Annotated in this window: 47 protein-coding genes and 1 tRNA gene (1 of these 48 running past the window's edge); 18 read left to right on the top strand and 30 right to left on the bottom strand. The window is 57.6% G+C overall.

Features of this window, described 5'->3' with window-relative positions; genetic code table 11:
• The 8 genes in view from LOM8899_RS20720 to LOM8899_RS20685 are tightly spaced (at most 38 nt apart) and all read right to left on the bottom strand, a layout consistent with a single transcriptional unit that may run on beyond the window.
• Positions 1–990, bottom strand: the 5' portion of a protein-coding gene (locus tag LOM8899_RS20720) for a CaiB/BaiF CoA transferase family protein (RefSeq protein ID WP_093994163.1). It extends 228 nt beyond the left edge of the window; 990 of the gene's 1218 nt are visible here — the first part of the coding sequence; the start codon lies at positions 988–990; its stop codon lies beyond the left edge, outside the window.
• Positions 987–2051, bottom strand: coding sequence for an ABC transporter ATP-binding protein (locus LOM8899_RS20715; RefSeq protein WP_093994162.1), 1065 nt, complete (start codon positions 2049–2051; stop codon positions 987–989). The genes LOM8899_RS20720 and LOM8899_RS20715 overlap by 4 nt, the downstream gene beginning before the upstream one ends.
• A 2-nt stretch (positions 2052–2053) precedes the next feature.
• Positions 2054–4141, bottom strand: a complete 2088-nt coding sequence (locus LOM8899_RS20710; RefSeq protein WP_093994161.1) for an ADP-ribosylglycohydrolase family protein — start codon at positions 4139–4141, stop codon at positions 2054–2056.
• Positions 4138–5358, bottom strand: coding sequence for an ADP-ribosylglycohydrolase family protein (locus tag LOM8899_RS20705; protein ID WP_093994160.1), 1221 nt, complete (start codon positions 5356–5358; stop codon positions 4138–4140). Before LOM8899_RS20705 ends, LOM8899_RS20710 begins: the two co-directional genes overlap by 4 nt.
• The gene (locus tag LOM8899_RS20700) at positions 5355–6773 is read right to left on the bottom strand and encodes an extracellular solute-binding protein (RefSeq protein ID WP_168770619.1); all 1419 of its coding nucleotides are present in this window, start codon (positions 6771–6773) and stop codon (positions 5355–5357) included. Before LOM8899_RS20700 ends, LOM8899_RS20705 begins: the two co-directional genes overlap by 4 nt.
• A gap of 38 nt (positions 6774–6811) precedes the next feature.
• Complete coding sequence (locus tag LOM8899_RS20695; protein WP_093994158.1) at positions 6812–7705, bottom strand: carbohydrate ABC transporter permease; 894 nt, start codon at positions 7703–7705, stop codon at positions 6812–6814.
• Positions 7705–8685, bottom strand: coding sequence for an ABC transporter permease (locus tag LOM8899_RS20690; RefSeq protein ID WP_093994157.1), 981 nt, complete (start codon positions 8683–8685; stop codon positions 7705–7707). The genes LOM8899_RS20695 and LOM8899_RS20690 overlap by 1 nt, the downstream gene beginning before the upstream one ends.
• A gap of 10 nt (positions 8686–8695) precedes the next feature.
• The gene (locus LOM8899_RS20685; protein WP_211096241.1) at positions 8696–9757 is read right to left on the bottom strand and encodes a LacI family DNA-binding transcriptional regulator; all 1062 of its coding nucleotides are present in this window, start codon (positions 9755–9757) and stop codon (positions 8696–8698) included.
• A gap of 492 nt (positions 9758–10249) precedes the next feature.
• Between LOM8899_RS20685 and LOM8899_RS20680 the strand changes: the two genes are divergently transcribed.
• From LOM8899_RS20680 to LOM8899_RS20665, 4 genes are all read left to right on the top strand, one after another.
• Positions 10250–12559 carry a Hint domain-containing protein gene (locus LOM8899_RS20680; RefSeq protein WP_093994156.1) on the top strand — a complete coding sequence of 770 codons (2310 nt, stop codon included), beginning with the start codon at positions 10250–10252 and terminating at the stop codon, positions 12557–12559.
• A gap of 410 nt (positions 12560–12969) precedes the next feature.
• The gene (locus LOM8899_RS20675; RefSeq protein WP_168770618.1) at positions 12970–14628 is read left to right on the top strand and encodes a phospholipase D family protein; all 1659 of its coding nucleotides are present in this window, start codon (positions 12970–12972) and stop codon (positions 14626–14628) included.
• Between the two features lie 87 nt (positions 14629–14715).
• Entirely contained in the window at positions 14716–14889 is a 174-nt protein-coding gene (locus tag LOM8899_RS20670; protein ID WP_093994154.1) for a DUF1328 domain-containing protein, read from the top strand.
• Between the two features lie 281 nt (positions 14890–15170).
• A complete protein-coding gene (locus tag LOM8899_RS20665) occupies positions 15171–16232 on the top strand; it encodes an AI-2E family transporter (protein ID WP_093994153.1) in 1062 nt (353 codons plus the stop codon).
• A 41-nt stretch (positions 16233–16273) separates the two neighbouring features.
• On the opposite strand, the gene LOM8899_RS20660 is transcribed toward LOM8899_RS20665, so the two are convergent.
• Positions 16274–17536 carry a ribulose-bisphosphate carboxylase large subunit family protein gene (locus LOM8899_RS20660; protein WP_093994152.1) on the bottom strand — a complete coding sequence of 421 codons (1263 nt, stop codon included), beginning with the start codon at positions 17534–17536 and terminating at the stop codon, positions 16274–16276.
• Positions 17533–18894: a four-carbon acid sugar kinase family protein gene (locus tag LOM8899_RS20655; RefSeq protein WP_281253259.1), complete on the bottom strand. Its 1362-nt coding sequence runs from the start codon at positions 18892–18894 to the stop codon at positions 17533–17535. The genes LOM8899_RS20660 and LOM8899_RS20655 overlap by 4 nt, the downstream gene beginning before the upstream one ends.
• A gap of 131 nt (positions 18895–19025) precedes the next feature.
• Here LOM8899_RS20655 and LOM8899_RS20650 point away from each other — a divergent pair, with 131 nt between their 5' ends.
• Entirely contained in the window at positions 19026–19853 is an 828-nt protein-coding gene (locus tag LOM8899_RS20650; RefSeq protein WP_093994150.1) for a phosphogluconate dehydrogenase C-terminal domain-containing protein, read from the top strand.
• An 82-nt stretch (positions 19854–19935) separates the two neighbouring features.
• On the top strand, positions 19936–20664 hold the full coding sequence (gene nanR, locus LOM8899_RS20645; protein ID WP_093994149.1) for a transcriptional regulator NanR: 729 nt from the start codon (positions 19936–19938) through the stop codon (positions 20662–20664).
• A gap of 4 nt (positions 20665–20668) precedes the next feature.
• Here the strand turns inward: nanR and LOM8899_RS20640 are convergent, their stop codons facing one another.
• The 7 genes from LOM8899_RS20640 to tal all read right to left on the bottom strand — a co-directional run bounded on the left by LOM8899_RS20640 (position 20669) and on the right by tal (position 29115).
• The gene (locus LOM8899_RS20640; protein WP_093994148.1) at positions 20669–22402 is read right to left on the bottom strand and encodes a D-apionate lactonase family protein; all 1734 of its coding nucleotides are present in this window, start codon (positions 22400–22402) and stop codon (positions 20669–20671) included.
• Entirely contained in the window at positions 22399–23415 is a 1017-nt protein-coding gene (locus LOM8899_RS20635) for a Gfo/Idh/MocA family protein (RefSeq protein WP_093994147.1), read from the bottom strand. The genes LOM8899_RS20640 and LOM8899_RS20635 overlap by 4 nt, the downstream gene beginning before the upstream one ends.
• Before the next feature lie 13 nt (positions 23416–23428).
• On the bottom strand, positions 23429–24436 hold the full coding sequence (locus LOM8899_RS20630) for an ABC transporter permease (protein ID WP_245820656.1): 1008 nt from the start codon (positions 24434–24436) through the stop codon (positions 23429–23431).
• 53 nt (positions 24437–24489) lie between these two features.
• Entirely contained in the window at positions 24490–25938 is a 1449-nt protein-coding gene (locus tag LOM8899_RS20625) for a sugar ABC transporter ATP-binding protein (RefSeq protein ID WP_245820659.1), read from the bottom strand.
• A gap of 86 nt (positions 25939–26024) precedes the next feature.
• Positions 26025–26678 carry a DUF2291 family protein gene (locus tag LOM8899_RS20620; RefSeq protein ID WP_093994144.1) on the bottom strand — a complete coding sequence of 218 codons (654 nt, stop codon included), beginning with the start codon at positions 26676–26678 and terminating at the stop codon, positions 26025–26027.
• Between the two features lie 69 nt (positions 26679–26747).
• Positions 26748–27695, bottom strand: coding sequence for a D-ribose ABC transporter substrate-binding protein (locus LOM8899_RS20615; protein ID WP_093994143.1), 948 nt, complete (start codon positions 27693–27695; stop codon positions 26748–26750).
• A 472-nt stretch (positions 27696–28167) separates the two neighbouring features.
• Positions 28168–29115, bottom strand: coding sequence for a transaldolase (tal, locus tag LOM8899_RS20610; RefSeq protein ID WP_093994142.1), 948 nt, complete (start codon positions 29113–29115; stop codon positions 28168–28170).
• Between the two features lie 483 nt (positions 29116–29598).
• On the opposite strand from tal, the gene LOM8899_RS20605 reads away from it, so the two are divergent.
• From LOM8899_RS20605 to LOM8899_RS20580, 6 genes are all read left to right on the top strand, one after another.
• Positions 29599–31104 carry a malonate--CoA ligase gene (locus tag LOM8899_RS20605; protein ID WP_093994141.1) on the top strand — a complete coding sequence of 502 codons (1506 nt, stop codon included), beginning with the start codon at positions 29599–29601 and terminating at the stop codon, positions 31102–31104.
• Positions 31105–31342: 238 nt separating this feature from the next.
• Entirely contained in the window at positions 31343–32440 is a 1098-nt protein-coding gene (locus tag LOM8899_RS20600) for an ABC transporter ATP-binding protein (protein WP_093994140.1), read from the top strand.
• A gap of 82 nt (positions 32441–32522) precedes the next feature.
• Positions 32523–33635 carry an extracellular solute-binding protein gene (locus tag LOM8899_RS20595; RefSeq protein ID WP_093994139.1) on the top strand — a complete coding sequence of 371 codons (1113 nt, stop codon included), beginning with the start codon at positions 32523–32525 and terminating at the stop codon, positions 33633–33635.
• Between the two features lie 61 nt (positions 33636–33696).
• Positions 33697–33984 (top strand): DUF1330 domain-containing protein, encoded by a 288-nt coding sequence (locus tag LOM8899_RS20590; protein ID WP_093994138.1) that lies wholly within the window; start codon positions 33697–33699, stop codon positions 33982–33984.
• Positions 33984–35657, top strand: coding sequence for an ABC transporter permease (locus tag LOM8899_RS20585; protein ID WP_093994137.1), 1674 nt, complete (start codon positions 33984–33986; stop codon positions 35655–35657). Before LOM8899_RS20590 ends, LOM8899_RS20585 begins: the two co-directional genes overlap by 1 nt.
• 118 nt (positions 35658–35775) lie before the next feature.
• The gene (locus LOM8899_RS20580) at positions 35776–36630 is read left to right on the top strand and encodes an ABC transporter permease (RefSeq protein ID WP_093994136.1); all 855 of its coding nucleotides are present in this window, start codon (positions 35776–35778) and stop codon (positions 36628–36630) included.
• A gap of 132 nt (positions 36631–36762) precedes the next feature.
• Here the strand turns inward: LOM8899_RS20580 and LOM8899_RS20575 are convergent, their stop codons facing one another.
• From LOM8899_RS20575 to LOM8899_RS20545, 7 genes are read right to left on the bottom strand one after another with little or no spacing between them, the layout of a single operon-like run.
• Positions 36763–37692: an AEC family transporter gene (locus tag LOM8899_RS20575; RefSeq protein WP_093994167.1), complete on the bottom strand. Its 930-nt coding sequence runs from the start codon at positions 37690–37692 to the stop codon at positions 36763–36765.
• A gap of 57 nt (positions 37693–37749) precedes the next feature.
• Positions 37750–38571 carry an MBL fold metallo-hydrolase gene (locus tag LOM8899_RS20570; protein ID WP_093994135.1) on the bottom strand — a complete coding sequence of 274 codons (822 nt, stop codon included), beginning with the start codon at positions 38569–38571 and terminating at the stop codon, positions 37750–37752.
• Positions 38568–39368, bottom strand: a complete 801-nt coding sequence (locus tag LOM8899_RS20565; RefSeq protein ID WP_093994134.1) for a TatD family hydrolase — start codon at positions 39366–39368, stop codon at positions 38568–38570. Before LOM8899_RS20565 ends, LOM8899_RS20570 begins: the two co-directional genes overlap by 4 nt.
• Positions 39369–39378: 10 nt before the next feature.
• Entirely contained in the window at positions 39379–40506 is a 1128-nt protein-coding gene (locus LOM8899_RS20560; RefSeq protein ID WP_093994133.1) for a DNA polymerase III subunit delta', read from the bottom strand.
• A gap of 3 nt (positions 40507–40509) precedes the next feature.
• On the bottom strand, positions 40510–41148 hold the full coding sequence (gene tmk, locus LOM8899_RS20555) for a dTMP kinase (RefSeq protein WP_093994132.1): 639 nt from the start codon (positions 41146–41148) through the stop codon (positions 40510–40512).
• Positions 41145–42347, bottom strand: a complete 1203-nt coding sequence (locus LOM8899_RS20550; protein ID WP_093994131.1) for a D-alanyl-D-alanine carboxypeptidase family protein — start codon at positions 42345–42347, stop codon at positions 41145–41147. Before LOM8899_RS20550 ends, tmk begins: the two co-directional genes overlap by 4 nt.
• Before the next feature lie 38 nt (positions 42348–42385).
• The gene (locus LOM8899_RS20545) at positions 42386–43210 is read right to left on the bottom strand and encodes an SPOR domain-containing protein (protein ID WP_370739397.1); all 825 of its coding nucleotides are present in this window, start codon (positions 43208–43210) and stop codon (positions 42386–42388) included.
• Positions 43211–43663: 453 nt separating this feature from the next.
• Between LOM8899_RS20545 and LOM8899_RS20540 the strand changes: the two genes are divergently transcribed.
• Positions 43664–43753 (top strand) — tRNA-Ser (locus LOM8899_RS20540).
• Between the two features lie 99 nt (positions 43754–43852).
• Here LOM8899_RS20540 and LOM8899_RS20535 read toward each other — a convergent pair.
• The 5 genes from LOM8899_RS20535 to LOM8899_RS20515 all read right to left on the bottom strand — a co-directional run bounded on the left by LOM8899_RS20535 (position 43853) and on the right by LOM8899_RS20515 (position 47803).
• The gene (locus LOM8899_RS20535; RefSeq protein WP_093994129.1) at positions 43853–44893 is read right to left on the bottom strand and encodes a tyrosine-type recombinase/integrase; all 1041 of its coding nucleotides are present in this window, start codon (positions 44891–44893) and stop codon (positions 43853–43855) included.
• A gap of 247 nt (positions 44894–45140) precedes the next feature.
• Positions 45141–45557: a helix-turn-helix domain-containing protein gene (locus LOM8899_RS20530; RefSeq protein WP_093994128.1), complete on the bottom strand. Its 417-nt coding sequence runs from the start codon at positions 45555–45557 to the stop codon at positions 45141–45143.
• A 9-nt stretch (positions 45558–45566) separates the two neighbouring features.
• Positions 45567–45782: a helix-turn-helix domain-containing protein gene (locus tag LOM8899_RS20525; RefSeq protein ID WP_093994166.1), complete on the bottom strand. Its 216-nt coding sequence runs from the start codon at positions 45780–45782 to the stop codon at positions 45567–45569.
• An 81-nt stretch (positions 45783–45863) separates the two neighbouring features.
• Positions 45864–46682: a hypothetical protein gene (locus tag LOM8899_RS23270; RefSeq protein WP_133065082.1), complete on the bottom strand. Its 819-nt coding sequence runs from the start codon at positions 46680–46682 to the stop codon at positions 45864–45866.
• Positions 46679–47803, bottom strand: a complete 1125-nt coding sequence (locus LOM8899_RS20515; protein WP_093994126.1) for a hypothetical protein — start codon at positions 47801–47803, stop codon at positions 46679–46681. The genes LOM8899_RS23270 and LOM8899_RS20515 overlap by 4 nt, the downstream gene beginning before the upstream one ends.
• Positions 47804–48065: 262 nt before the next feature.
• Here LOM8899_RS20515 and LOM8899_RS20510 point away from each other — a divergent pair, with 262 nt between their 5' ends.
• The 4 genes from LOM8899_RS20510 to LOM8899_RS20495 are packed head-to-tail and all read left to right on the top strand — an operon-like array spanning position 48066 to position 55432.
• Complete coding sequence (locus tag LOM8899_RS20510; protein ID WP_093994125.1) at positions 48066–49628, top strand: class I SAM-dependent DNA methyltransferase; 1563 nt, start codon at positions 48066–48068, stop codon at positions 49626–49628.
• Positions 49621–50916 carry a restriction endonuclease subunit S gene (locus LOM8899_RS20505; RefSeq protein ID WP_093994124.1) on the top strand — a complete coding sequence of 432 codons (1296 nt, stop codon included), beginning with the start codon at positions 49621–49623 and terminating at the stop codon, positions 50914–50916. The genes LOM8899_RS20510 and LOM8899_RS20505 overlap by 8 nt, the downstream gene beginning before the upstream one ends.
• The gene (locus tag LOM8899_RS20500; protein ID WP_093994123.1) at positions 50913–52289 is read left to right on the top strand and encodes an FRG domain-containing protein; all 1377 of its coding nucleotides are present in this window, start codon (positions 50913–50915) and stop codon (positions 52287–52289) included. Before LOM8899_RS20505 ends, LOM8899_RS20500 begins: the two co-directional genes overlap by 4 nt.
• Positions 52286–55432 (top strand): type I restriction endonuclease subunit R, encoded by a 3147-nt coding sequence (locus LOM8899_RS20495; protein WP_093994122.1) that lies wholly within the window; start codon positions 52286–52288, stop codon positions 55430–55432. The genes LOM8899_RS20500 and LOM8899_RS20495 overlap by 4 nt, the downstream gene beginning before the upstream one ends.
• 8 nt (positions 55433–55440) lie before the next feature.
• Here the strand turns inward: LOM8899_RS20495 and LOM8899_RS20490 are convergent, their stop codons facing one another.
• On the bottom strand, positions 55441–56616 hold the full coding sequence (locus LOM8899_RS20490) for a tyrosine-type recombinase/integrase (RefSeq protein WP_093994121.1): 1176 nt from the start codon (positions 56614–56616) through the stop codon (positions 55441–55443).
• A 386-nt stretch (positions 56617–57002) separates the two neighbouring features.
• On the opposite strand from LOM8899_RS20490, the gene LOM8899_RS20485 reads away from it, so the two are divergent.
• Positions 57003–57545, top strand: coding sequence for a tripartite tricarboxylate transporter permease (locus LOM8899_RS20485; RefSeq protein WP_093994120.1), 543 nt, complete (start codon positions 57003–57005; stop codon positions 57543–57545).
• Positions 57546–57671 lie beyond the last annotated feature (126 nt).

Below are 57671 nucleotides of genomic sequence, written 5' to 3'. Positions count from 1 at the left end.
GTCCGCAATGTCGTTCAGCGGACAGGCGGTAACGCCCGCTGCACCGAGAATGTCGAGAGCTTCCGCACGGCTGATTTTTGCAAACCAGTCACCGATGATCGCATCGAGTGCGTCGCGGTTTTCCAATCGTTTCGCGTTGCTGACAAAACGGGGATCGCTGATCAGATCGGCCCGACCGATCGCCGTGAACAGCCGTTCAGCCATGCTCTGCATCGACCCCGAAACCACGATGAACTGCCCATCGCTGCTGCGATAGGCATTGCGCGGGGCGGCTGTATTTGACGCGTTGCCGACGCGCGGTTTCACTTTGCTCGTGAGGGCATAGTCCATCGCCTCGGGGCCGAGGACGGAGGTCATCGCGTCGAGCAGGGCAAGATCGATGATCTGGCCCCGGCCGCTCTGGTCTCTTGCTCGCAGCGCCATTGCGACGGCATTTGCGCCATACAGACCAGCGATCATGTCCGCGAGGGCCAAGGGCGGCAGCAAGGGTGGCCCATCGGCCATACCGTTGCGGCTTGCGAAACCGGACATCCCCTCGACGAGCGTCCCGAAGCCGGGACGGGGCGCATAGGGTCCGGTTTGACCGAAACCAGAGACGCGAAGGACGATCAGTCCGGGGTGCCGGGCGATGAGGTCTTCGGGTGCGAGCCCCATTTTCTCCAATGTGCCGGGGCGAAAGTTCTCGATGAACACGTCCGCCTGTTCGATCAGCCGCCCAAGGAGCGGCACGGCACCGTCTGCACGGAAATCAAGCCCGACCGATCGCTTGTTTCGGGCGTAGGCCTTCCAGAACGTGGACACGCCGCGTTGTGCCCATGCCCGAAGCGGGTCCCCGGAAGGCAGCGGCTCCACCTTGACGACGTCAGCGCCGAAATCCGCCATCTGTAGCGAGCACATGTTGCCTGCGACGAGCCGCGACGCGTCCAAAACCCGGACGCCTGTGAGAGGGCCGGTCGAATTTGGTGCCCAGTCGACGCGCTGCCAACTCATGCGATCCGCGCCCCGGTGACGGGATCAAAGACAAACATCCGCTCAGAAGGGTATCCGATTGTCACCTGTTGGCCCGGTGCCAGACGCGCACTGGCCGGCAGCACCGCCAGGACATGCTGGTTTGCCAGTCGGAGCGAGGCTTCGACCGCTTCGCCTGTCGGCTCGACCAGGGTGACTTCCGCCGGAATCCCCTTTGGGTCCAACGACATGGTCTGAGGGCGGATTCCGCAGGTGATCGGTGTCCCTTCGGGAAGGTCGAGTGCGTGGGGGAGAGCCAAGCGGGTGCCGTCCTTTGCCAAGGCATGAACCGCCGCCGGCCCGGCTGCTTTTGCTTCCAAAAGGTTGATTTCGGGCGAGCCGATGAAGCTCGCGACGAAGAGTGAAACCGGGTTGTTGTAGAGGTCTTCGGGCGGACCTGCCTGAGCAATGCCTCCCTCATTCAGGACCACGATCCGGTCGGCCATCGTCATCGCTTCGGTTTGGTCATGGGTGACGTAGACCATCGTTTTGCCAAGGCGTTGGTGAAGTTTCTTGATCTCGGATCGCATGTGGACGCGCAGCTTGGCGTCGAGGTTCGACAGCGGTTCGTCGAAGAGAAAAGCTTCGGGGTCACGCACGATCGCGCGCCCCATGGCGACCCGTTGCCGTTGGCCGCCCGAAAGCTCGCGCGGCAGCCGTTCGAGATGGTCGGTCAGGCCGAGGATCGCGGCGGCGTTCTGGACCTTTGCATTGATCTCGTCCTTGGGCGCGCGTGCAAGGCGTAGCGCAAAGCTCATGTTGTCGGCGACGTTCATGTGTGGATAGAGCGCGTAGCTCTGGAACACCATGGCAAGGCCCCGTTGCTTTGCCGGAATTCGGTTGGCGATCGTGCCGTCGATGATTATCCGCCCATGCGTTATGTCCTCGAGCCCGGCGATCATCCTTAGAAGGGTGGATTTTCCGCAGCCAGAGGGGCCGACAAGGACGACAAACTCACCTTCCGATATCTCGAAGTCGATCCCGGTCAGCACGTCCGCACCGCCGTAGGATTTTCCCACTTGCTCCAAGACGATGTGTCCCATGATCAGTGCTCCTCGATCGAAAAGGCGCTACAGGACATCCGGCCGGGACCTCCGAGGCGTAGCCCCGCCATGCCGCGCGGATGACGATTATCGATCGCCTCGAGTATTGCGACGCCGTCTATGGTCAGCGAGAGCTTATCGCCCTTGGCGGTCAGTGAGAGGGTCGTCTTTTCCGCTATGTCGTCCGGCAGGGGCGCCTCGGCCAGGATCTGAGTTCCGTGGTCCTCACACAGGATCACCGCTCGTCCTCCTTCGATCCCTGCAGCATAAAACCGGCAGGCAGTTCGCACCCGCGCGGTGACAAGGTGGCTGTCGCCACTGCGACTTTCCAAAGTTGCTGAAACGGTCTGATCTGTCGCATATGGGTGCCCCGTCCAAAGGTCTGCATCTGTCTGAGCTGATCCGGTGATCGTGTCTTGCACTGTCCATGTTCCGCGATTGAACGAGAACCGAGAGACCGCCCCCCATTCGGGCGCCTCCAACGCCGGAACGATCCGGGTCTGGCCCGGGCCTTCGATGCGCAGGCGCTTGATCTCGAACCGCATCAAGACGCGGGTTGGGTCCATCTGGCGCAGCATGAGGCCGATCTCATCGATTGCCTCGTCGCTCTCAGGCAGCGTGAAGCTCACCTCCTGCCAGTCTTCGGGCAGGTCGGTCCATGTCCCCAGTTCGGTCACTTTGCCGGTCATGGCATGCCGGACATAGGGCACGAACTGCACGGTGCGTGGGCCCTCAATCGCTGCGCCGCCGCGCAGGGTGAATGTCGCGGTCTGTCCTGCGGCCACGATAGGTGACAGCATCGGGCGGTATCTGTTGTCGTCGAAATCCGCCTCTCGGTAGAATGGTTTCCAGAACACACGGCCGGTGTCGCCGGGCTTGCTCCCATTGGTGCCGGCCCAGCGATCGACCTGAACAGTCAGCGCCCCGTCTGTAAGGCCCGGCAGGGTGCGCAACCGGTGCGAGCCGGCAGCCCGGAGACCGTGAGTTGCGCCGGGCAGGGTGAAGTCGAAATCGACACCGCGAAGGGCGACCGCCGATACCCAGTATGCCGGAATGTCAAAGGGCCGGTCTCGCAGGGCAAGCACGGTGAGATCGCGTGCGAAGGAAGGCAGATCGACGATATTGGCCGCCCCCGTTACACCGGAGGCGATGAGGATATCGTTAATCGGCCCTCGATATTTGTCCCAGCTGCGCTGCACCCCTTGGGCGATGCCCGCGATGGAGCCTGCATTGCCCGCGTTGCAGTCCGTGTCCCAGCCGCACATGGTGGCAATCTCGATGGTGCGGGGCATGTCACCCCTGCCATACAGAAGTGCCAGCACCACGACGCCTGCATTGGGGATGACATGGCAGACACCCGTCCATTTGTCGTAGCCGAAATCGGCTTCGAGCATTGCAAAGCAGGCGCGCCAATCGTCGGGCTCTGATGCGTGGAAGGCCGCAACCGCGTCGATTACCGCGGCATAGGCTGTGCCGTCGGTGACATATGCGCGTGCCATTCGGTGGACGGCCTGAATGTCAGCCGTGTCAAAGGCGACGGCGTTGGCGGCCGCGACATAGGCCGCTCCCTCCAGTGCCTCGCCGTCGTGGGAGACGCTGCCCATGATGCGCGCCATACGTGCGGCCTCGGCAGGATCGCCGGGGTTCACCCACCCCCAACAGTCAGAGAAGATCTGTCCGCCAATCTGCTCAGCCGAGATCAGACCGTTCTGCGCGATTGATCCGCTTCTGGGCGGCACGATACCGTTTTGGAGGTTTTCAAAAGCGGTCTGTTCGGTCGAGATACCAAATCCGCCCCACCACAGCATGCCGTGACCGTCGGGGATGTAGTCGAGCCAAGTGCGCCCTGCCGCTTCGGCGGTAAATTCCAACTCGTCGAACAGGGTGCGGACGAAGTAGTAGGGGCCATTCGTGTCATCGTCGGCGGCGAAATTCTGGTAGTCGCGAACATAGCCGGTGATCTCACCATAGGTGGCTCGGATCAGGTCATGGTCCCAGGCGGTGGGTTCCACTGGCGCGCCGAGACGGACGCCGGCGGTCTTGCCCAGCAGGCCTGCATAGATTTTTGCGCGGAGCGTTTCTGGCGTCATTCGGCGGCCTTGTCCTTGGCTGGATTAGATAGTGCCCGGCGGGCGGCGAGGATCGCTTTGGCGCTTGCGGCGTCGTTTGCCTGTATTGCCAATGCGGCGTCGGTGAAGTGGTCGGCAGCGGCGCCGAGTTGCAGCCGATTGGCGTCATCAAGCAGCGCCGCATCCTCGGGGTCGATCACGGACGGGCCGTGCAGTGCACCGAGTATGGCGCCCGCCATGACGCCGATACTATCGGTATCGCGGCCGGAGTTGATCCCGTCTTCCACCGCTTGTTTGAAATTGCCGCCGGCCGTCAGACAGAAACCAAGAGCCAATGGCAGTTCCTCTATCGAGAGGAGGCGGGAGGGTTGGTAGGCATTGCTCGCCCGACCTGCCTTTTCCGGCGTGTGAACAAGGTCGTCGCCCATAGGGGAAAAGGGTGCAATCGCAGTATGAAACGCCGCGGTGACTTCGTCGGGCCCGGCGCCTTTGGCTGCGAGCGTTTCGGCGATTTCGACGATTGCGGCGATCGCCGAACGGGTGCCGTCGTGGGCCAGGTCATGCGCGGTTCGGATGACCTGATCCAGCGTCGTGCCCGGAACGAACGCTTGCGCGATGGCTGCGGAGAGAACTCCTGCAGCCTCAAGGCCGTAGCTTTGCTGATGCCCCATCGCAAAAGCGATCGCTTCGTCATAGGCGCGCTGCGGATCGCCTGCGTTGACGACGCCGACGGGGGCGATGTACATTGCTGCACCGCAGTTGACCATGTTGCCGACGCCACCTTGGCGCGGATCGCATCCGGACAGCTGATGGCGCTGAAAGATCCATTTCTCGGGATAGAAGAGCCGCTCGATCAGAGCCGCTTCACGCTGCAATTCGGGCACCCAGTGCCGCTCCCAGGTGATCTCGCGCACCATGCCGGTGCCCATGTCCCAGGCATCCAGATGGCGGCGCTCGCGGCCATAGATCCGCATGAGAGCAAGTGTCATCCCCGTGTCGTCGGTGACGATGCCGTGACCGCGTATCCGACCCTGACGGGCTTGTTCGGACTGTCCGGTGCGATGCCATTCGGTCCGCAAGGAGGTGACCCGCCCGTATCGTTCGCGGATTTCGGCGGCGGAAAGTTTCTCGACCGGAGCGCCCATGGCATCGCCATAGGCGACACCATGAACGACCGCATGGACGCGGCCCCGGAAATCGGGGCCGCGCGTTTCGGCGGAATTCTCGTCTGCGGTCATCCCAGAACGGTCCGGGCGTAGTCTGTCATTTCCGCGCCGCCTTCGGCCATCCAGCCGTCGACGAAGGCATCCCAGTCGTCCTCTACCGAGGTCTCGCCCGACACGAAGCGGAAGACTGCGGTGCGGTAGAAGCTTTCGGCCGCGTCGACGGATGCCGCGAGTTCTGGCGGGAACACAAAGCTGTTGTCGGGCCGGAAGTATTCCACGCCTTGATCGAGCGAGGCCTGTGCGAGCGGTGACAGGGCGCTGAGTGGCGGCGTGTAGACTGACGGATCGGTGATGATGAACCGCGGATACCATTCGCCGAACCGATCGGTTGCAGTCAGGGTGTCGCCGTCACGGGTGTAGTGCGTGCCCTCGAAGCCCAAGCGGTCGAAGAACTGCCCCTCGGGGCTTGCTATGAAGTCGAGGAAGGCCATGACGGCATCGGTGTTCTCTGTCGTGACAGGGATCGCGAAGCCTCGGCTTTCCTTGCTGACGTCGATCGCCTGGATGCCCGCGGGCGGCGTGAGCAGCATCAATTCTGCACCCGGGTTGACCTGTGCCATCTTGGCTTCGTAGATGCCGACGACTGGACCAGCGGTGCCCATGACGACCCCGACCTGACCGGTGTAGAACTTGTCCTCCTTCACTTCCCAGTTCGAGGTGATGAATTCAGGGTCCAGCGTGCCGTCGGCATAGAGGCTCGCATACCAGCGCAGCTTCTCCCGCTCGGCGTCGCTCACGCGGCTGCTGATCCATTCGCCCGCATCGTTCTTCATCCAGGTCGAAGTGACACCGAACGCCGGGTCGAACACTGCGTCCATCTCGGCGGTATTGTTGGGCGTGATGATGCCGTGCGTGACCGGCGTCCCGTCCAGAGCGGTGCCGGGGATGGCGCGCAACATGACGTCCCAGCCATCGAGGTCTGTCGGCGCATCCATGCCGGTGGCGGCGAGTAGATCGGCGCGCATGACCGGAGCCTTCGTGCGTGGCGGATAGACATACATGAGGTAGGGATAGTTGGCCATCCGCGCTTCGTTATGCGGCCAGAGCGCATCGGCGAGGTATTCGGTTTCGGCAATGAGCGGATTGAGATCCCGAAGCACCCCTTGGCTGGAGATCTGCTCGTCCCCGCCCTGGAAGTAGATCAGGTCCGGGATGTCACCGGACAGAAGCATCAGGTTGAGCTTTTCAGCGTAGCCTTCGGAGGGCAAGTCGACGATCTCGAGGGTGATGTCGTGCCCACGTTCGGCCAATGCTGCCTGAATACGCTCGATATGAGCGACGTCTTCGGGGTTCGACGTCAGCAAGTCCTTCATCACGATGCGGACCTTGCCGCTGGCGGCATGCGCGATGCGTGGCAGCAGGGTTGCCGCCGGCAAGGCGGCAATACCGGCTAGAAGAGCGCGACGGCTCGTTGTCAGTTTATGCATCTGGTTCCTCCCATAAGATGCGGGTTTCGACACTCGGGTCATTTGAGGGCACCGGACATGGTGCCTTTGGTGAAAAACTTGAGTATGAGCGGATAGATCGCGAGGACCGGCAGCATGGTGAACAGGATCATGCCCGCACGGAACGCCTTGAAATCGATCTGGCTCGCGCCCTCGTAGCTGTTCATCGCCTGTAGTCCGACGATTGCGGCCTTGTCCCCGACGACGACGAACTGACGTAATACCACCTGAAGCGGCCACATGTCCTGATCGTTGAAGTAGATCATCGGGCGCAGGAAATCGTTCCAGTGGTAGACGACGTAGAACAGGGTAATCGTCGCAAGGGCCGGTTTCGCAAGCGGCAGGACAACTTTCCAGAACACCTGGAATGGATTGGCGCCGTCGAGCTCCGCCGCCTCGATCAGCTCTTCCGGGACTTCCTCGAAGAAGCGGATCAGGATGATCAGATACCAGGCGTTGACCAGCTTGTAGAGGATGACGGCCGCGTAGTCGTCGAGCAGACCAAGTCGCCGCATGACGAAGTAATCGGGGATAATGCCGGGTTCGAAGACGATCGTGATCAGAACCAGGATAAAGATGGTGCGTCGGAAGGGGAGCTTTTTCCGAGAGAGCGGCCATGCCATGAGCGCGGTACAGACGAGATTGAGCGCGGTTCCGACCACGGTAATCAGGAGAGAGTTCATCAAGCCTCTCTGAACCGCCGGGTGTTGTGCGAGCAGCGCCCAGATGTCGATGGAAAAACCGTCCGGCACGATGGTCAGACCGCCCATCCCGGGCACGTTCGCCGGGTCCGAAAGAGAAATCGCCAAAAGGTTCAGGATCGGCTGCACTGTGACGATAACCAGAGCGATGAGGACCGAGGCGATGATCGCCTCTTCCATCCGCTCGAGTCCGGTCCGGTTTTGTCGGGCCATTACCAGACCCCCTTGCCGGTGAGGCGCTTGGACAGCGTATGCGCGCCGATCATCAGGATCATGCCAATGACGCCCTTGAACAGTCCGGCTGCCGTCGCGAGGCTGAACTGCCCGCCGCCGATTCCAAGGCGGTAGACGTAGGTGTCGATGATATCGATGCGGTCTCGGATTGCGTCGTTGGTGAGGTTGAAGACCTGATCGAAGCCGGCGTGCAGGAACAACCCGACATTAAGAATGAACAAGGTCGCGATGGTGGGCACGATTCCGGGCAAGGTGATGTGTCGCATCTTTTGCCAGCGGGTCGCGCCATCCATTTCGGCGGCCTCGTAGAGAGCCGGGTCGATCGCCATGATCGCGGCGAAGTAGAGCAACGAGTCCCATCCCGCAGAGCGCCACGCCTCGGACCAGACCAGAACCCAGCGGATTGCCCCTGCGTCGGTCATGTAGCTGCGCCGCTCCAGACCGAAGGCGTCACGCAGATCGTTCACGGCCCCATCGGAAGACGAGAGCGCCGCAATAAAGATGCCGGCAATCACCACCCACGACAGGAAGTGGGGCAGATAGATTACCGATTGCACGGAGCGACGGAAACGCGGGTTCCGGACTTCGTTGATCAGCAGGGCCAGTAGAATTGGCAGAGGAAAGACGAAGGCAATCTTCATCGCGGAGATGATCAAGGTGTTCCACAGCACTTGGGCAAAGGCGGGCGACGTGAACAGTTGCGCGAAGTGCTTGAGCCCGACCCAGATGTTGGGGCCGATGATCCGCAAATCCTCGAAGGCGAGCTTCGCCTCCCATACGGGAAGATAGTGGAACACCATGAAATAGATCAGACCGGGGGCGAGCATCAGGTAGTAGGGCCACCATTTGCGCACACCGTCCCGAAACCTGTCGCCACGAGACTCGATGATCGGGTAACCGGCCGCCCGCGACTTGGGAACGTTCCCAATTTTCGTGCTGGCAGAGGAGGGGGTGGTCATGGCTGGCCTCCTAGATTGCGCAGGACAGGGGAGGGGCGGTCCGAACTGAGCCGCGTTCGATCAAGGTGCAAGGCAACGTCAAGTGCTCTGCGGTCTGGCGCTTTTCGGTCAACAAATTGAAGGCATGAGCACCCAATTGGCGCGAAGGTTTGGCGACGGTGGTCAATCCGGGCGCGCTGACTTCACCAGCGGGGATTCCGTCGAAACCAAGGATGGAAATATCCTCGGGACAACGCAGGCCCGCCTCTCGCACCGCCTGCATCGCGCCAAGCGCCATCAGGTCGTTGGCCGCGAAGATAAACGTAGGCTTCGACGAACTCGCGAGGATCCGTTCCATTGCGGCCCTTCCACCTTCGACCGTGTAGTGCCCGTCTTCGACGATCAGATTATCGGTCGCTGATCCGCGCAGACTGATTTCCGCCTTTACCGCCGCGACAAAGCGCAGACGGGCGCTACGCTCGGCGTCGCCGACGATGAGCGCAGGCAGGCCAAGGCCGAGCGTGTTGGCATGATCGAGGCCGATCGCGACGCCTTGTTCGATATTGCTTCCCACAGAGGGGAGGTCTGCGAAGCGACCGGCCGATGACCCGATCAGCACCAATGGTATGCCAAAATCGGCTATATCTTCTAGGCTGTCCCGCACGGGATTGATGATCGCGCCATCGACGCGGGCCTGCAGAAGGGCGCGAAAGTGTCGGGCTTCGCGGTCGGGGTCCCAGTCGGAACTGAAAATAAGTATCGACGTCCCCTTGTCAGAGGCTGCGTCCTGGGCACCGCGTGCCACGTCCGCCCAGAACGGGTTGGCAATATCAGGAATCACAAGGCCAACGATCCCCGTGTTGCCCGACCGAAGGCTTCGGGCAAGATGGTTCGGTCTGAATCCCGTTTGGCGCACGACTTCGAGAACCCGTTCTCGCGCATCTTTCGAGATGTTTGGTGCATCGGTCAGAACGCGCGACACGGTACTCTTCGACACGCCGGCCAAGCGTGCGATGTCGATGATCGTAGTGTCCTGCCGCTTCTTCATCGACGATGCCATTCCGATTCGGTGTTTCCATGGGAACGTTCCCATTGTCGCGTTCCGTTTTCAAGTGTTTGCTGTGCTGCAAAGGTTTCTTTTGACGATTCGACTTGAGGTTTGCCGGGTAGGGCTTTGAAAAATTGACCTAATGGTCGAGGGGTTGCGGTGGCCTGTTGCGTGTTGAGATAATGGATCCGGCCCCCGAATTGGGGTGTTGATCCGACCGAAGTAGGCTGTGTGAGATTACGCGCCGATGTGCTGCCGACAACGGCTGCGCCTGATTTGTCCGGCTTCAGACGCGATCGAATCTCATTCGGGAACTCTGTTTCGGAGCAGGGATCAGCCCACCGCCGGGGCCGCAAACCCGCCTCAATTCGCCGAAAAATTACCTGAAACTGTTCGAATAAATGCCTCACCGAGTCCGTATCCAATTTGGAAACAAATGGCACGGTCACGCGGAAATGTGTCCGGCAGGGCGGCGTCAGACCGCCGCGACATCGAGCAGCGCGCAGAACTCTGTTTTGCGGCGTAGGAGTATTGGGCATGCCAACATATACCGTCGGCCTCTATGACACTGATCCGGCGTCGGTTTTCACGACCGGTCTCGGAAGCAGTTTCGTCTGGACGGGGTCATCGGACACAGCTGGCACAGCGACGATTACCGACACGGAACCCAACAATCAGGGCTGGACCCTCGATGACGATAACAACGGGGCCGAGACGGCTACGGCGAACGTCACGGTCGGCCTTGCTGTTTCGACTGGCACGAATGTCGATGCGGAGTTGGTGTGGACGGTTCGGGATACCGTCACCGGCGAGATTTTCGAGGTCGTTCAGCTCGACGTAGAGACTGGCGCTGCTGCTGGCAATTATACGCTGTCGGAGGTGCCGCTGATCAGCGGGCGGACCTATGAGGTCATCGCGTATGATTCCAATCCCGACGTCGCAAGTAATGACCCGGTCTTCAACTATACCAATTACGTTCAAGCAGATGATGTCGTTAACGGAACATCCTCGGCCGACACGATATCCACCTCCTATACGGACCACGATGATGATGGTGTCGGGGGGGGCGACGATGTCGTGTTGTCTGGCGATGGCAACGACGTTGTCCTCACGGGCGGCGGCAATGATACGATCGAAGGCGGCGGCGGGGACGACACCCTCTATGGCGGGGATGGATCGGATACCATCTATGGCGACAACAATGGCGGCCTGACCGACAGCGCCGAGTATCTCAACTGGGAAGCTGTTGCCAACGACGCAGACGACGTCGGCGACGGATTTACTCAGATCACCGGAGAGATGGAGGTTTCGGTCAGTTTTGCCAACAACGGCAACAACAATCCTACCTTCGAGATCGAAAGCGGCACGACCCAATACGTGGCGAGCGGCGAGCCCTTCAATCCGACGTCCAGCATCGACCTCTTCGGCAACGGTGACGGAGCGACCTCGACCACGACGATCGATTTTGCCGCGGCGCCCGGCAGCACATACGCTGACGAGGTCGAGAACGTTCAGTTCCGCATCAACGACATCGACAGCGGCGCCGGCAATCATACGGATATCGTTACCGTCAATGCCTATGACGCATTCGGCAATCCTGTCACGGTGGTTCTGACGCCGGGTGGAAGCGACACTGTCGTCGGAAACACCATTACCGCTGACGGAAATGCAAACAGCCCGGCGCAGGCCGACGGTTCTGTCCTTGTCGAGATTGCCGGCCCTGTCTCGCGGATCGAGATCGTTTATGGCAACGGTCAGTCCGGCACTCAGGCGATCTGGCTGTCGGATATCCACTTTGATGCCGTTGCACCGGAGGACGGTGACGACAGCATCGAAGGTGGTTCCGGAAACGACAACCTGTTTGGCGAAGCGGGCAACGACACCTTGGACGGCGGGTCAGGGGACGACACACTGATCGGCGGCGACGGCGACGACACTTTGATCGGCGGCACCGGTGCGGATTCGCTCGATGGTGGTGCCGGCAACGACGAGATCTACGTGGCCGAAGGTGATTTCGCCGACGGGGGCGACGGCGACGATCTCTTTGTCCTGGGGAATCTCGGCGAAGCGGGCAGCAGCACCATTACGATCGTGGGGGGCGAGGGCGGCGAGACCAACGGCGATACTTTGCAATTGAACCCGGAGGTCTCCTACAACGACATCATCTTCACCAACACGAACGACAATGCCGGCGGTCTGTCAGGCACGATCGTCATGGCAGATGGCACGATCGTCAACTTCTCCGAGATCGAGAATATCATCTGTTTCACCCCCGGCACCCGGATACTTACGCCACGGGGTGAGCGCGCCATCGAAACATTGTGCCCGGGAGACATGGTCATCACGCGTGACCATGGCCCTCAACCGATCCGTTGGACCGGGAGCCGCACCGTTGCAGGACACGGAAGATTCGCTCCGATTTCTGTTAGCGATACCGTCATGGACGGGGCAAAGCGGGACCTTCTGGTGTCACCGCAGCACCGGTTGCTGTTTACGGGATATCGCACCGAGCTCTTATTCGGTTGCGACGAGGTTTTGGTGGCGGCCAAGCATTTGATCGATGGTGTGAGCGTCCGTCAAACCCCATGCGACAGCGTCACCTATATCCACATCATGTTTGATCAGCATGAAATCATCTACGCCGAAGGTGCTGCTACAGAGAGCTTCTATGCGGGCGATGCCGGGATCGCGGCGATCACGGATAAATCTCGCGATGAACTCTTTCAGGTGTTTCCCGAGCTGCGTTCAAACATAGGCGCATATGGCAGTGCTGCACGCACATGCCTGAAAGCGCATGAGGCCATCGCAATGACCGAGTTGCGCCAAGCTGCGTTGATCGCGGCCTGACCACGTCGACTACCATCGGTTGACCTGCCGATGGTTTCTGAACCGGGCGGCCGACAGGCGCGAGCGAAATCGTCTGCTCTGTGGAACTTATCCTGTGGCCCCGGGTTGATGCCAAGTATCCGACGGCGTTAGCCGCTGCGGAGCCAAGCTATAGATCACGCATTGGAAAGAGCCTTTCAGTCGGTCCTGATCACCCAATAGCGTCGGAAGGTCATTGCTATCATGGTTGGCAAATGGGGTAGAACACGTGGTGTCCGGCGCAAGGGTGCCCACGACGGCTACGTGCGCAAGTCGGTGGCACAGCGAGTGGCTGGCCATTCTCGCCGATGTTTCATTTCCCGGCTTGTCGCCACTTCGCTGGAAGCCGCTCCGCAGAGCGGGGACGGATTGGCGTGCCAGGGGCTTTCAACATGAAAGTGACTGGGCAGTCCACTGATTTGGCGAGAAACCTCCACCCAGAGAAGGTGAGCAATGAGATGCGCCGGACTGTAGCGGGCGGCTCGGTTGCGAGTCGAGAAACCGTTAAAAGCGATGGTCTCGATCATCTGGAAATATTGGTCAATGCAAGCGAGGCATATCCGAGACTCGAGCAGCTCTTCTTGGGCGCGCAATCGAACATCTCCATGGGATTCCGGCTCTTTGATCTCCGAACCAAATTGCGTTCCGCCTCGGCCCGCGCCACCGGCGAGAGATGGTGCGATCTCTTTGTTCATACCCTGAACAGAGGGGTTCCTATCAAGCTTGTCCTTTCTGACTTTGACCCCGTCATGGCGCATGACATGCATGAACAGTCTTGGCAGTTCATGGCAATCGCGTGTGGGATAAACGAGTTGACCGCACCCGGCGCCGCACGGCTGACGGTTCGCTGTGTCATGCATCCCGCGCGTGGAGGCATCGTTCCAAGGCTGGCTTTTGCTGCGAAGACCCGCAAGGAACTCTCGCGAATTGTGAAGAGCCTAAACGACGATCCCGACCCGGAAGGGCGGTTGCGCGCGTCTCCCGGTTTGCGCGGCCTACTTCATGTCATTAACGGGAAGGTTTGCGCCAAGAAGTGGGCGCTGCCGCAGCTGCAACCCGTCACGTTGCACCACAAGATGGCGGTATTTGACAATGCAACGACGTACATTGGCGGTCTCGACTTGAATGAGCGTAGGTTTGACGATGAGAAGCATCAGCAGCCAGCGCAGGATACTTGGCACGATCTTCAATTGATAACCAGAGATCTGGACGTCGCCGCTTCGGCGTCTGCCTATCTCGATGATTTGTCAGACGTTATCGACCGCAAGGCTGAGGTGAATGGTCTTGCCCAACCATTCTTGGCGACTTTGTCCCGCAGGCGGCGGCAGAACATCTTTCACCTCGCGCCGGAAACCGTTTGTTCTACCATCGCCGAGCAACACCTGAGCAGGATCAAGACCGCCAAAAACTTGATCTATCTGGAGACCCAGTATTTCCGAGATCGAGACATCGTCAGGGCGTTGGCGTCCGCCGCCCGTCGTGAGCCCGGTCTGCATCTGATCGTGCTCCTTCCGGCGGCCCCGGAGGCCTTGGCCTTCAGCGACGAGGCCAGTTTGGATGGCAGGTTTGGCGAGTATTTGCAGGCGCGTGCCATTCGCAGAGTGCGACGCGCCTTTGGGGAGAGGTTTCTCGCCGTCAGCCCCGTGCAACCCAGACGGCCCAGTGCTGAAGACGTGGCGACGGAGCGGGCCACGCTTGCCAGCGCGCCGATCATATACGTCCATTCGAAGGTCGCCATTTTTGACGATAACGCTGCTATAGTCTCATCCGCGAACCTCAATGGGCGGAGCATGAACTGGGATGCGGAGGCCGGGTTGTTGCTGACTTCGACCTCTCAGGTTTTGGCGCTGAAGGCAAAGGTCTTTGGGCGGTGGTTGGGCGACGAAATCGATCGCCCCGAGGCCGCTGATTTCGAAGTGTGGCGCCGCCGCGCGGTTGAAAACGTGGCGAAAGCGCCGGAAAAGCGGTCCGGCTTCATCGTGCCCTATGATCTGGACGCTGCAAAGAAGGCTGGAGTGCCATTGCCCGGGGCGCCGGAAGAAATGGTTTAAAGTTCGACTAAAGAAATTCGGAACCAATTCGAATTTCGAAAGTTGAATAGCCAGAGACTTGGATCGAAACTGAGAAAGGAACGAGACATGCTTGGTTGGGCTTTAACATTTCTGGTGGTCGCGCTGATTGCAGGCGCATTGGGTTTTGGTGGAATTGCCGGCGCGTCGGCCGGATTCGCTCAAATCCTTTTCGTAATCTTCCTGATCCTGTTCGTGGTCGCGATGATTGCCCGCGCCGTGCGTGGCAAGCCGCCGGTCTAACAGCGTTCGAGATGTAACGAGTAATAGGGCTTCGCTTTTTGGCGGAGCCCTTTTTCGTTGGGCCTCGCAGGAAACCGAACCTCTTTTCGATGTTTTGACTCCTTGTGCGTGGAAAAATATAGGTTTTCTGACGGATTGTGATCTTCTGTTCTCTGGTCGTTGTCGACGTGGGGCGGGACCGTGAGCCGATCTATTCGCGATTGCGAGGAACCAAAGTCGAGCTGCTACGTTATGGTCACGGGGCTGTAGCTGTGCCCACTCTTGATAAAGGGCGGCGGAGTATGGACGATATTCGTAAAATTAAGAATCTATTGATATTTGTTTCTATTATTCTGGGTTTTACCGCACTTTACTTTGGACGTGATCTTTTCCTGCCAATCGTAATTGGTTTGATTGTGGCTTTGACATTCAGCCCGGTCGTTCGCAGCTTTGCGCGTATTGGCATTCCTGAACCGATTTCCGCTGTGGCCATAATTGTAGGGGCGGCTGCAGCATTGGGATTTGTTTCCTATCTTTTGAGCGGCCCGATATCAAACATCATGGCAGACGCGCCAACGATGGGTGTCGAGTTGCGGCAGAAGTTGGCTGGAATTCTCGCGTCATTGGAAGAGGTCAAGAATGCCAGCGATCAGGTGGAGGATTTGGCCAACGGAGGTGACTCCACACCTGTGGTTGCTGTCGAGCAACCAGGGCTCTTGGCCTTTGCTGCCGGAAGCATCGCGAACTTCATGGCGTTGATCGCTGTGGGCTTGGTTCTTGCCCTGCTCGTTTTGGCATCAGGTGACCTGTTCTACGTCAAGCTCGTCGAAGCCTTTCCCAATTTCTCCGACAAGCGGCGGGCGATCCGGACTGCGCGCGATATTGAGCGCCAAATTTCTCATTATTTCTTGACCATCACTCTGATTAACGCGGGGCTCGGTCTTAGTATCGGCATCGCCATGTTCCTTGTCGGCCTTCCGAACCCGATTTTATGGGGTGTCTTGGCGTTTGTCCTGAACTACTTGCCGTTTGTTGGTGGCATGATCGGAACGATCTTGATTGCCGCGTTTGGAATCCTGAGCTTCGATACGCTGAGCGCAGGGCTCTTGCCCGCGATCATCTACGCCATCCTGACATCGGCGGAGGCTCAGTTTGTGACCCCGACCGTATTGGGCCGGCGGCTTGAGATGAACACGGTTTCGGTGTTCCTTACCGTGATCATCTGGGGCTGGCTGTGGAGTGTGCCGGGAGCCTTGATGGCCGTCCCATTCCTCGTGCTGCTTAAGGTCATTTGCGACAACGTTCCCGGTCTTTCAATACTGGGGAACTTCTTGGGTCCACGTTCGTCGATCGAAAAGGTGTGAAGGGCTCAGGCTCAGGGCGATGCGCCACGATGTGAGCCCGTTTAAGGAGAACTTGGTCGCTTGAAGAATTGGGTTGCGATCTGCAGCGCCGGGCTCTGACGGGTCATTTCGTCTAGAGACACGCCGTCGCGTGCCGCTTCTGCTGCGGCTCGAAGGGCGGTGACACCTTGGCCCGGGCCACCTGGGTGGCTCATGATGCCGCCTCCTGCGCAGAAAATGAAATCGTCATTGCCAACGACTTTTCGTGACGGGGCGATCTGCCAAATTGTTTGGCCGGAGGAAAAAACCGGCATCGCTGCATCATTCAAACTGTGATCGGACGTTGTCGGCCGCCGAACCGATCGGGCCGATTCAGCGACGACCTCGTCGCTCTCGGTGAATTTGTTGCCGAGCCCATTGACGTGCAGGTGATCCGCGCCGGCCAATCGCCAGAGCTTTTGCATCACATCAAAACTCACTCCGATATCGGGGGATCGTGACAAGAGCCCCCAGCCAGCGCGATGCCCGTGAATCAGAGCCTCGCTATGATTCCGCACAGCCCGGACGCCGGATAGGCCGACCGACTGGAGGCAGACCATGGCGCAAAAGGCTCCGACGCTTTGCATCAGGTCGAGATTGCGCCACATCTGGTCTATCTCGTCGGTGATGTTGGCAGCATAGATCACTCGTTTGCCGCTCTTTTCGGCGTGGTCATTGATCACCCTCATGACGGCCGACAGCCTCTCTCCAAAGGGACAGTCAGGTCCATTGGCCTGTAGTTCGTCGTCTTTGATGAAGTCAATTCCGGCATCGACGAGCGCTTTGACGAGTTCGGCCGTTTCGGATGGCCGGAGCCCGACGCTCGGCTTGATTATTGTGCCGATCAGCGGGCCGGTATGGCCGCCCATGAAGGCTCGCGTGCCTTCTGCGCCAAATTGAGGTCCGGGATTGTCCCTGCCAAATTCTTTGGGGAGCTGCACTGCGGTCAGTCGAATTGCCGATATCTCCGCCAGCTCGAAGAGGTTTCCGGCAATCGTGGACATCAGCGTCGGCAACGACGTGCCGACTGTATTCAAGGGCCAACTCACGGTCACGAGACCGCGCTCGTAGGTATTGCCCGTCTTACGGGAGGGCAGCGACGGGGCGTTGGAGGAAGAGGTGGTCCGGATGTTCTCTACTCGGGCTGCAGACCGCGCTCTGAGTTCGTCGGTTTCGGACGCCAGTTTGACGAAGGTTCCAGTTGATTGCTCGCCCGCCAGCACGTCAGCCGCATGCGCCAGCCCGACCGGTGTTTCGATATCGTAGGTTGCGAAAATTCGTGTCACCTGAGCCCACCTCCGTTGCGTATCCAATCAAAGTAGTCGGTGCTGCCCATTTGCCCGCCCTTGAGCGCAAGCTCCAAACCGTCCATCGGACCGTCTGCATGCGCTTTGAAGAGAGAGGCGCCCGGAATGGTGGGGGCGAGCGCCGAAAGCGCGAAGATATCGAGCTGACGCGTCGCATGGCCCGATGTGTCGCCGCCGGAGATCACAGCGCGCCGAACACTTGTCCTCTTCAGGATCTGTTCGAGGGTTTTGCCGAGCGCATCGCCCAAGACGCGGTTGATATCGGGCAGCTTTTTTCCAGATCTTTGCGCGGCGCTATTGAAACGGGCGGTGGCAGGGTCATCCGGCCCCTCCGCAGTAAAGATGAGTGGATCTGTGCCGTTGGACAGGGCGTCGAGGCTCGCCGAAATCACACGATTAACTTCCGCTCCGACCTCTTGTTCGCCGCCGCAGGCACAAGTTGGATCAAAACGAATTGTCGCAAAGCCGTTGTGCCGCGACCATCCGATTTGCTCCGCCGTTGTGGGGGAAACCGAACCGGAGATAGTCACCATGCCGTCACACCGACCGGCGCTGGCGGGGGGCTCTTGCGGCGTCAACATCCCTGTCTCGATCCAGTGTCGGACCAGGGCGAATTCGACCCCCTGAGACCCGACAACGAAGCGGCTGGTTTCACGATTTTGCCATAGCATTCGACCACCGGCGGCTTCGCTACTTGCATCCATGCAATCCATTGTCGTGATCTGGATCCGGTTCGGGTCTATTGGATCAATTGCCAAGGGCTGCGTGCCCATGTCTTGTGACCAAACAGATGCCGTCAACCGATCTGATTGCGCTTCCACGTGTCGACCGACATCGGACTCTGCCATCGGTGTAACCGGGTGTCGCGCCATGACCGGGTGTCGATCGAGGCGATATACCTCGGTGCCGTGACCCGCGAAAAGATGGCCGAATACCTGATATCGCTGCATTTGAGGGGCTGCCACGAGCAACGGTACCGGCCCGGTTTCAATCAGATCCGTCGCAATTTCGATCGCGCGTCCGATTGAGCCAATTTCGGGCGACGAGTCCAATGTAGAGCAGATTTTGTAATGCAGCAGCTGCGGGTCCAATGCGAGCAGTGCGGAGAAGGCGGAAGGGAGGTTCTCGTCCATCCAGTCAGGCGTTTGGGCCCGGGCTGTCGAGGCGATGCCGACAGCGCGCAGGCCCTCGTATCGGGAGACCTGTTCGGGTGTCGGTGCCTCGAGAAACAACATCGATGGGATGCCCGAGAACTCCAACACTTCCATCACCGCGGCGGCTCCCGTGAAGTCGTCACCATACCATGCGAGGAGCAGCCGATTTGACTGTTTGCTCAATTTGGCTTTCCCTCCACTATATGTTTGCCGCAAAGCAGACTTGACTTGTTGGTGTGATTAGTAGCTTATTATACCAGTTGTCAATTGCATCTGCGACTGTAGGTGCAGGATACCAATTTCGGAGGTTCGATGTGACGAAAATTGCCCTTTTTGGTGCTGGTGGAAAAATGGGTGTTCGATTGTCCCGCAATCTGGCGTCCTCCGAGTTCCAGACCGCTCACGTGGAAGTGTCGGAGGAGGGCCGGGAGAGGTTAAAAGCCGAGTTGGGGATTACTTGCCAAGACCCGGACGCAGCACTCGAAGGTGCGCGCGTTGTCGTTCTTGCCGTGCCTGACACGGTGATCGGCAAGGTCGCGAAGGCCATTATCGACAAGGTCCCGTCCGGCGCGATCGTCATGTGTCTGGATGCTGCCGCACCATTTGCGGGGCACCTTCCGAAGCGGGACGATGTGACTTATTTCGTAAGCCATCCGTGCCATCCGCCCATTTTCAACAATGAGGACTCGACGGAAGATCGCAAAGATCACTTCGGCGGGGTTTCGGCGCGCCAAGGCATCGTGAACGCATTGATGCAGGGCCCCGAAGCGGACTACGCACTGGGCGAGAAAGTGGGGAAGACCATTTTTGCCCCGGTTGCGCGATCACATCGGGTGACGGTCGAGCAAATGGCCCTGCTGGAGCCAGGCCTGTCTGAAACCGTTTGCGCGTCGCTCTTGGACATCATGCGAGAGGCAATGGATGAGGTGGTTGCGCGAGGCGTTCCCAAGGAGGCGGCGCGAGATTTCCTTTTGGGACATATGAATATTCTGGGGGCTGTCATCTTTGGCGAGGTTGAAGGTGTGTTCTCAGACGCTTGCAACAAGGCAATTGAATTCGGAAAGCCTGTTCTCATGAAGGATGACTGGAAGCGGGTATTCGATCCTGATGAGATCGCAGCCAGTATCCAGCGGATCACCTAACTCGCCGCGGCCGCGATGCGCTTGTAACGACTGTTGCGAGGACGTAATCTGAAACAGTGATTGGGAAGCAGGCAAGCGTGCAGTGAAAAACAAGTCCGATGGCACAACGAGCAAGATCGTTCGCCTGAAATTATCAGATCAGGTCTTTGAGCGACTGCGCGAAATGATTGCGTCGGGCGAGCTGGCGGCGGGTGACATTGTTCCTTCCGAGCGGGCTCTGATGGAAAAGTTCGGTGTTGGACGTCCGGCTGTGCGTGAAGCTTTGCAATCAATGCAGAGCAAGGGCCTGATTACCATTACCCATGGCGAGCGGAGCCGAGTGAATACTCTGACCGCCAGTGTCGCGTTCCAGCAACTCGATGATGTTGCAAAGCTTTTGCTGTCCAGTGAGCCTTCGAATATCGAGTACTTGAAGCAGGTCCGCCATATCCTCGAGCTTGGCAGTATCAGGCTGGCGGCAGAGAAATGCACATCCAAAGACGCGGCAGAGCTGGCCGACCTGATCGAGGCGCAAAGAGCCCAGCTTGGCCATGCCGAGGCGTTCATGAAGGCTGACGTAGCTTTTCATACCCGCATCGCCCTAATCACCGGGAACACCCTGATCCACGCCATTACGGAGATGATGTTGACGTGGCTCTTTGAGTATCACTCTTCCCTGCTGCTTTGGTCGGGTCGCGAGAACACGACCCTCGAAGAGCATGCGGCAATACTTGAGTGCCTTTCCGAGAATGATGTCGCACGGGCGGCTCAAGCGATGGAAGACCACCTCAACCGGTCAAAATCAAACTTCACGTCGCCGGCGAAGCCCTAATTCTCTAAGCAATTGCTTGCCATTCATAGGGGCCGAGCCCTTCGCGCATCTGCGCTGTGAGGTTCACATTGATGGCCGTGTCTCGGACCGTCAGGCGGGCTTTAGAGGCAGTGACTTCTGCGGTTCGCACTGGTTGTCCCGCCAATTCGCCAAGCAGTCTCAGCGCGTCCGTCAATGGCCAGACACCTTGGTCACGGATCACACCCCTCGGTCCATAGAGCGACGCGGGTGTCCAGACTTCGATGCCACTTGGGGCGAGGGCGGTCGCCAGCCCGATTGCATAGGCCGCACCAAATTTCGCGCGATGCCGCGGATCGTCGTCTGTCATGCAAACCCGCCCGTTTGTCGTATTGGGAATTGTGCGTTTACCATACGGGTTCTGCCGCATTGCGATCGTCGCCGGGCCGATTCTGTAGGCCTTGTCCTTGATGATGCTCCGAGCGGATCGGGTGATGTGCGAGATCGCTTCTAGTGTCTCCATGACAGACAAGTCGTCCGCGGCATGAACGATCGGGCAGAGACCGTGGCTGATGAAATCAAGCATCGCCACAGGTGGCCTTTTCCTGTTCAGTTCGGGGAAGAAGCTGGCCATACCTCCACCGCGAAGTATGCATGGGAAGGCGTTCGCTGCAGCATTGTGGATAAGCTCGAGTGAAGGACAATCCGGCCAATCGGAGCCGGGTGGTGTGGATTGGCGGTCGACCGAGGGGCATACCATGATGCTGTAAGGCGCAAATCCCGAAGCAGCCATTTGGGCCGCAAGTTCCTGAAGTTCGGGTTCCGGGTTCGCATCGCAACGACAGATCAGTTCCAGATCGAACAGCGTGGAAGGGCAGGCGGCTTGTGCTTGTGCAAATGCGACAAACTGTTGTGAGGTGTCTCCCAATGTCGCATCCAAGTGGCATAGAAGCCTTTGCGGTTTCACGACCTCCAGGTCTATTGGTGAAAGCGCCAGTCGCGCTGCATCATCGGGGGAAATGACCAATGCCATTTGCGGAAAATGCGCACCTTTCGGCGCTTCTTCGGAGGTGGATGCATTGGCGGATGTCGTGGTCTGCCAAGTGACTTCGACGGACTGCCTTAAATCAGTGCCATCGGGAATCAAGTATGGCCATGGCTCTGCAAGCGGCCGGTTGTAGGTCTTGTAGGAGGCGTCGCCCCACTGGCGCTGATCCTCCATTTCGAAGGTGTCGCCTTTAAAGCGACAGGTGACTGCATTTGTCCCAGCGTTGTGGGTCAACGCGCTGATATCCTTGAAGGGCTGCCATGGTTCGATGTTCGAGGGAAAGTGCGACGAAGAGGACGTGCCGTCGCTATGATCTACTCGCACCGGAGCACCCGCCACATCGCGAATTGGATGTAGAACCGTAAATCCCGCGCGGTTGGTTTCGAAGTGCCCTTTTGCTCGGCCGGTTGCCGAAACGATCAGGCGGCTTTGATCGGCTTGGATACTGACCTTGACGGTGAGCTCGGCCGTTTGCGTCTTGTATTGGGCCTGATATTGCAGCCGAAGCGCCAATTCCGATGCTTCGAGAGTTTCATCGGTGATCTGGGGAACGAGCGTTCCCCAATCGCCGTCGCGCACGAGAAATGCGATCCCACGAATGGCCTCGGTTCCATCCATACCGAAATGGCGAAGCGCTCCGTTCTCGATTGAAAAGGACAGCCGTCCGATCACGAAGTCGCGTCGCTCGACAGGCGGCTCGTCCGTGCCGAAGAGGTCATAGTTGTGAGTCATCTGTCAGATAGCTTTACGGTTTGTCCTTCTTTTGCCGATCTGTAGGCCGCTTCGACGAGCGCAAGGGTCTTGAGGTTGTCCTCGCCGGACGTTTCCGGGGTTGTTCCGGCATTGAGGCAATCGACGAAGTGCTGCTGAATCGTTCGAACACTTTCCTGAATGTTGTGCCAAGGCCGTTCGGCCCAAGGTAGCAGCGGCGGCGATACGTCCACTATTTTCTCGGTCTTGCCCTGAAGAGTAAGCCTGTATCCCGCATCAAGTCGAAGCGTGCCTTCGTGACCATCTATCTCCAACAGGGTTTGAGGAAAGGTCTCGGGGCTGCGCCGGGTGGCATAGGAGCAATCCACGACACTGGTTGCCCCGTTGCGGTGCTTTAGCAACATCGTAGCGACGTCTTCACCCTTGATGCTTTGATTGATGCGGCGTGTGGTGGCGGCAAGGTGATCGACATCGCCGAGAAAAGCGCGCGCGATGTCCAATATGTGAATGCCGAGGTCTTCGATAATGAAGCGCTCGCCCTCGGCCAGATACGGTTGCCCCGAGAAGACGTCATAGCCGGAGCGGAAGCTCACGCGGCAGAAAAATGGCTCGCCGATGGCGCCCGAATTGACCGCCTTCATCGCGGCCTGAATTGGCGACTGCCAGCGAAAGTTCTCGTGCACCATCAGCGTCTTGCCGGCAGCTCTCACGGCACCGACCATGGCCTGTCCGTCATCCAACGTGGCCGCGAAAGGCTTCTGACAAATTATGTGAACGCCATGGCTGGCCGCCAATTCGACCAATGCGCGGTGTGACCCTACCGTTGTGACGATGTCGACGAAATCAAAGCCACCGTCGCCGAACATCTCTCGGGCGTCAGTATAGGTTCTGGCGATGCCAAAGGTCGACGCGCTCGTGGACAATCGCTGCGTGTCCTGATCGCATAGTGCGACGATCTCGACCCCGTCGATGTCGCGCCAAGCGTTGAGCTGGTTCTGCGCGAAAAATCCACAGCCTATCAATGCGCCCTTCATATCGGGTCTCTCCCTACTTGCTCAAATTCGCCTGCGTTTGAAGAGCAACCCTAGCCTGTAGCTTTTGCTGCGATTGATCAATGACCACGGCTGCTATGATAACCAGTCCCTTGATCACGGTCTGCCAGAACGATGACACGCCCATCATGACCAGGCCATCCGACAGAACTCCGATGACGCAGGCCCCGATGATCGTGCCGCCGATCCTGCCACGCCCGCCTGACATGGACGTGCCGCCAAGCACGGCAGCGGCGATGGCATTGAGTTCAAAGGTGTCCCCGGTCGCTGGGTGTGCCGCAACCAGCTGCGAGGATATGATCAATCCGACCAGAGCCGCACAGAAACCTGAGAAAATATAGACGAAATACTTGGTGCGATTGACTTTGATGCCGGAAAGGCCGGCGGCTCGCTCATTTCCCCCGACCGCGTAGATGTGTCGTCCAAGTGGCGTTCGAGTTGCGATATAGGCTGCGAGGACCCCGACTGAAATCAAGAGGCAGATCGAAACCGGAACGCCCAGCACCTCACCCGCACCGATCCAGCGGAAGGTGTCTGATCCGTATTCGGCGTTGCCGTTCAGATTTGGGAAGGTCCGGCCATCCGAACTGAGCATAGCGGCGCCTCGCGCGATATACAGGGTTCCGAGCGTCGCTATGAATGGTGCGACGTTGAGCTTTGTAATCAGGAAGCCGTTCAATGCTCCGATCGCCATGCCGACCAGTATAACCAGTAAACAGATCTCGAGTGTATTGAACTGGATCGACCATCCCAGTCCGACATCGACACCGTTCAAGACCAGGTATCCCGCGACCATCCCACAAAGGCCGACGATGGATCCGACGGATAGGTCTATGCCACCCGAAACGATGACAAATGTCATGCCGATGGCGAGGATCGCGTTGATGGCAATGTGTTTCGACATGATGACCATATTGGCTGTCGACATGAAATTTGGCGCATTGAAGGCAAAGAACACGAACACCAGGAAAAGTGCGATGAAGGTGCGGGCCTTGAGCAGCACCAGAAGGGCGTCCGGGTTCGACTTCGAGGGCGCGGCGACGAATTGTTCGGCCATCAAACGAGATCCTTTACCTGTGAAATGGGTTTGTGACCAACCGCAGACGCCTCGATGAGCGCACCATTGGTCGCGGTTTCGCGGGTGAACTCGCCCGTGATCCGTCCGTTTGACATGACCAGGATACGGTCCGAGAGGGACATGACCTCGTCCAGATCGGATGTAACGAAAATGATCCCAAGGCCGTCTGCGGCGAGTTTGCGCATGACGCGGAACACCTCGGCCTTGGCTCCGATATCGATGCCGCGCGATGGTTCGTCCATCAAGAGCACTTGCGGACGGGTCATCAGAGCCTTGGAGATCACGACCTTCTGCTGGTTTCCACCGGATAGCGATGAGACGGCGTGCTCTGCCGAGGCGATTTTGACCGCCAATCGCTTCACGAAATCCGAGACGCTGTTCTTTTCCTTCGCCAGGCTCATGTGAATGCCACGGGTGAATTGCGACAGGCTGGAAAGCGTCATGTTTTCCCGGATGGAAAGCATTTGAACCAAGCCGTCGTTCTTTCGGTCCTCCGGGATCAATGCAAGTCCGCGCTTGATCCGGCCCGCAACGTTCTTTTCGCGGAGTGGTTGCCCTTCGACAAAGACCTGTCCGGTCGCGTCGGGATGCCGCCCGATAACACATTCCAGGAACTCTGAGCGCCCCGCGCCCATCAGCCCGTAGATACCGAGAATTTCGCCTTTTTGAAGTGAAAGGGACACATCGTTGACGACCAGCCCACCGCCAGAACGGCCAAGCGATATGTGTTCGGCTCGAAAGACCTCGTCGCCGAAGGGATGGTCGATTTCCTTTGCAAAGTCTTTGCCGCTTTCGCCGATCATGTTGCGGACGATCCAATCGACATCGACGCCTTCCATCGATCTTGCGCCGGTAACGACTCCATCGCGCAGCACCGTGATGTAGTCACCGATCTGGATCAGTTCCTCCAGGCGGTGGGATATATAGATGATACCGACGCCGTCGCGCTTGAGATCGGCGATGACACGGAAAAGAATATCGACCTCGGCGGCGGATAGCGCGGAGGTCGGCTCATCCAGGATCAGAATACGCGCATTCTGTGCAAGGGATTTTGCGATTTCGACGATTTGCTGCTGACCTACTCTCAGATCACCGACCAATGCGTCCGGATCAATGTCTTGTTCGAGTTGGCGCATCAATTCTCGGGTCCGCGCCCGCTGAGCGGACTGGTCTACGTCGATCCCTCTCCGGGTCTTTTCGCGGGCGATAAATATATTCTCAGCGACCGTCAGGTTTGGAAACAGGTTCAGTTCCTGAAAAACAATCCCTATGCCGCGATTGGCCGCGTCGTCGGTATTTCGCAGGACGACTTCCTCGTCGCCAATGAAGAGCTGCCCTTCTGTAAGCTGTTCGACGCCCGCGATGATTTTCATCATTGTCGATTTGCCAGCACCATTTTCGCCGACGAGCACATTGACCGCACCCATGTGGAGGTCGAAATCAGCTGATTTTAACGCGACCGTGCCGGGATAGACCTTTGTGCCGCAACGTATGGAGAGACCGACCGAGCCAGTCATTCGGGCGCCTCAAAGCTAAGTGCGGTCGGGACGACTTCCGGAGCTGAAGCCAAGTCTCGATAGGTGAAGACGCCTTCGAATGAGACTGTCCGCCCGATGATATCCCCTTCAGGTAGCGACAAGCGTTCATGGGCCATGGCGTTCAAGCCGCCAGCAAGTTTCGCAAACTCGATCTGGTCCCGGAAATCGGTGAAGATGAGGAAGGGCATCGCATCACGAATGGCCGTGCCGCGGATCACTGGCCCAAGCTGGACCGTCACATCCGCTGCCCCATCGCCGGTCGTATCAACCTGAAGTTTTGCGGCACGACTCGTGGTATTGGCCTCCACGATCGAACCCGACCCGCTTACGGCAAAGTTCCAGGGATTGGCTTCGCCTTCCGGGCGCAGCCCGTGTGACTGTCCCGCAGCCTGCTCATTTTGTGCAAGGGATACTCGAAGGTCATCGATGGGAACGAGGTGCTCAGCGACCGTCGGCAGGACGTCGGTGTCCCAGATGTCGCGGGCAAGTGCGGCCATTCGCGCCTCGTCAGTCAGGTTTGCATCTGCTTGACCAGCGGAATCGGGATCGGGGTTCTTCACGATCTTGCACCCAGAAAGCGAGATCAGGAGACCGACCGCTACAATTGATACCCATTTCAACCGACGCATTATTCCCCCACCTATATAGGTCGGAACCCGGCATTGCCGCCGGATTCCGTGTTTGCAACGAAGGTTGGCTTAGGCGCCGAGCGCAAAAGTCTCTAGCTGGTCGGCATTTTCGGCAGTGATCAGGACGCAGTCCATCAACTGCTTTTCGGGGAGTCCCGTCGAGCCGGTCGTCAGATATTGGTCAGCCTGTTCCACGGCGATTTGGGCCTGGCGATAGGCAGGTTGCAGCACAGTCGCCTTGATGCCGCCGGCCAGAATGCTGTCACGCACGTCGTTCGAGCCATCAAATCCGACGACCAGCACGTCATTGCGTCCCGCAGCTTCCAACGCTGCCCATGCTCCCATCGCCATCGTATCATTACCGCAAATGACGCCTTTGATGTCAGGATTTGCCTGCAGGATGGATTCCATCTTTTCAAAGGCTTCAGTCTGAGACCAGTTCGCCGACTGCTGCGCGACCATTATCATATCCGGATATTGATCGATGATGTCGTGGTAGCCAGAAGACCGAATGCCAGCATTCGTATCGGCTTCTCTGCCGACCAGCTCAACATAGTTGCCGCTCTCCTCCATGATTGCGACAAACTCCTCGGCACCGAGTTGGGCGCCTTGGTAGTTGTTGGAGACGATCTGGCTGACGGCGATACCCGCTTCCTTGATCTCCCGATCGATCAGGAAACACGGAATACCCGCCTCGGTCGCGCGACGGACTGGAGCGACGGTGGCGTCGGCGCCGGCATTGTCGAGAATGATCGCGCTGGCGCCCCGTGCGATTGCCGTATCGAAGAGCTCAGATTGCTTGTTCGGGTCGTCATCGTGAACGAGAACGATGGTTTCATAGCCCAACTCGGTAGCGCGGGCTTCTGCGCCCACGGCTTCGGCTTTGAAAAATGGGTTGTCATGGCTTGGCGTAATGATCGCAATCAGACCCTTGCCTTGCGCGTGGCCAATGGACGTACCCGCGAGGGTCACGACGCCTGCTAGGCCCGTCACAAATGTGCGGCGGTTGGTTTTCATCAATAGTCCTCCCTAACTCTCAGTCATACGGCGAGCGCGACTGATTGGCGGCATCTTGTCGGAATCGTCATCGCCTTGTCAACAGGTATAATGAGTATATCTGGGTGACGGATTCGGAGCCATTTTGGGTAGGTTGGACCTGATGCGCAGCGCGCCTGAGCGGAGGCATCCGCCCATCATATCGGTTGAATTTTTGAGGGCGCCTGGTTGTCGCGGCGCGAAATGGTCCGCAGGACAGGGCGCGGATGCCAAGTCAACTTGGCGGCTCCACCGGTATGTCCAGGTGAGGCACGATCGAACACCGGCAGGGAATTGGAGGGGTAGGGTGCAGTCGAGCTGCCTTCAGCCGCTGGACGGCCGTGCGAGTTTCTCACTGGCGTATTGAGAGGGGGCGCGCGTGTCAGAAATATACGTGTGAACGGTTGCGCTACGTCGCAGCGCAACCTTCATAGTTTTGGAGGTATCTCGGAGCTCAGCCGGCCATCTTGTCTGCGACCAGTTCTATCAGCTTCTTATGATCGGCGTCGAAGTTGCGAATACCTTCCGCAAGCTTTTCCGTCGCCATCGCGTCCGAGTTCATCTGCCAACGGAACGTCGCCTCATCCATCGAGATTGGATCGACGCCAGTGGCGGTGTCTGCCGATAGCACCCGCGTGAGGTTGGCCGTGTCGGACCCAAGCTCGTCCAGCAGGTTCGGTGCGATCGTGAGGTTGTCGCAGCCGGCAAGTGCCTTGATCTGATCCGTGTTGCGGAAGGACGCCCCCATGACCACCGTCTTGATTCCGTTGGACTTGTAGTAGTCATAGATCCTGCGCACGGATTTCACGCCCGGGTCTTCGTCCGGCGCGTAGCTGTCACGGCCCTCATTCTTTTTGTACCAATCCGTAATCCTGCCCACGAAAGGTGAAATCAAATAGGCTTTCGCATCTGCGCAGGCCACCGCTTGTGCCATGGAGAAGAGCAGCGTGAGGTTGCAATCAATGCCATCACCTTGAAGCTTCTCAGCGGCGCGAATGCCTTCCCATGTGGATGCGAGCTTGATCAGGATTTTCTCTTTGCCGATCCCGCGGGAAGCGTATTCATCGATGATCTGATGCGCCCGTTTGACAGAGGCGTCGGTATCGAAAGACAAACATGCGTCCACTTCCGTCGAAACCCGGCCCGGAACGATTGCCGCGAGTTCGGCCCCGATTGCCACGGTAAGTATATCCGTGACTTCAGCGGCGCTCTTTCCTGCCTTCTTGCCTGCCTCGATTTCTCGTGCGACGACGCCTTCGGACGCAGGGTCTTTCATCGCCTTGAGCACAAGTGACGGGTTCGTCGTGCAATCGACAGGTTTGTATTCCTTGACTGCGGCAACCTCCCCGGTGTCTGCAACGACAACGGTCATTTCTCGAAGTTGATCCAGTACACTTGTCATTTCGCGATTCCTTCTTTGTTGGTCGTGGGGCCATTCTCAAACCGGTTCAAGCTCGCCTAACCCATCCGACAATTCTTAACTGATGGTGGTGCGGTCTCATTCGCGACTGGTGGCTGGTCACAGCTCATGTGCACGTGTCGACCATGCTTTTCACCCCTCCTGAACCGCGTTTATCGCGGATTTTGATGCGTTGCCAGCAGGATCAGGAACATGATGGTTGCACGGGTTTAGAGATTTGTACCTGGCCAACGGGCACTGTCGATTTCAAGGGGGCTACGCTGTAGGATGCAGAGTTGGAACGTCGATCGCTGCTGGCAGTCCTCAAGGGTGCGGTTGAAAGTACGACAAGGGGCCGGTTTATGAGAACTATGTACCAAGATCTGAGGGCAGGTTGCGGGTTCGAGTTCGCATTGTACTATCTGAACTTGAACTGACGTCTGCGTGCCTCTAGCCAATGGCTCACGCGAAACTAGGAAGAATCCAATGGCCAATCCTCTGTTTGATCGTCTTTTCGGCCGTCATATCGGCAAGACGACACCATTTCTTCACCTGTTGGACGGTCGCACCGTTTCGCATTCCGAGTTTCTGGATATGGCAGCTCAGATGGCCAATGCGATCGTGGCGCAGGGCCTGCGTCCCGGCGATAGAGTGGCGGCACAGATCGACAAGTCTCCCGAGGCACTGGCGCTCTACGCGGCTTGCGTCCAGGCCGGGCTCGTCTTTCTCCCGTTGAACACAGCCTATCAGGTGGAGGAATTGACATACTTCTTCGAGGACAGCGCTTGCTCGTTGATCTTGTGCCGACCTCAGAACAAAGAAGAGTTGGAGCCGGTTGCGGGACGCATCGGTGCCGCACTCATGACTTTGGATGCTTCGGGCGCAGGATCGTTTGCGGACGCCGCCAAAGGACAGAAATCCACATTTGAGACGGCCCCACGGCATGGCGATGATCTGGCTGCGCTGCTCTATACCTCCGGCACAACCGGGCGCTCCAAGGGTGCAATGTTGAGCCAGAACAACTTGCTGTCGAACGCCGAAGTTCTGGCAGAGCTTTGGGAATTCACTTCTGACGACATACTGCTTCACGCCTTGCCGATCTTTCACACGCACGGCCTGTTTGTGGCGGTGAACGTGACCCTCATCGCCGGCGGAAGCATGGTTTTCATGCCGAAACTCGATATCGATTCGCTGATAGAGTGGATGCCGCGAGCCACGACCCTCATGGGGGTGCCGACGTTCTACACGAGGCTTCTGGCCGAGCCGAGATTTGACAGTGATCTGGCATCGAATATGCGACTTTTCATCTCCGGCTCTGCTCCGCTGCTGGCCGATACGCATGTTCAGTTCGAAGAGCGGACAGGCCATCGGATCCTCGAGCGGTATGGAATGACCGAAACGAATATGAACACGTCAAATCCTTATGACGGTGAGCGCAGGGCAGGGACTGTCGGCAAGCCCCTTCCTAGCGTTGAATTGAAGATCACGGATGCCGCCACTGGCGAGACGGTGCCAGACGGTGAGATCGGTCAGATCGAAGTTCGCGGTCCGAACGTCTTTCTTGGCTACTGGCGGATGCCCGAAAAAACAGCCGCGGAGCTACGGGCGGATGGATTCTTCATCACGGGCGATCTGGGGAAGATCGACGATGATGGCTACGTTCATATCGTCGGGCGCAACAAGGACCTCATTATTTCGGGTGGGTACAACATCTATCCCAAGGAAATCGAGATGGTGCTAGACGAACAGGAGGGTGTCCTCGAAAGCGCTGTCATCGGAGTGCCACATGCGGACCTTGGCGAGGCCGGCCTGGGCGTTCTTGTCCAAAAGTCCGGCCATACGATTGATATTGCTTCAATTTCCGAGAAGCTCACCACCTCTTTGGCACGTTTCAAGCTGCCGAAGAAGCTGATCGTCGTCGACGAATTGCCGCGCAACGCCATGGGCAAGGTGCAAAAGAATCTGCTGCGAGAGAAGTACCGACGTATCTGACGCTGGACCTCGGGCGGGAGGTCATTGCGGAAACCTGGTAGGCTCGCGGTTTCGTGTTCAACTTTTTGCCTAATTCACAGGCAAATCGCCTGCTCTTAGGGGATATTCGCGGTATTTCTCCTGACATTAAGGGGCATCAGCCAAATTTTTGAGCGTGCTGTTGCATCTTTTGTGTCGCTTCGGTTTAGTCCTACACCAATAGCGCGGCAAAAGCCGCCGTTGGACAGGGAGACTGGGTTTGTCAGAAACCTCGGAATCGGCTTTCGTCGAGTTTGAACGCGTACAGAAGAGCTACGACGGCGAAACACTTGTGGTGAAGGACTTGAACCTGTCGCTTCCGAAGGGCGAGTTCTTGACGATGCTCGGGCCGTCGGGGAGTGGTAAGACGACATGTCTTATGATGCTTGCCGGATTTGAGACCGCGACGAACGGCGACATTCGACTGGATGGCAAGCCGATCAACAATATCCCACCTCACAAGCGCGGCATCGGAATGGTTTTCCAGAACTATGCCTTGTTCCCCCATATGTCGGTGGCCGAGAACCTCAGTTTTCCGCTCGAAGTCCGCAAGATGGGAAAGTCGGACCGTGAAGCAAAGATCAAGCGCGCTTTGGACATGGTCCAGATGGGGGCCTTTGGTGGTCGGCGGCCGAGTCAATTGTCCGGCGGGCAGCAACAACGTGTTGCCTTGGCGCGTGCCTTGGTCTTCGAGCCGGAACTGGTGCTGATGGACGAGCCGCTCGGGGCTCTGGACAAACAGCTTCGCGAAACCCTGCAGTTTGAAATCACGAGGCTCGCGCATTCCTTGGGTATTACCGTCGTTTACGTGACCCACGACCAGACCGAAGCGCTGACGATGTCGGACAGGGTCGCGGTTTTTGAGGCCGGTCGTATCCAGCAATTGGCCCCACCGGCCGAGCTGTACGAGAAGCCGATGAACTCGTTCGTTGCTCAGTTTATTGGTGAAAACAATACGCTAGAGGGTGTTGTTACTGCGATCGAAGCGGGCGAGTGCACTGTGAAATTGGACAGTGGCGACATTATTTCGGCGCTTCCGGTAAATGTGAGCGCAGTGGGTGATCGTACCAAGGTGTCGATCCGTCCGGAGCGTGTCGAATTCAATCCCGAACGGATGAGAGATGGCACTCACACCTTGGATGCGGAGGTGCTTGAGTTCGTTTACATGGGGGATATCTTCAGAACGCGACTTCGGGTTGCCGGGATCGACAATTTCATCATCAAGACACGCAACGCGCCGGATCAGGTGCGGCTGAAACCTGGCGAGCAGATCAAGATCGGTTGGCTGCCAGAGGATTGCCGCGCTCTCGATGCTTAAGGCGCTTGTGCAAGGAAAGGTTTGGGCGGTCAACGGGACTGCTCACCGGAAAACAAACCATAAAAGTCAACGGGAGAAAAATATGACTTTCAAGACCACACTGATGATCGGCACTGCGCTGACAGCAGTCGCCGGAATGGCGCTGGCTGATGCGCACGGCATGGCCGACGAGATGACCATCGTGAGCTGGGGTGGCGCCTATCAGGCGAGCCAGATCGGTGCCTACTCTGATCCTTATCTCGAGATGCATCCCGAGATGACGATCATTTACGACGAAAGCAGCGCTGAGGCGGTGGCCAAACTGCGGGCCATGAACGAAGCCGGCAACATCACTTGGGATCTGGTAGACGTTGAAGCTGCGGACGCCATTCGTCTCTGCGATGAAGGCCTTGCCATGGAAGTCGACCATGACGAGATCCTTGCGGCTGCCGATGACGGCACCGACGCGTCTGACGATTTTGGCGACTCGATCGTTTCCGACTGCTTCATCCCGCAGATCGTCTTTTCGACGACAATGGGCTACCGCACCGACCTGGTCGGCGACACGCCGCCGACGTCGATCTGCGCGATCTTCGATCTTGAAACCTATCCGGGTCAGCGGTCGCTGAACCGGCGCCCGATTGCCAACATGGAGTGGGCACTGCTGTGTGACGGCGTTGCAAAGGACGACATCTATGACGTTCTGGCCACCGAAGAGGGCCAGGCGCAGGCTTTCGCCAAGCTGGACACGATCAAGGACAGCGTCGTCTGGTGGACAGCCGGTGCGGAAACACCGCAGCTCTTGGCTGACGGCGAAGTCGTGATGGGTTCGACCTACAACGGCCGCCTGTTCAGCGCGATCGCAGAGCAGGACCAGCCGATCGGTATGCTGTGGGATGCACAGATGCTCGACTTCGACGGATGGATCATCCCCGAAGGCCTTCCCGAGGACCGTCTCGCACGTGTCTTGGACTTCGTGCACTTTGCCACCGACACGCAGCGACTGGCGGATCAGGCCAAGTTCATCTCCTACGGTCCGGCTCGCGCCTCGTCCGCGCCGCTCGTCGGCAATCACGGCACGCTGGGTATTCCGATGGCCGAGCATATGCCGACCGATCCGGCTAACGCGTCCAACGTGTTCGTGACTCAGTACGATTTCTGGGCCGACTATCGCGACGATCTTGACGCGAAGTTCCAGTCCTGGCTCGCTCAATAACAAGACCCTTTCCGGGGCGGGCGATCGTTCGCCCCGGACCAACTTTGCAAGGACTGCCGTCATGCCCAAAGGCTATATCATCGCTCATGTAACGGTGACCGACCCCGAGCCTTACAAGGAGTATGTGCGTCTCGATACGCCCATTTTCGACCGGCTAGGTGGCCGATTTATCGTCCGAGGTGGGCAGTCCGAACTGGTCGAAGGCCAGTTGCAGGAGCGTCATATCGTTATTGAGTTTGACAGTTACGAAGCGGCGCGAGCGGCTTATAATGACCCCGAATATCAAAAAGTTGCCGACATCCGCCGAGCGAACGCTGACAGCTCTTTTGTATTGGTTGAGGGCGTGTAATGACAGATGCAAGCGCCCCTGAAAACGAAGTAATGCTGACTTCCGACGGCCGGAGCCTCAAGTCCAGCCTGAACCGGGCATTGCGCCGCGAAAAAATTAGAGCGCTGCTCCTGATCGCGCCTCTCCTGCTGTTCATCATTCTGACGTTCGTCGCTCCCATCGTGGATATGCTGTTTCGCTCAGTCGAGAATGAGATCGTAGGCAACACGTTGCCCGACACCGTTGAGGTTCTTGCGGAATGGGATCCAGAGACTGGCGAGTTGCCGAGTGAACGCGCATTCGAGGCACTGTATGCCGATCTTTTTCTAGCTGCCGAAGCCAAGCAGCACACACGTCTTGGGTCCAGATTGAACTATGAGCAATCCGGCATTTCGTCGGTCTTTCGCTCCTCGGGTCGCAGCCTCGACGATGTCGGTGAGTTGACACAAGATGTCCTCGAAGATCTCGATCCCGCTTGGGAGGAAGCCTCCTTCTGGTATGGCATTATGCAGGGAACCGGCGATCCTGCCAATGGGCTGCTCAAGTCGCGCCGGGATCGTCTTGCCGCGTTGACCACCGAGGATATGAGCGGCGACATTGGTTTCTTGCCAGGCAGCGACATTTCGGTCGTGCTGCCGCGAACTGCCGCCGCTTATTCTGATTTTGCCATATTCACGGCAATAGCCGATGAGGACGTGGTTTCTGAGGAGGAACCGTGGGAAGGCGTCTACGCCGCGATTGGCCTCGACCTTCAGGACCCGGCCCTGCGCGAAGGGATCCTGGCTTATGATGGGCCCGGAGCGGCGCAATTGAATGCTGCCCTTGAGGCAGAGCTTCCGGTGATCAATTACCGCGAGGCCATGATCGAAATCGATGACGGCTGGGCCGACCTATCGAATTGGGAGGTCATCAAGACCTACAGTCCACGTTACACCGACGGTTATTTCCTGAACGCCATTGATATGCGCAATGGTGCTGATGGTGCTGAGTGGCGTCCTGAGAACGAGCAGCTTTACCTGACGTTGTTCCTGCGAACGATGTTGATGAGCCTTGCGATTACGTTTTCCTGCATCTTGCTTGGCTATCCGATCGCCTGGCTCATGGCCAACCTGCCTGCGCGCTCTGCGAACCTCTTGATGATCCTTGTGCTATTGCCGTTCTGGACATCGCTCCTTGTCCGTACAAGTGCCTGGAAAGTGCTCTTGCAGCAGCAGGGCGTCATCAATGATTTGCTCGTCGGCATAGGTTTGCTGGACGACGCAAATCGGCTCGTGATGATCAACAACGCCACCGGCACGATCATCGCGATGACTCATATCCTCTTACCGTTTATGGTCCTGCCGCTGTATTCCGTCTTGAAGACGATACCGCCGTCGTACCTGCGGGCCGCAAAGTCGCTTGGGGCGACGGATTGGACAGCGTTCTGGCGCGTCTATTTCCCTCAGAGCGTTCCGGGTATCGGTGCCGGGTCCATCCTCGTATTCATTACGGCCATCGGCTACTACATCACGCCTGAGATCGTTGGTGGAACCAAGGGGGTGTTCATCTCGAATCGGATCGCGTTCCATATCTCAAGCTCGTTGAACTGGGGCTTGGCCGCCGCGCTTGGTGCGATATTGCTGACCTTGGTCCTCGCACTTTACTGGGTTTACGATCGCTTGGTCGGGATCGACAACGTGAAGCTGGGAGGCTGAGAATGTTTGTCGCGGCAGTCCCGACGTTGGGCGGAAGTAGCCAGCCCTATCTTGTCCAATTTGAACTTGAGCCGACATTTGCCGGCTTGAGCTTGCCTCACAATGCCGGAGACATCAGATGAGCGGTCCGCCGATTTACGCAACGATGGGTCAACGGATCTGGTATTATTCCTTCCGAGTTATCTGCGGGTTCATCTTCTTTTTCCTGATCGCGCCGATTTTGGTCATCATACCGCTGTCCTTCAACGCCGAGGATTTCTTCACTTTCACGCCAGAAATGCTTCGCCTAGACCCCGAGGGGTATAGCACCAAACATTACGTGGATTTCTTCACGAACGAGGCTTGGCAGCAGCCTTTGCGAAACTCCTTGAAGATCGCGCCCGTGGCGACGTTGATCTCAGTGTGTCTGGGGACACTTGCCGCGATTGGCTTGAGCCAAAGCCATGTGCCGTTTCGTAGGGCAATCATGGCGGTGTTGATTTCCCCAATGATCGTTCCGTTGATCATTTCGGCAGCAGGGATGTACTTCTTCTACTCGCGTATTGGGATGCAGGGCACGTATTGGGGCGTGGTCTTGGCCCATGCGGCGCTTGGCATTCCTTTTGTGATCATCACCGTCACTGCAACCTTGGTAGGATTTGATCGATCACTGACCCGCGCCGCCGCCAACATGGGGGCCGGCCCCGTAACGACGTTCTTTCGCGTTCAGATGCCATTGATTCTGCCGGGGGTGATCTCCGGAGCCTTGTTTGCCTTCATCACGTCGTTCGATGAAGTCGTCGTGGTGTTGTTCGTCGGCTCTGCCGGACAAAAGACGCTTCCTTGGCAAATGTTCACTGGCCTACGTGAACAGATCAGCCCGACGATCCTGGCTGCCGCCACTGTCCTGATCTCGATCTCGGTCCTGTTGCTCGCGACCTTGGAGATCTTGAGACGCCGGTCCGAAAGGCTGCGCGGTCTTAGCCCGAGCTGATTGGCACTGCTTTCGTTATTCAAGAAGGCTAATGGTGCGTCCTCTAGAATCGATTGCCGTGTAAGGGCAAAGCACACCATAAGTTGGTGAGATTGTTTCTTGGGAAAAGCCGCGCCATTCCGCAATCCGCTGCTAGGGCAGGATATTGATCCATAAAGCGGTCGTGAAAATTGATAGTCCTGTCCCAATCAGGACGGCCGAAGCGGCGACTCTTCGAGCATTGCCATACATATTGGCAAATAGGTATGCATTCACGCCCGGAGCCATTGCCGCAGTAATCACAGCCGATCTTAGGGCTTGATCGCTTAGATCGTTCCAGTGCCCAAGCCCGAAAGTGACCACAGGGTGCAAGATGAGGGAGATGCTGACGATAAACAGAATTGCTCTCATGTCCCCCTCTGGCCGGTAGCGGTAGAGGACGCCGCCAAGCCCGAAGAGCGCCACCGGGAGGGCCGCGCGGACGATCAGCCCAAGGGCGTCGCTCAGAACCTCGGGCAGCGGTAAACCGGTGATGTTGAAAATGAACCCGAGCGAAATGCCGACGATCAGAGCGTTTCGAAACATCGCTCTGAGAACTTTCGCGGGCAATTTTACGAGGCTCTCTCCTCTCGCTTTGACAGCTTCCATGGTTGTAATGCCGACCGCGTAACAAAACGGTGCATGCATCGCGATAATGGCAAAGTTGGCGGACAGCGCGTCGCCGCCGTATGCACGTTCTGTGATTGGTAGCCCGAGCAGCAATGAGTTCGAAAAAAGACCCACAAAGCCAATTGCAACGGAGTCTTCCCAACTGCGACCGAATAGCAATCGGGCTCCGAAAGTGCCAATGCCAAATCCGGCTAAGGCCCCAAGATAAAAGGATAGCAGAAGGGGGAGCTCGAAATTCTGGCCGAGGTCCAAGCTGGCAATAGCCTGAAAAAGCAGACAAGGTATTGCGAAACCTTGCGTGAACTTCATCAAGGCATCGATTCCGGTGTCGGTGAAGTAGCCCCGCCAAGTGCTGACATAGCCAAAGGCCAAGACGATGAAGACCGGCAGGATGACGGATGTAAGCGCGCTCACGTATTGACCTTTGCTCATGCGCGGCTCGGCAAAGCCGCCAGCTAGGAAATCACTTGTTCAGCTTTCAGTCTGGACTGGAAGCGTTATCGTCATTCCGTCGTATGCCGGGTTGATGTTGTCAGGTGTTTCGGCTGCCACTTCCGCATAGTCGAGATCGATGTGCATATTCGTCAGAATGGCGTGTTGCGGCTTTGCACGTTCGATCCATTCCAGTGCCTGATCCAGATGCGCGTGAGTGGGATGTGGCGTCCGTCGGAGGGCGTCCAAAATCAGATAATCCAGGTTTTCCAAATAAGACCAGGAGTCATGTGGAATATCGGAGACGTCGGGGACATAGGCCAAACCACCAACTCTGAATCCCAAGGCATCGATCGAACCATGTGTCACCTCGAATGGTGTCAATGTGATCCGCCCTCCGGGGCCATCGACATGCAGGTCGCCTTGGATTGTATTCAGATCAAGGATTGGCGGATATGCGGACCCAGCAGGCTGGACGAAGGCATATCCAAATCTTGCCAACAAAGCATCGGCGGTTTCACCGTCTGCCCAAACCGGCAAACGCGCCCGCATATTGAATACGATCATGCGCAGATCATCCAATCCATGGACATGATCGGCATGTGCATGCGTGTAGGCGACGGCATCTAGGCGCCCGACATTCGCATCGAGGAGCTGGTTTCGCAGATCTGGCGAAGTATCGATCAGGACACGGGTCTGGCCCTCTGTGCTGTTGCGGCTGACGAGCAGCGAGCAGCGCCGTCTCACGTTCTTTGGGTTGGTCGGATCACAAGCGCCCCATTCGCCACCGTTGTCGCTAAGCCTTGGCACGCCGCCCGATGAGCCGCAGCCGAGAATTGTGAATGTCAGGGAGTCTGTCATTCGTGCCACTTGGCCGCTTTGGCGAAGAGCCGGTCGAAATTGGCAGTCGTTTGGGCAGCGAATGCCTCTTCGCTCATGTCAAACAGCTTTGCGCCGACAGCTGCGGTATGGGCCGTGTAGGCCGGTTCGTTGCGCTTTCCCCGAAAGGGTGGGGGGGCAAGATATGGGCTATCCGTCTCAACAAGGATGCGATCCAGTGGAGCGGAGGCAAAGATATCCCGCAGCTCGGTTGACCGGGGAAATGCCGCGATCCCGGACATCGAAAGGTAAAAACCCAAATCTAGCGCCGCCCGTGCCAGTTCTGCGGAGGAGGAAAAGCAGTGCATCACGCAATCGAACTGCCCTTGCGAGATACCCTCTGTCAGAATTTCTGCAATGTCGGTGTCAGCGGCGCGCGCGTGGATGATCAGCGGCAACCCGGTTTCACGAGCGGCCTCGATGTGTATCCGGAGGGACTTCTTCTGGATATCCGCGCTCTCGCCTGTGTAGTGGTAATCGAGTCCGGTTTCCCCGATGCCAACCATTTTCGGATGTTGGCTGAGGGTGACCAGCTCGTCGACGGTCGCCAGAGGTTCGTCAGCCGCGCTCATTGGGTGCGTCCCCGCGGCCCAAAAGACCTCGCTGTGGGCCTCTGCAATCGCCCGAACATTCGGAGCGTTCTTCAGCTTTGTACAGATCGTGACCATTCGCTCGACGCCTGCCTCGACAGCACGAGCGACCAGCGCGGTCCGTTCCCCCTCGAAATCCGGGAAGTCGAGATGGCAGTGGCTGTCGACGAGAGCTCCTGAGGCGGGCATGAATGGCCTTTTAGTTTGAAACGAAGGATGCTGCGGTGGCTTCAATCCTGAAAAGCATATCAAGGATCAGTGCGGCAGGGTCAAGGTTGACGGCCTTGCCGTGGCGTGCCCGGGCGCTGAGTGTTTGCTGTAGGTTGGCCCAAGCACGCGCCGCATGATCATGCGGTGCCATGCTGGCAAGCAGCCGGGCTTCTCCTGGGGCGCCCTGAGAACTTGGCTCGCCGGTCAGACCGGATCTAGCGGCGCGGGACAAGAGAAGTTCAATCAGATTGAGAGTTAGCTCGAAGCGGTTTTCGGAACCTCGTCCGGCACAAGCCTCCGACAACTTGATTGCTGACGGCCGATCCATCCGTGGCAGCCCGGACAGCAGTTGTACCAAGCTGTTATACAGAGACAGCCCATCCGATTGTAACATCCTGATCGCACCACCAACGGAGCCACCAGAAATCACAGCGAGCGCGTCCGGCGTATCCGTATGATAGCCTAGGTCCTCGAGTGCCATTGCAAGATTTGCCGGAGGCAGGGGAGCGAGCCGGAGTGTGCGACATCGCGATCGGATTGTTGGCAGGAGCCCCGACGGCTGGTGCGAAAGCAAAAGTAGTGTCGTACGTTCCGGCGGTTCTTCGAGTTCCTTCAGCAGCGCATTTGCGGCATTTCTGTTCATCTCGTCGACGGTGTCGATAATCACGACCCGCCGGCCTCCGTCCGCGGCGGAGAGGTGAAGAAATGACTTGAGGTCTCGGGTCTGCTCTACGGAAATGACGGTCGCCAGATTTGATCCAGTGCTATTTGGGCCCCGTCGGAGGACGAACAACCGGGGATGGGCGTCAGCGCGAATGAGCCTGGCATCCGGGTGGTCCGGGTCGAGTTGCAGGGAGGCTGGCGGAGGTGCGGCACCAAATAGCCCGTTGGCGTCCTGCTCCGAAAGAAGTAACTCTGCAATTCGGTAAGCCAGCGTCGCCTTCCCGACGCCGGGGGGGCCGGTCAGAAGCCATCCAGAGTGAAGCCGACCAGAATTATATGCTGTCAGAAACTCCTCTTCCGCGGCAGTTTGCCCGATCAATCGCAGGCTTTCCCTTGGGTGCGGTGCGCCTGGAATCCGGTCAGGTTCGGGGAGGGGGGCTTCTGACTTGGCCATGGATCAGCCGAAAGAACCGACGCGGGCAGCCATATGTGCACAGATCTCAGCGGATACCGCGCCTATATCACGATTACCATCTATGACAACGCAACGATTTGAGAACCGTTTTGCCAAGGCGAGGAAACCGTGGCGAAGGGTTTCCTGAAAGCCAAGGCCAAACTCTTCGTAGCGATCTTCTCCCGAGCGGCGCGCCAGCCCACGCTCGAGTGCTGTCGAAGGATCCATATCGATTAAGAACGTCACATCGGGCTCTATCCCGATCATCAAATCATGAAGCTGATCGACCATACCGCGAAGGTCCCCGCGCGTCGCACCTTGGTACACACGCGTACTATCTGCGAACCTATCCGTTATGACGGTTTTGCCAGCTTGTAAGGCAGGGCGAATGGTCTTTTCGATATGGTCCCGGCGTGCCGCGTTGAACAGAAGCAATTCGGATTCGGCAGACCAGCGACCCGGCTCGCCGGTTAGAACGAGCTGCCGAATCTCCTCCGCTCCGGGGCTGCCGCCCGGTTCACGCGTGAGCACGACGGTTTGGCCTTCGCCTTCGAGATGGTTGCGCAGAGCCTTTGATTGGGTCGACTTCCCACAACCATCGATCCCCTCGAAGCTGACAAACAGTCCGGATCGGTTTTTCATGCGCCGTCCGGGACTGTGTCGATTGTAGCGACGTCTCCCAATCCGATGGCTGGGCCGAAACGTGAAATCAAGACAGAGGCTGCAGTTTGCAGGCGGATGCCGAACCCGCCGGGCGCAATATCGGTCATGGCGATCAGCGGCACGCGGATCTCAGGCAGCCCCGTTCGGGTAATCACCACTTCCCCCAGAACTTGGCCTTCCGCAACGGGTGCTTCGACAGGACTGTTGTAGACCGCTTCAGCGTTCAGGGATTCGCTTTCGTCCAGTGGGAGTAGCAGGCTGATATCGTGAGCCATTCTAAGACCGACCGATGGTAACTCCCCCATCCAGACGTCGGCTTCTGCAACCTGTGTGCCCTCTGCGGTCACTTCGGCTTCAACGAACTGGCGAAAAGCCCAATTGACGATACGTTCGCTTTCGTCCCGGCGCGCCTGAGCGGTATCGAGGCCAGTGATGACAAAGATGATCCGGCGATCCCCTTGCTTTGCGCTACCGACAAGGCCGTAGCCAGCCTCTTGCGTGTGCCCTGTCTTCAGCCCATCGGCGCCGATGCCCAGCCCCAAGATCGGATTTCGGTTCTGAGTATTGGATGGCACGCGATTGTCAAAAAGGAACTCAGTCTCGGCAAAGAGGGGGTAGAATGTCGGAAAGTCGAGGATGATCCGGTTTGCCAAGATACCAAGATCATGCATCGACATTTCATGTCCTGCCGCGGGCCAGCCGTTGGAATTCAAGAACGTCGAATTATTCATGCCCATCGATCGAGCCTTTTGCGTCATTTGCCTGGCAAAGGTCGCTTCGGTTCCATCATCGCTCAAAGCTTCTGCAAGAACAGCGGAGGCATCGTTCCCGGATAGCACAATCACGCCCCGTAAGAGATCCTCCACGCGGACACGTTCGCCTGCTCGCAGGAACATGCTTGATCCGCCATAATCCATTGCATGCTGTGAGACCGGGAGTTCCTGATCTATTTCAAGCGTGCCGTTGGCCACAGCTTCGAAAGCCATATACAGCGTCATCAACTTAGACATGGATGCCGGCGGCAACGGTTGGTCCGCATTCTTGGCTAGCAGAACGGTTTCCGTCGACTGATCATAGACCCATGCAGCCGTCGCACGGGTATCGAACCCTTGGGCCGACGCAAGCGCAGGCATGATGGCGATGGCCAAGGCCCAAAGTGTTCTGGACATGCGGATCATGTCAAACCTCCAGATAGTATGGTGTGAAAGCTGGCGTCTCAGTTTCGCACAAAATAGGCGTCGGTAAAGCCGCGATCCTTCACTTGTGCCAAAAGGCGTTCTCGCTCTGCCGAGCTTTGAGCCGGGCCCACGATGACCCGCCAAAAAGTACTGCCTTGGCTCTCTTGCCGCACGACACTCGCCTGTAGTCCCGCTGTCCGCATTGCGACCGCGGAATTGTTAGCGTTTTCTTCCACGCTGAAAATTCCAATCTGGATATAGGGGCGTTCGAGAGGTGAGGTTGTCGTGGCAGCGGGGTTCGGCGCGGCGGGGGGCGGTTCGGCGACGCTTTCCACACTGGCCGCTTCCGATGCCACAGCGGCCTCAATCGCCGCAGCTGCACCGGCGATCGGCTCGAGCGGTGTTTCGCTGATTTCGTCGGGGATCTCGAATTCTGCCGACGGCACTGCAATCTCCGGCACCGGAGTCTCTTCCCGGCGCAGGGCGGTGACGTTGAGTGTCGCCGGAGAACCGGCCAGCATTCCCAAGGCCGCCGCAGCGTCGGACGATACCTGCAACGCCGGGCCGGGGTTTTCGCGTTCACGTCGGAAAAGCGCGCCGATAACAAACTGGCCGTTGGCTTGGCTTCGTATGATGACCCGTTCAGGCTCGGCTACGTCAGGAAACGCCACCCAAACGCCACCTAGGGACGGGCGGCCGTCCCATAGGCCCTGCTCTGTCACTTGAAAGACCTCGGGTGCTTCGACATCGCGCTCGATCAATTCGGTTGTCTGGCCGCTGACGGCTGGCGACGATTCAATCGGTTCTTCCAGAGTCGGAAATGTGAAGTCTCCGTTCTCATCGCAGGCCGCGATAAACAGCACAGCCGCGATGCATACGCCAATTCTCGGCGTTGCGTTCGTACACTTCCAATTGCCCCACATACCAATGCCCCTTTGCCTGCGTGCCGACGTTTCGGCGACTTGACCGTTTCTCGGTCGTTGCTAACTTGCCCGTCCCCTGCTCGGCGCACCTAGGCTCGAGCCGTCACGCCTCTGCAATATTCCTCGGCACGTTAACGATCAACTTGGGCTTTTGGAAGAGCGGTGATGATAAGGAAGGCTGGAAACCGCTGCTGTTCGGCTGAGATTTCCAGGGCCTTTCCCGCCGACGGAACACGGAGGATGCCGCGGATGAACCTGCAGCCGGGAATGTCCGCGAAGTTGGTGCTGTTGAGCAAGTTTCAGCGAAACATTTGGGATTGTAGTCAGGGGAGAACGCTGGCATTTGAACCGCATCTGATTTGCTGGCTCCGAAGTTTGGACGATTGGCAACAAGGAAGTGTGGCCGAGTGGTTTAAGGCTCTAGTCTTGAAAACTAGCGTGCGGGGAACCGTACCGTGGGTTCGAATCCCACCGCTTCCGCCAATAATCCTAAGTAGGCCGATGATTTTAATGGATAATTTCGCAAGGGGTGAGATCCGTTCCCACACTTGTTCCCACATCTGTCGTGTGTATGCACGCCCCTCAATCCTCCAACACAACCCCGTCCGACTCCCCGGTAATGAGCGCGCGCATTTTGTCCCGGTCGATGGTGCCGTAGCTGCGCAGAGTGGTCAGAACGTCGGTGTGACCAAGGTTTTGCGACGTCGCCACAAGTTCGGCAACGGACTTGCAGGTCTTGGCCGTGTGGCGCGCCAACATGTGACGGAAGGCATGTGGGCCGAAGGCGGGCAGGTTTGCAGCGACGAAAGCCGCATTGACGATCTTGCGCGCCGGTTCGGTGCTTTTCCATGGGCGGCGATCAAAACCGTCGGCTTGGAAACCTGTTGACGCGCTGGCCTTCAAGGCCGTCGCCGGGAAAAGCGGATCATCCGGGCCAAAAAGCAACTCGTCTTCCAGATAGGTGATCCATGCGCGCAATGCGGGTTTGGCCTCCGGAAAGTCCTTTGCAAAGAAAGTCGTCATTGACTTACCGAATTTTGTCGCCACCTCGCGCGGGTTCTGCGTCACGGATTTGTCTTCCAGATCGACATGCTTGAGGCGAAGGCTGACCAAGGCGGCGACGCGGATGCCGGTCAGGCAAAGCAACCCGAACAGTGCTTTGTCCCGCATTTCGCGCGGGTTGGTGGCGGGCATCATCTTAAAGGCGCGTTTCGCTTGTTTGATGCCGGGCGCGGGGCGGGCCGTCGAGGCTCGGGCTTCGGCTTCATCGCGGCGGGACAGGTTAAAATAATCCGCATCCGATGCCCTGATCCGACTGCGAAAGCCGTCTTGTTGAGACAGCCAAAGCGTAAACTCGCGCAATGTCGCCATGATGGCGCGGGCCGAGGATTTGCCCAGAGGGGTGCCGTTGGCAGTATTGGCGCGCTCAAGATGGTCGCGAAACCCCATGGCCCATTCGATATGAAAGCGCGCAAAATCCTTGCGCCCGTTCCAAACGTCGAAACGCTCGAGCGCGGCCAATTCCCGGTCCAGAGTTTTCTCGGATAACTGGCGCGCGTATTTGCGATACTCCAGAAAGCGGCGCTTAAGGCGTTCGTTCTTGGCATTCGGTCGCTTGTTCATAGTGATGGCCTCCTGTCAGCCGGTAGCGGTGAAATGATCTCAGGGGTCTTTTGGTTCGGAGTCATGACTGTGTTTTTCGAAGCGTAATTCTCGCGGTGGGGTGCAAGGCTGATGCCCATTCGAAAAGTCCTTGAACGGGCCGCACCTCTCAGTCGCGACATGGTCCAAAGTCGGAGCAATCCTCCCGTTCCGGGGGGTGAGCTGAAAACAGGAAAAACAAGGGGGCGTGTGTCCACCATATTAACGTCTAAACATGCCGTTCAATTCTGAGGTCTAGAGTGCGGCCAAGTTCTGTGATTTTGGCCTCTGCTACAGGTTTTGAAACAACCGTTCCGCAGCTCTCACAAAGTGCAGTCAGCCTCGCCCGCCCGTGCTTCAAATCGCAATCGGCCATAGCCGCTGCCGCTGCCCGCTGTGCCTTGCATCGAACGCAGTAGAAGGTGTCGAGCCGGGTTTTCCTCGACCGTTCCGAGCGCTGAGACTTGATGTAGTCGCGGAGATCATCGCCCCGGATCAGCACAGGTCGTTCGTCGTCCAACACAGACAGGCCGCCTTTGACCCAATTGCTGATCGTGCGGGGTGAGACGCCGGATACCTCCGCCGCCTCGTTGATTGTGTAAGTCCGGAAAGCCTTGATCCCGGAAAGGCGCGCTTTCTTTGGCATTGCGTGCCCTCACTCGGCCTTCGTGGTCTCGTTGCGTTTCAACCAGTCGCGCAAAGCTTCGAGCGTGATCAGGCGGCGGGTGCCGATCTTGATGCTCTTCAGCTCGCCCGACGACAGCGCGGCATACAGCGTCGTGCGACCGATGCTGCACAGTCGCGCCGCCTCGTTTGGCGAAACGGCAAGGACTTGCTGTGCTTGGCTCAAAATTTCGTAGATGTCCGTCATGGCCCATTCTCCTTTGTTGGGATGCATGGGAACCGTGGCGGACGATGGGCAGTTCAAAACAGAGCGGAGGTTTTGAACCCTTTATGAACCCCCAAGCGCCGCGCGGACGTATCTCTTGATTGTTGGATCGGACGGGATGGGTTTGTCGGGGTAGGCGGCTTGGAAAGCAGCGCGAACCGCTCGCGCTTCGGCACCTACTGCCGTGGTGCTTTTGCCGTTTTTGATGCGGTCTTCGATCAGTGGTTTGAGCAGATGCCCATGTTCACTTGGGCGTCCTCCTGTGACCCTGCGCGGGACGCCTGCCAGTGTTTCTGCGTCTGCGATGCTCCGCAGGTCTCCTGTTTCTGCGTCAATCTCGACAATATCGTCCAACTGCGCAACGACCAGACCAGCAATTGGCAGTTTACCTTCTGATGTGAGAACCAACCTCCAGTCAGCTCTGACCTCGCGTTCCAAGGCGCTTCGAAGTTCGCGAGCATCATTCTCGTTCTGCAAATTCGGGCGGAAATACAGCATGACAGATCCGACGTTGGACCGTAGCGCACCAATACGCCATGTCTCGCCGTAGATGCTTGATGACTTGCGCTGTCGAACCTCAAAAACCTCCGCCAAGCGCTCAATCAATGCCGAAATATCAGGGCCAAACTCCTTGATTGAGGAGTGAGCGAGCGCGACAAAGCCAAGGTCTGGACAGAGATAACCGTGCTTGCCGTGCGCGAAGACAACTTGCGCGCTGTGAGGCGCATCGCAGTCACAACAGACAACGGACGAGACGACGCCAACTTCGCGTAAAAGCCCGACACGCGAAAGAAGGGCGAAACTGGCATTGTCGCCGTAGAAATCCGAAGTCACAGGGCCGCCCTGTGCGATGATCTCGCGTAGTAAGGAGATCGGGTTCACTCGACCAACTCTAGAAGGTCATTCCTGCTTGGTGGTGGCGCAAGAAGCCCCCACCGTTCTAGGAGATCGTAAACGAATTGACGCTGAGTTCCGGTCTTGTTCGGCACGCTGGTCGAGTTGGGCATTCGGAGCGTCACAGTCAAAGTCCGGCCCGGCTTTTCGTCGTTCGATGCCATGAAAATCCGTAAGGTCGCAGCCACAATCTGCCAGCCGCTCGCCCGTAACGGGGAACTACTGCCGAAGCGTCTCTCTAGAAACGCGTGAAGCGTTTCGTTCTCTCCGCGTTTCTCGGCCATCAATAACGCGCCGTCCGAGGATCTGAAGGACATCGAAGATACCTCTACCCGCGCAATCCCGTCCGCCGGTAAGGTCTTGAGGTCTGGGCTGTGGCGCAAGGCTTCCAATCGCACGTCTCGTCGTGGGACCTCTACGGGGGGCTTGGTATTGGGCGCGAAATGCTTCGAAAAAGACTTCAAATACTGGTCGCGGACCTTCGCTCCGCCTTTCGCGCAAATCTCCACGATTCGCTCTCTCGGATCGCAGGCAATGCCGACCTCAAGAACCTTCTGCACGGTTTGCCGCTCAAGACTGGTGTCACTGAAAGCCAATTCACTTTCGGCGCGGTCTTCGACGTATATCGTCGCTTGGGTCAATTCGGTTTCCCGGTCCGTTGCCGGGTCAAAGCGGATTGATTGAAACCAGTCTGCTTCACTTTTTCGATGCGCAGGCAATTTCAGAATCGCGAGCGTCTCGGCCAAAAATCCGTCGCGCGCACTTTGCTTGTCCAGTGCCCAAGGCTCCCCATCATCGGGAAACTGAAACCGCGCCCATTGCTTGCCGCCATTCCTGTGCAGGAAAGACGCCTGAACATGGACCCGGTCGATCATGCGCGTGTGATGTGTGGCCAACATCAGAAGGACATCTTCGACGCCTTCCAGCCCCTCAAGCTCAATACCTTGCCCTGCGCAGACCTGCTCTGCACCATCCATTCCATTCTGATTGGCAAGCGTGCTCAGAAACTCCAACTCTGCCTTGATGGCATCCTGCTGTGTGTCGGGCAGGTCTGCGAGCAACCCTTCGATTGTCTCACCAAAGCTGTCCCGCGCCCGCTGCTGTTCCAATCGAAATTTTCGGGGGCCTCGACCCCGCGCGCTTCGAGGAAAGCCTTCAGGCGCGCTGATGGGCACTTCCGCACAAATCCGCTGAATGATGCCATATCTTGCACCCCTAACAACTGTTGTAACGAAATATGGCGTCCGTTGCCGTCCCGTTCAAGTTGTTTGCGTTCGGTCAATGCCACCAAAACGGAGCTTGGCCCATTGTGAAGTCCGGATTTGCTCTGTTAGGAATACCGGGCAATGGTTTCCTGAAAGCTCCAATTACATGGTCAATGACTCCCGCAAAGCGGACCTCGATTTCGCCGCAGATCTCTTCAAAGCCGCCGACAAAATGCGAGGTGGCCTTGAGCCTTCAGAATACAAGCATGTGGCGTTGGGCTTGATCTTTCTGAAATTCATCTCGGAAGCCTTTGAAGCCAAGCACAAGGAACTGGTCGAGGACGACCTCGCCGATCCAGAAGACCCCGAAGAATACCTCGCCGAAAACATCTTCTGGGTGCCCGCAGCTGCCCGCTGGTCCTACATCCAGCACAACGCCCGCTCCGAGAATATCGGCAAGATCATCGACGACGCGATGGAGGCAATCGAGGACGAGCCAGCGAACGCGACCCTCAAGGGCGTTCTGCCCAAAAACTACGCCCGCCCGACGCTCGACAAAACCATGCTGGGCGAGCTGGTGGACCTGTTCTCGAACATCAAGATGCACGACAGCGCCGACCGCGCGCGCGACCTGCTGGGCCGTGTCTATGAATACTTCATCTCAGGGTTTGCCAGCGCCGAAGGCAAACGTGGCGGCGAGTTCTTCACGCCCCGTTCCGTCGTCCGCACCCTTGTTGAAATGCTCGAACCCTATCAGGGGCGCGTCTATGACCCCTGCTGCGGCTCTGGCGGCATGTTCATCCAATCCGAGAAGTTCATCGAAGACCACGGCGGCAACCCGCTGAATCTCTCGGTCTATGGGCAAGAGATCAACCACACCACATGGCGGCTCGCCAAGATGAACCTCGCCGTCCACGGCATCGACGCCGACATCGCATGGGACAGCGCGGGCAGCTTTCACAAGGACGCGCATCCGGGGCTGAAGGCCGACTACATCCTCGCCAACCCGCCGTTCAACATCTCGGACTGGGGCGGCGAGCGTCTTCTGGAGGATGACCGCTGGCAATACGGCATCCCGCCCAAGGGCAACGCCAACTTCGCGTGGATACAGCACATCATCCACCACCTCGCCCCGCGCGGCCATGCGGGCGTGGTGCTGGCCAATGGCTCTATGTCCTCGCAGATGAATGGCGAAGATGAGATCAGAAAGCGCCTGATCGAAGAAGACCGCGTCGATTGCATGGTCGCCCTGCCGGGGCAGCTTTTCTATTCCACGCAAATTCCCGTCTGCCTTTGGATTTTGAGCCGGGATAAATCCGCCAACGGGTTCAGGGACCGGCGCGGAGAGGTGCTGTTCATCGACGCCCGTGGCCATGGCCATATGGTGGACCGGGTGCGGCGCGAGTTCTCAGACGAAGACATCGACAAGATTGCGGGCACCTACCGCCGCTGGCGCGCTAAGCCCGAGACGCTGGAGGCCAAAGGCTGGCAGGCCTACGTCGACGAACCGGGGTTCTGCAAATCTGAGGGGCTGGAGACCATCCGCAAGTTCGACCACGTGCTGACGCCGGGGCGGTACGTTGGGACTGCAGAACAAGAGGGCGACGGGGTGCCGTTCGAGGAGAAGTTTGCTTCGCTTTCAAAACAGCTTGCAGCGCAAATGGACAATTCGCGAGAATTGGATGCTGCCATCGCCAAAATCATTGGTGGAGTGAAGTCGAATGGTTGAAGCCCCTCTGTCATCATTGTTGGCCCACGTCGTCGATAACCGTGGGCGGACGTGTCCGACCGCCGAGATTGGGTTTCCGTTGATTGCCACCAATTGTGTGAAGAGCGATAACCTCTACCCGACGTTCGAAAAAGTGCGTTATGTCGACAACGACACTTATCGAGATTGGTTTCGCGGGCATCCAGCGCCCGGAGACTTGATTTTTGTGCTCAAAGGTTCGCCGGGAGAGGTGTGCCTGACACCCGATCCTGTTCCCTTCTGTATCGCTCAAGACATGGTCGCTCTGAGGCCAGACCCAGAAATGGTCTACCCCGCATACCTTTTCGCGGCTCTAAGGTCAGGTCGAGCGAAGAACGATATCCTGAACATGCACGTCGGCACCATGATCCCGCACTTTAAGAAGGGCGATTTTGACCGGCTCTTCATTCCCATTCCAGACAAAGAACATCAGCGTGCGATTGGTGATGCATATCTTACTATATCAATGAAAATCGAGCTGAACCGGCGGATGAATGAGACGTTGGAAGAGATGGCGCGGGCGTTGTTTCGGGATTGGTTCGTCGATTTCGGCCCCACCCGCCGCCAGATGGAAGGCGCTACCGACCCCGCCACCATCATGGGCCACGCCTTTCCCCCCGAAAAAGCCGCCACCCTCGCCCCCCTCTTCCCCGCCAAACTCGGCGACGACGGCCTGCCTGAGGGGTGGGAGATGGGCCGGCTGGACGATTGGGCGGTTTCCGCTACAAACACAGTCAAGCCAGACGAAGTTCAGCAGGACACTAGCTATATTGGTCTGGAGCATATGCCGCGCCGCTCTATTGCACTGGGGCAATGGGAAACAGCGGCAAAAGTCACCTCGAACAAAGCTCGGTTTGAGAAGGGGCAGATACTCTTTGGCAAGCTTCGCCCATACTTTCACAAGGTTGGCATAGCGCCTTGTGATGGTATTTGCTCAACAGATATTGTGGTCGCAGATGGACGACAAAAAGAGTTCCGCCCCTTTGTTGCAACGCTAATGTCGACCGACGAATTCGTAGCGTATACAAACCAAAGTTCAACGGGCACCAAGATGCCGAGAACAAGCTGGAAGCTCATGCGAGATTATGAAGCACCAAAAGCTCCAACGAAACTTGTGATTGCTTTCGGTGATTTTGCACAACCAATGCATGACAAGATCGTACATTCCTTGTCCGAAAACCAAACCCTCGCCGATATGCGCGACCTCCTCCTGCCCAAACTCATGTCCGGCGAAATCCGCCTGAAAGACGAGGAGGCAGTTGCTCAATGAGTCACTCGGACAGGGCGTCGTCGTTAGAAACGGCGGAAGAAAAGCGCCAGCGTCAGGCCAAGCGTGCCTATCTGGATGCGTTGCCTAAACATCCTGAGTTCGTGCTGCCCAACGATGACATAGACGGACTTCTTCCATCGGCCAAGGTGGCAAGCTGGGAAGAGCTTCTAAAAATTCTGCAAGGACCAGATTTCAAAAAGACAAAGTACGATCTCGTCTATCGGGGTCATGCTGGTCATGACTGGCAGCTGTCCTCGACCCTTGGACGATTGTTTGATGGAGGGGACATTCCCTCTGACAAGCGCGCAAAGCTGCTCCGTCAATTCAAATTGTCGATGCGTGGGCGCGGGTATGACCTTGGGCCGCTCCAAACTGATGAGGAGGTCTGGGCAGTGGGGCAGCACCACGGATTGAAAACACCGCTGCTTGACTGGACAAGATCGCCTTTCGTTGCTTTGTTCTTTGCTTTTTCCAAGTATGAGAACCAAAGCGAGACTGAAAACAATCCGTCACGCGCGATCTTCTGCATGAACAAGACAAAGCTGGAAGAGGATTTGGGCGAAGATTTCATCGACGAAATTTTCTTGGAGCCAGAGGACCATCGAAATTCGCGATTGGTGAACCAGTCGGGCCTCTTCACTATTGCGCCGGACGGTCAGGACAACTTGGTGTCATTGATAGTCAACAGGTTAGATGACGCCGAGCTTTTGGGATCGGTTGATGAGACTTCGGTCGATGACCACATGGACAAATTTTTGGCGGCTGCAGATGTGGCGCTCAATAAAACGGCTGCTGAAGGTTCAGGTAAACCCGAAGTCATCTTTTCGGTCAGTGACCGGAAGCGGGCCAAGTTGCTTGCCCGTTACATTTTCAAACTTCATATTCCCAATTCGATCACTGACAGAAAGGGGTGTCTCGAAGCACTGCGCCAGATGAACATTCACAACGGAAACCTTTTTCCCGATCCCGGTGGCGCGTCTGAGTTTTGCAATGATTGGCTTGAACGATTATTGGCGGATGAAAAAGACGAAGTCTTCGAGGAACAGAAGAAGCAGGATGATCGCAAAATCGCGGCGGCCATAAAGCCCAAAACACAAGTCGACATCACAGACGATGTTTCCACACTCTTGAACGCTTTCTTGGAGTTGGAAGTAGGGCAAGCTGACGATCTGGCACAAGACATCAGCAATAAAGTCTCAGAGGCGTCTTCATTGGATTGGTTCAGATTCCCATCCAAGCGCGTTGTCGTGAAGCGCGCGGTAGCCCAAGCACTCGCAAGCGGACCGGGCGATATAAAACCAGATCGCAAGATTGACGAGCTGATCGAAATGCTTCTGGAGAAGTATGCCAGTGCCGAGGAGAAGTCGATTTGAGCTTTACCGAAGACCTCGTCGAACAAGTCGCCCTTGGCATCCTGCAAGAGATCGGCTGGCGATACGAGGACCCGATCCTCATTGCGCCGGATGGGCCGGAGAAGCGGCGGGTGTCCAACGGGGATGTGGTTCTGGACGGCTTGCTGGAGGCGGCGGCAAAGCGGCTCAATCCCGGCATTCCCGACGAGGCTTTGCAAAACGCATTGCGGCAAATTCAGATCACCGAAACGCCCTCTCTCATAGAAGAAAACCGCCGCATCCACCGGCTTTTGGTCGATGGGATCGACGTGGAATACCGCCGCCCCGATGGCTCGATCAAAGGCGACAAGGTCCGACTGATCGACTTTGCCGACCCAGATAACAACGATTTCATGGTGACAAACCAGTTCACCGTGGTTGAAAGCGGTCACAACCGCCGCCCGGATGTGGTGGCCTTTGTAAATGGTCTGCCCTTGGTCGTCATCGAGCTAAAGAATGCGGCGAACGAGAACGCGACCATCGAGGACGCCTTCAACCAGCTACAGACCTACAAGGCGCAAATACCTTCGCTCTTTCGGACGAATGCTGCGCTGATCACCTCTGATGGTCTGCTTGCGCGTGTTGGCTCGCTCAGCGCTGGACAGGACCGGTTTATGCCTTGGCGTACCGTGACGGGCGCGCAGGATGATTTCACGCCGGAAGGCCCGAAGGAGATGGACACGCTGTTGCGCGGCATGATGCAGCCGGAGCGTCTGGTGCAGTTGGTGCGCGACTTCACCGTATTTGGCGACAAGGGCGACGGCGTCTTCAAGATCATCGCGGGGTATCACCAGTTCCACGGCGCAAGGAAAGCGCTGGCCAGCGCCGTTGAAGCGGTCAGCGCGGAGGGTAACCGCAAGGTTGGCGTGATCTGGCATACACAGGGATCTGGCAAGAGCTTCCTTATGGCATTTTTTGCGGGTCTCATGGTGCGCGCGCCAGAGTTGCAAAATCCGACTATCCTTGTTGTGACTGACCGTAACGACTTGGACGATCAACTGTTTGGCACGTTTTCCTTGTGCCGGGACCTGATCCGTCAAACCCCTGAGCAAATCGCTGATCGGGAGGATTTGCGCGACAAGTTGGATCGTCAAGCCGGGGGAGTGATCTTCTCGACGCTGCAAAAGTTCTCACCGATGAAGGGGGAGGAGGTCTTTCCGATACTTTCAGAGCGGCGGAACATCATCGTAATTGCAGATGAAGCACATCGCAGTCAGTACGGCTTTGACGCCAAGCTTGATCGAACCAGCGGCGAACGTCGCTATGGATATGCCCATTATTTGCGGCAAGCCTTGCCCAATGCATCGTTTGCTGGCTTCACGGGCACCCCAATAGAAGCAGCCGATGTTAATACTCCTGCGGTTTTCGGTGAATATGTCGACATTTACGACATCAGCCGCGCGGTTGAGGATAAAGCCACCGTTCCCATTTACTATGAAAGTCGTCTCGCACGGGTCGAGCTGGAGCAAGAAAAGCTGCCTGAGATCGACGCTGCTATTGATGCGCTCTTCGACGACGAGACGCTTGAGGAGAAGGAGAAAGCCAAATCGAGTTGGGCAAGTATTGAACGGTTAGTCGGTTCTCCCCCGAGGCTTGAAAAGGTGGCTGAGGATATCGTTTCGCATTTCGAACATCGTCTCGAAGCCATGGCCGGAAAGGGCATGATTGTTTGCATGAGCCGTGCAATCTGCGTTGACCTCTATCAGAGGATAACCGCGTTGCGTCCCGATTGGCATTCCGAGGATGATAAGAAAGGTGCAGTCAAAATCGTGATGACCGGATCGGCATCAGATCCGCTGGAATGGCAACCTCACATTGGTAGCAAGTTGCGGCGTGATGCCTTGGCCAAGCGTGCGCGTGACCCTGCTGATCCCCTCAAGTTGGTCATTGTGCGAGATATGTGGCTCACTGGTTTTGATGCACCGAGTATGCACACGATGTACATTGACAAGCCCATGCGCGGGCATGGCCTCATGCAAGCCATCGCGCGCGTGAACCGGGTTTTCAAGGACAAACCGGGCGGATTGGTGGTTGATTATATCGGCATCGGTCAAAACCTAAAGAAAGCACTGCAAAACTATACCGCGACTGATCGTGAACAGACTGGCATCGACGAAGAGGAGGCGGTCGCCACTCTACAGGAGTTGGTCGAGCGGTGCCGGGACTTCTTTTCCGGGTTTGACTACAGCGCTGGTATATCGGGGCAACCGAAACAACGCCTTCAAGCTCTGGCTGGAGCTGCTGAATGGGCGTTGAGCCAACAAAAAGCGCGAGCGGATGCAGCAACGGTTGGCAAGGCCAAGAAGGCAGAGTTGAACTATTTTGCTGATCTGGTTGCCAACCTCTCTAAGTCTTTCGCTTTGGCATCTGCGAGCGACTACGCTCAGTCTGTGAAGGAAGAAGTTGGCTTTTTCCAAGCGGTACGAGCGGCCACATCCAAGGCCTCTCCTAAGTCGGGTATGAGCAAACGAGAGAAAGAGTTCGCCGTTGGGCAACTGATTTCAGCGGCGATTGCAGATGCGACGATCATCGACGTTTTGGCGGCGGCTGGCTTGAAGACGCCCGAAATTTCTGTGCTTTCGGAAGAGTTTCTTGCTGAGATCCAGACGATGGATCAGAAGAACCTCGCACTTGAGGCTCTGCGGAAGCTTTTGTCAGGAGAAATCAAAGCGAGGCAACAACGCAATGTCGTCGAGGCCAAGGCATTCTCAGAGCGTTTGCAGGCAGCTGTCGCGCGGTATCATGCCAACGCCATTACCAGCCTTGAAATGCTGCAAGAGCTAATTGACATGGCGAGAGACATGAAAGCTTCGTCGGAACGCGGCGATGATCTTGGTTTAAGCGAAGAAGAGTTGGCCTTTTACGATGCGCTCGCACAAAACCAAAGTGCGATGGAAATGCTCGGAAATGAGGAATTGCGAAAAATTGCCCATGTGTTGGTCGAGCAGCTCCAGAAAAATGTCACTGTCGATTGGCAACGTAAGGAAAGCGCTCGCGCAAAACTACGGATTCTTGTCCGGCGGATTCTGAAAAAGTATGGGTATCCGCCTGATTTAGCCCCTGCTGCAATCAATTTGGTGCTGAGCCAAGCCGAGACACTTCTGCGCTGGCAGGCTCCACAATAGAACGCTTGTCATTTTGGGAACGCGACAACTCTGCCATCCCGTCTTTGCTTGGTTAGCGTCAATGCCCATGCTTCCATGAGCTTTCGGCGTTTGTCGAACAGATCGGTTCGCGCATAGGCCGCTTCGGCCTTGTCTTTGATCCCGTGCGCCAGTGCGGCCTCGATCACTTCGCGCGGAAAGCCGGTGGTTTCTCCTGCCCAATCGCGAAAGGTCGAGCGAAAACCGTGGACGGTGATGCCATCCCGCCCCATGCGACGTAGAACTGCCGTCATGCTCATATCGGAAATTGGTTTGCCGCGTTTTGCCTCGCTGCCAAATACCAGTGCGTCTTTGTCGCCTGCGTCGCCAAGTGTGCTAACGGCGGCTTCGCTCAGGGGAACCCTGTGCTCTTTTCCAGCCTTCATGCGCTCTGCCGGGACGATCCAGACGCTCGCAGCCAAATCGACCTCGTCCCAAGTCATGCCGCGCACCTCGCCAGATCGTGCGGCGGTTAGGATCGCAAAGCGGAGTGCACGGGCCGAAACGCCGTCGCGTTTGTCAAGTTCTGCCATGAAATCGGCAACCTCTGCATGGGGCAGGGCGGCATGGTGTTTGACGGCACGGACCTTTTTCGGCTTCGGCAGCAGGTGGTCCAGATGCCCACGCCAGCGCGCGGGATTGTCGCCGCTGCGGATGCCAATTGCCGTGGCATAGTCTATCACGGCCTCGATCCTTTGGCGCACCCGATTTGCCGTTTCGGGCTTGTCCGTCCAGATCGGCGTAAGAGTGCTGATGACATCGGGGGTTTCAATCTTGGCGACTTGCATGCGGCCAATCTTTGGGAAAACGTAAGTCTCCAACGTGGCGGTCCATTGCGCCGCATGTTTGGCGTTTTTCCAGCCGGGCCGCTTGCTTTCGATCAACTCCAGCGCCGCGTCTTTGAAGTTCTTGGGATTGGCGCGCTGCTTCATTCCAATAGGGTCTTCGCCTTCGGCAATCAGGCGGCGGGCCTCTGCCGCGCGGTCTCGGGCCATCGCAAGGCTCACATCGGGATACGCGCCAAGACCCAGATCGCGCCGCCTCCCTTGGACCTGATAGCGCAAGACCCAAGACCGCGCGCCGGAGGCTTTGACCAAAAGGAAGAGGCCCCGGCCATCGCCGTGCTTTCCCGGCTTTGCGGTATCGACTTTGCGCGCTGTCAGCATCGGTTCGTTCCCACATTTGTTCCCACACTTTAGCGCGGTTTGCGGCGAACGACAACGGACAGCCCGAAACTGGCATGAATTTATTTGACTTTAAATCATGACCTTATGTGAACCTCGGCGTACTCCCGGAAACCTAAAAAAGCAAGGGTTATACGGACACCGCTTCCGCCATTCCCGAACAAGAATGGGCACTACGTTAGGTCCGGTGTTTCCAGACGCATGGCTCAGCGCCGTGGCTTCTATCCTCGCGGCATGAACGATGTCGGTGCTTCATCTCTTGCGCGGTGTCTAAACGTCTGTCGAAGCCCGAAATGTGATACGGCAATTGCACCGAGGGCGGCGTCGTAGCCACCGAGGCAGCCAACAATGGCTGATGAGGTGGCGCGCTGATTCGGACGTTGTCACTTGGCATTCCCTATGACGCATCCACGGCCGTACTGCTCGGCGCGCTTTTCCTTTTGGGCATCTTTCCGGGACCGGAGCTCTTCCGGTATGATCCAGATATCGCAGGCGGCATCTTTCTCGCCTATCTCGTCGACAATGTCGCGCTTCTGGTGCTTGGCCTGACACTCGCTCCTGTCTTTGGCGCTGTGCTGAAATTGCGTGAAACCTGGTTGTTGCGGGGCGTGCTGCTACTATCGGTCAAGGGGACGTATTCGCTGCAGCACAGCGTCTTCGACATGTGGGTGATACTCGTCTTCCGTCTTATCGGGTACCTGATGCGACGCGGCGGGTTTTCCCTAGCTCCTGTCATCATTGGACTCATCCTCGGGCCCGTGCTAGAGAACAATCTGCGACGGTCACTTCTGATTTCTCGCGACGGACTTGCGATCTTTGTGGAACGGTCGTTTTCGGTGACCATTCCCGCTATTGCCGGACTGTTGCTCGCTTGTATCATCTGGACCGCTAACTCGACGGGCCGGAAGTAGCGTCCGAGGACGTGTTGTAATTTCATCGGCGCTTCCGGTGTAGGGCGAGGTGGCCATCGAGGTGTATGATCGAGGTGGGGTTTCGACGCTTCAACCACGAACCACACGGAGACCCCGATGACCAAG

Source organism: Flavimaricola marinus, from assembly GCF_900184895.1.
Taxonomy (GTDB): domain Bacteria; phylum Pseudomonadota; class Alphaproteobacteria; order Rhodobacterales; family Rhodobacteraceae; genus Flavimaricola; species Flavimaricola marinus.
This window is presented reverse-complemented; position numbering and strand designations above follow the sequence as displayed.

Coding starts and splice junctions, on each gene's coding strand:
- LOM8899_RS20695 (WP_093994158.1), bottom strand. CDS start 7,705: ATGGCCCGACAAAACCGGACCGGACTCGAGCGGATGGAAGAGGCGATC.
- LOM8899_RS20665 (WP_093994153.1), top strand. CDS start 15,171: ATGGACGATATTCGTAAAATTAAGAATCTATTGATATTTGTTTCTATT.
- LOM8899_RS20675 (WP_168770618.1), top strand. CDS start 12,970: ATGAAAGTGACTGGGCAGTCCACTGATTTGGCGAGAAACCTCCACCCA.
- LOM8899_RS20670 (WP_093994154.1), top strand. CDS start 14,716: ATGCTTGGTTGGGCTTTAACATTTCTGGTGGTCGCGCTGATTGCAGGC.
- LOM8899_RS20560 (WP_093994133.1), bottom strand. CDS start 40,506: ATGGCCAAGTCAGAAGCCCCCCTCCCCGAACCTGACCGGATTCCAGGC.
- LOM8899_RS20700 (WP_168770619.1), bottom strand. CDS start 6,773: ATGCATAAACTGACAACGAGCCGTCGCGCTCTTCTAGCCGGTATTGCC.
- LOM8899_RS20490 (WP_093994121.1), bottom strand. CDS start 56,616: ATGCTGACAGCGCGCAAAGTCGATACCGCAAAGCCGGGAAAGCACGGC.
- LOM8899_RS20580 (WP_093994136.1), top strand. CDS start 35,776: ATGAGCGGTCCGCCGATTTACGCAACGATGGGTCAACGGATCTGGTAT.
- tmk (WP_093994132.1), bottom strand. CDS start 41,148: ATGAAAAACCGATCCGGACTGTTTGTCAGCTTCGAGGGGATCGATGGT.
- LOM8899_RS20590 (WP_093994138.1), top strand. CDS start 33,697: ATGCCCAAAGGCTATATCATCGCTCATGTAACGGTGACCGACCCCGAG.
- LOM8899_RS20680 (WP_093994156.1), top strand. CDS start 10,250: ATGCCAACATATACCGTCGGCCTCTATGACACTGATCCGGCGTCGGTT.
- LOM8899_RS20595 (WP_093994139.1), top strand. CDS start 32,523: ATGACTTTCAAGACCACACTGATGATCGGCACTGCGCTGACAGCAGTC.
- LOM8899_RS20640 (WP_093994148.1), bottom strand. CDS start 22,402: ATGACTCACAACTATGACCTCTTCGGCACGGACGAGCCGCCTGTCGAG.
- LOM8899_RS20510 (WP_093994125.1), top strand. CDS start 48,066: ATGGTCAATGACTCCCGCAAAGCGGACCTCGATTTCGCCGCAGATCTC.
- LOM8899_RS20710 (WP_093994161.1), bottom strand. CDS start 4,141: ATGACGCCAGAAACGCTCCGCGCAAAAATCTATGCAGGCCTGCTGGGC.
- LOM8899_RS20690 (WP_093994157.1), bottom strand. CDS start 8,685: ATGACCACCCCCTCCTCTGCCAGCACGAAAATTGGGAACGTTCCCAAG.
- LOM8899_RS20685 (WP_211096241.1), bottom strand. CDS start 9,757: ATGGGAACGTTCCCATGGAAACACCGAATCGGAATGGCATCGTCGATG.
- LOM8899_RS20615 (WP_093994143.1), bottom strand. CDS start 27,695: ATGAAAACCAACCGCCGCACATTTGTGACGGGCCTAGCAGGCGTCGTG.
- LOM8899_RS20620 (WP_093994144.1), bottom strand. CDS start 26,678: ATGCGTCGGTTGAAATGGGTATCAATTGTAGCGGTCGGTCTCCTGATC.
- LOM8899_RS20635 (WP_093994147.1), bottom strand. CDS start 23,415: ATGAAGGGCGCATTGATAGGCTGTGGATTTTTCGCGCAGAACCAGCTC.
- LOM8899_RS20530 (WP_093994128.1), bottom strand. CDS start 45,557: ATGCCAAAGAAAGCGCGCCTTTCCGGGATCAAGGCTTTCCGGACTTAC.
- LOM8899_RS20715 (WP_093994162.1), bottom strand. CDS start 2,051: ATGGGACACATCGTCTTGGAGCAAGTGGGAAAATCCTACGGCGGTGCG.
- LOM8899_RS20585 (WP_093994137.1), top strand. CDS start 33,984: ATGACAGATGCAAGCGCCCCTGAAAACGAAGTAATGCTGACTTCCGAC.
- LOM8899_RS20570 (WP_093994135.1), bottom strand. CDS start 38,571: ATGACAGACTCCCTGACATTCACAATTCTCGGCTGCGGCTCATCGGGC.
- LOM8899_RS20550 (WP_093994131.1), bottom strand. CDS start 42,347: ATGATCCGCATGTCCAGAACACTTTGGGCCTTGGCCATCGCCATCATG.
- tal (WP_093994142.1), bottom strand. CDS start 29,115: ATGACAAGTGTACTGGATCAACTTCGAGAAATGACCGTTGTCGTTGCA.
- LOM8899_RS20500 (WP_093994123.1), top strand. CDS start 50,913: ATGAGTCACTCGGACAGGGCGTCGTCGTTAGAAACGGCGGAAGAAAAG.
- LOM8899_RS20625 (WP_245820659.1), bottom strand. CDS start 25,938: ATGGGTGCGGTCAATGTGCTCGTCGGCGAAAATGGTGCTGGCAAATCG.
- LOM8899_RS20525 (WP_093994166.1), bottom strand. CDS start 45,782: ATGACGGACATCTACGAAATTTTGAGCCAAGCACAGCAAGTCCTTGCC.
- LOM8899_RS20535 (WP_093994129.1), bottom strand. CDS start 44,893: ATGAACAAGCGACCGAATGCCAAGAACGAACGCCTTAAGCGCCGCTTT.
- LOM8899_RS20605 (WP_093994141.1), top strand. CDS start 29,599: ATGGCCAATCCTCTGTTTGATCGTCTTTTCGGCCGTCATATCGGCAAG.
- LOM8899_RS20565 (WP_093994134.1), bottom strand. CDS start 39,368: ATGCCCGCCTCAGGAGCTCTCGTCGACAGCCACTGCCATCTCGACTTC.
- LOM8899_RS20505 (WP_093994124.1), top strand. CDS start 49,621: ATGGTTGAAGCCCCTCTGTCATCATTGTTGGCCCACGTCGTCGATAAC.
- LOM8899_RS20705 (WP_093994160.1), bottom strand. CDS start 5,358: ATGACCGCAGACGAGAATTCCGCCGAAACGCGCGGCCCCGATTTCCGG.